Below are 57,671 nucleotides of genomic sequence, written 5' to 3'. Positions count from 1 at the left end.
GCACGTCCGGCGGCTCTTGCCCGGCGGCGTGGAATTCTTCGGCGCGGTAGGGCACGTTCAAGCCTTGTAGCAGGCGCTGGCAGACCCAACGCTCACGCTCCCATTTGCGGGCATTGGACAGGAACGCGTTGGCTTGTTCGGCCGCTACGGTGAGCAGGCGCAAATAATCTGAGTCATCCATGTCACCAGCTTAGCGTCCAAATGATGACCGCAGGAAGTCCCGCGTCAAAAGGTCGGTGTAGACTGGCGACTCGACAGTTTCCCGTGGCATGAGGAGTATGCAGTGAAGTTTTTGGTGGTGCTGTTCTTGAGTCTTTTGCCCGTGTGGGCCCAGGCCGTCGAAGTGGGAGAGCGTGTTGCTCCCTGGACCTTGCTTGACCAGTTCGACCAGGCCTACACCCTGGATGACCAGGCGCAAATCTTGCTGGTGGCGCGCAGCATGGACGCCGCCAAAATCGTGGACGCGGCGCTGCAGGGCCAGCCCAAGGGGTATCTGGAAGCACGGCACGCGGTGTTTCTCGCCGATATCCAGCGCATGCCCCGGCTGATTGCGAAGATGTTCGCGGTGCCGGCCATGCAGGCCTACAACTATCGCGTCATGCTCGACCGTGATGCCCGTGTAACCCCGCGCTATCCGGTACCTGTGGATAAAGTGCTGTGGCTGCAACTGGATCACGGGAAGTGGGTGGCGCAGCACGAATATGACTCCGCCGCTGAACTGCGCCAGGCCCTGGAGCAGGTGCAGCCGTGATCAGCGCAGCGGTGCTGGCGCCGGAAACCCTCAGCATCGGCTGGCTGCTGTATGCGCCGGTGGTGATGTGGGCGCTCCTGCGTTCGCCGTGGGTCGAGCTATTTGCCGACCGGCGGCGCCAGCACTTGCTGTTTGGCACAGTGTTCGCGCTGTTTATGTTGTGGCTGGTACGCCGGGATTTCGATACAGGGGTGTCCTACCACTTCATCGGCATGACCGCCGTGACCTTGTTGCTTGATTGGCCCTTGGCGATCGTCGGTGGTTTTGCCGCACAGCTTGGCCTGGTGTTGCTCGGTCGCCAGGACCTGGCGGCCGTGGGCATCAACGGCATGCTGCTGGTCCTGTTGCCGGTGCTGGTCACCGAAGGTTGTGCGCTGTTGGTGGAGCGAGCGAAGCCACGCAATCCCTTTGTGTATATCTTCTGTTCGGGTTTTTTCGCCGCCGCGCTGTCGGCCTTGCTGTGCTTGCTGGTGGGCCTGGGTTTGCTGTGGTTCGACGGCCGTTTCGCGATGCCGGAGTGGATCGAGGATTTCGTCGGCTACCTATGGCTGATCATTTTCCCCGAGGCCTTTATCAACGGCATGGTGATCAGCGCCCTGGTGGTGTTTTGCCCTGAGTGGCTGGAGACATTCAACCGCACCCGCTACCTCTCGGCGCCCTGGAAGGATGACGATCCACGGCCTTGATCCAGGTCAAATGCCGCACACGCCAGTGGTCGCATGCTCTGCAAAATTTCCAGGAGCACGGAATCATGAGTGTGTACGAGTGGGCACGGCAGGAGTTACGCAGAAGTCAGGACGCGGCGCAGGAAATCGGCTTTGACCCGGGCTTGACCCTGCGCGCCATGCTCAGTGCGGTGGTGCAGCAGAGCAAGGGCGTGCGCAGTTTTGAAGACCTGGCCGACGAGCTGCAATACCTTGCAGAGAATCTCGACGACCAGCAGGACTATGGCTTTATGCGGCCTTAGTGTTTGGGCTGAAAATCTTCGGAGAACAGTTCGTCCTCGGCGTCCGGGCTGACCGGGATCTTGTGTTCTTCCGACGCCCAGGCGCCCAGGTCAATCAGTTTGCAACGGTCCGAGCAGAACGGGCGGTTGGGGTTTTCCGCTTTCCATTCCACGGGTGCGCCGCAGGTTGGGCATTCGACGGTCAAGGGTTGGCTCATGATCGGCCTCCACGCAAAGTAAGGTAAAAGTGGTGCAGTCGCTCGACCTCGGCGTGCAGCCGGGCCAGGTCCTGGTCATTGACCAGCACGTCATCGGCATGGCGCAGGCGATCTTCGCGGGTGGCCTGGGCCTTGAGAATCGCCTGTACCTGATCTTCGCTGATGCCATCGCGCTGCAGGGTACGCTGAATCTGCAACGATTGCGGCACGTCGATCACCAGCACCCGCTGGGTCATGGTGTACTGGCCGGACTCGATCAGTAACGGTGACACCAGAATCGCGTAAGGCGATTTGGCACGCGCCAGGTGGCTGCGAATCTCCTCGGCGATCAGCGGGTGCAGCAGCGCCTCCAGCCAGAGGCGCTCGCCGGGCACTTCGAAGATCAGCTTGCGCAACGCCCCGCGGTCCAGTTGCCCGTCGGGTCGCAGCACACTCGGACCGAAGTGCTCGGCAATCTGCGCCAGGGCCGGGCGCCCGGGTTCGACGACCCAGCGCGCGGCGTGGTCGGCGTCGATCAGGTCCACGCCAAGCCGTACGAAGTGTTCGGCTGCCGCGCTTTTGCCACTGCCGATGCCGCCAGTGAGGCCAAGAATCCAGGGTGTTGTAACAGGAGTGGTCATCTGAAACCGACAGACTGCAAATAGAAGTCGGTTATTTGACCACCCCAGAGCAATGCAATCCAGCCGGCAATTGCCAGATACGGACCAAAAGGCATTGGAACCGACACTTGGGATTTGCGCAGGCGCAATAGAACCAGGCCTCCCATCACGCCCACCAGGGACGACAGCAGCAGCGTCATCGGCAGGATCTGCCAGCCGCCCCAGGCGCCGAGCATGGCCAGAAGCTTGAAATCCCCGTAACCCATCCCGTCCTTGCCAGTGATCAGCTTGAACAGCCAGAACACCGACCACAGGCTCATGTAGCCGGCGACCGCGCCCCACAACGCATCAGGCAATGACACAAAAGCGCCAAAGCTGTTGAGGATCAGGCCCAGCCATAGCAGTGGCAGCACCAGCACGTCCGGCAGCAGTTGGTGGTCTACGTCGATCAGGCTCATCGCCAGCAACCCCCAGCTCAACATCATCACCGCGCCGGCGGCCCAGCCAAAACCGAAATGCCAGGCGACAACCGCCGAGATCAACCCGCACGCCAACTCGGTGAAGGGATAACGCGCGCCGATAGGTTGATGGCAACTCGAGCAGCGCCCCTTGAGCAGCAGGTAGCTGAGCAGTGGAATATTCTCCCAGGGGCGAATCGGGTGGTTGCAGTGTGGGCAACAGGAATTGGGGCGCATCAGGTTATAGGGCGCCGCGATGGGCTCGGCGGGAAGGCCAAGGACTTCATGGGCCTGGGCTCGCCATTCGCGTTCCAGCATTTTCGGCAGGCGCCATACCAGCACGTTGAGGAAACTGCCGACAATCAGGCCCAGCACCAGCGCGCCAGATACAAACACCCAGGGTTGATAAACGAGAATCTCAGTCAGTGGTGTGCTCAAAAGGCGGTACCGAGTTGAAAGATCGGCAGGTACATGGCGAGCACCAATGCGCCGACGATGCCCCCGAGTACCACCATGATCAGCGGCTCCATCAGGCTGGTGAGGTTATCCACCAGGTGGTCGACGTCGGCCTCGTAGTGGCTGGCAACTTTTTCCAGCATGGTGTCGAGGGTGCCCGACTCCTCGCCGATCGCGGTCATCTGGATCGCCATGCCTGGAAACAGGCCGCTTACGGCCATGGATTCATTCAGTTGTGTCCCGGTGGATACGTCGTGCCGCATACGATTGATTGCCTGTTTGAACAGTCCATTGCCCGTAGCGCCGGCCACGGAATCCAATGCTTGCACCAGGGGTACACCAGCCGCAAAGGTGGTCGAGAGCGTGCGGGCGTAGCGTGCTACCGCCGATTTTTTCAGCAGTGTGCCTGCCACAGGGGCTTTCAACAAAACTGCATCGAGCCAGTGGCGAAAGCCGGTGGACGAGCGATAGGCTTTGCGCAGTCCGGCGAACCCGGTCCCCGCGGCCAAAATCAGTACCCACCAGTTGTGCTGCATGAACTCCGACAGGCTGATGACTCCCAGGGTAAAGCCCGGCAGCTGTGCACCCACACCGGCAAACAGGCCCTGGAACTGTGGCACAACGTGGATCAGCAAAATCGCACTGACAAGGGTGGCGACTGCCAGCACCGTCATGGGATAGGTCATCGCCTTCTTGATTCTGGCTTTCAGTTGCTCGCTCTTTTCCAGGTGGATGGCGATTCGTTCCAGCAGCGCTTCGAGCGCGCCCGCCTGCTCCCCTGCTGCAATCAGGTTGCAGTACAGCTCATCGAAGTAGCGTGGCTGTTTCTGCAGGGCGATGGCCAGGCTGCTGCCGGCGGCGATGTCCTGTTTCAGGCTCTGTACCAGCGCCCGCATAGGCCGGTTTTCGAAGCCGTCGGCGATGATATCCAGTGCTTGTAAAAGCGCGATGCCGGCTTTCAACAGCGTTGCCAGTTGGCGGGTGAAGAGGGCGATGTCCGCTGGTTTGACCAATGGGGCGAGGCTCGGCCAACCCGCGGATTTTTTGCGTACGCGGCCCGGATTAATGCCCTGCTGGCGCAGCAGTGCCTTGATCAATGCAGGGTTGTGACCGCTGGTTTCTCCAGATACCTTGCGCCCCTTGCGGTTGACGCCTTCCCAGGCATAGATCGCTGAAGCATCATTCATTTCGCAGTTCCGCACACAGACAGTGGAAGATTTATAGCTTAGTCAGGTGACGGATTCGGGCAGGGCCGCCTTGAGCGAAAAAATGTCAGTTTGTGCGTCTTGTTCAGCATTGGCTGCGCGGGGGTGAGTACACTGGCGCGGTTGCCGAGACGGGGGGCAGGATGCGCCTCGCGATAGGTTTTATTCTGGAGAGTGAATGTGATGCGTCAGAAAGGTTTTACCTTGATCGAATTATTGATCGTCGTGGCAATCATCGGCATTTTGGCCACCATCGGCCTGCCCATGTACACCAAGCACCAGGCCAAGGCCAAGTTCACCGCTGGGTTGGCCGAGGTCTCCGCGTTGAAGGCGGGCTTTGAAGACACACTGAACCAAGGTACGCCACCGACCCTGGCGTTGATTGGCGGGACCAGCCCAACGGCCAACTGCAAGATTGACGTGATCGGCGACATCGCCACCGGTGCTGGCACGATTGCCTGTGAAATCCTCGACGCACCCGCGCCGGTCCTGGGCAAAATCATCACCTTGACCCGTGGTGCCACGACCGGCTGGAAGTGCACCACCACGGCAGAAGACCAATACGCTGCCAAAGGTTGCACTTCCGGCGGCGCCTGATCCGAAGGTCGTCTACTGTTTACGCAGCAATGGAGAGCGTGTGCGTAAACCGCTCTACACCCACCACAAGGAAGTAGAAATTGCCGATGACGTTGTCTGTTCAGCAGCGGGGGAACACCTTCCTTCTTGTGGTGATGTGTCTGTTGACGCTGGCTATCTGCGCACCGTTCAGTAGTCATGACTGGCAACGTGCGGTACAGATATCGGTGGCGCTCTGTGCGGTAGTGTATGGGCTCTGCTTGCCGCAGACAGAGCGATGCGTTGATAGGCCGACAGTGCTCGGGGTGTGGCTGATCGGGGTGGCGGGCCTGGTTTCGGCGCTGCTGGCCCATCAGCCAATCTGGGCGCTGACCGAACTGGCGCTGCTCATCAGTTGCGGCGCCATTGCCGTGGCTTTCAGCCGGGCCAGGCGCAACGGGGATGAATCCCTGGACCGTGTCTTGATCCTGTTCGTATTGCTGTTGTGCATGATTAAAAGTATTCAATATCTGCACGCAGGTGTCCTCGCCTTTACCAGCGGCGAATCGGTCGTAGACCCCGATTTGCTGTTGTCCGGATTTTCCAACAAGCGCTTCTACGGCCAGTTCCAGACCTTCACCCTGCCACTGCTGGCACTTCCCTTGCTGGTTTCAAACGTCGCTCGCCCAGTGCGGGGCGCGGTGTTTGCGCTGCTCTGTGTCTGGTGGCTGATCGCGATCAGTGGTGGTACCCGCGGCACGTGGCTTGGTATGGGCGTTGCGGGTTCCGTCTTGATGTTTTTGGGGCTGCAGGGTCGCCGCTGGGTGGTCTGGCAGTTGGCGGCACTGGCCTGCGGGTTGTTACTGTACTGGCTGGTGTTCAGCGTGCTGGCAAAGTACTTGGGGATTGAAATTTCCAACGCCGCCGCGGACCGCCTGACTACCAGTTTGTCCGGGCGTGGACCTATCTGGTGGCAGGCCTGGCACATGATTCTTGAGCGTCCTTGGCTGGGGTTCGGGCCGATGCATTTTGCCGACATCGCCAACGACATTGCGGCTCACCCTCACCAGGCGATTCTGCAGTGGGCCAGCGAATGGGGCGTCCCGTCGACACTGTGCGTGATTGCGCTGGTTGCGTGGGCGGGTTGGGCAACCTTGGGTGTGTTGCGTGAGCGTGCGTTGTCATTGGCGCCCGTGGACCTGCTGCGCCTGTGCCTGTTTGCCTCGTTGATCGGTGCTCTGACCCAGGCACAGGTGGATGGGGTGATCGTGATGCCGGTGTCACAGCTCTGGCTGGCGCTGGTGGTCGGTTGGCTGATGGCGTTGCATGTGTGGCGCATTCCATCGGTCGCCCCGGTACTGGTGTTGCACCGCGTGTGGATGGCAGCGAGTGTCGTGGCCGTGGGCGTGCTGGTATTCGTCGCGATCCGTGACGTGCCTCACCTCACCGAGCGCAGCAAGCACTACATGGGGCAGAGCAACGATCACCTGCAGCCACGCTTTTGGGTGCAAGGAGTGATTGCCCTCGAAAAGCAGTGAGTTGCCGGACGTCCAAGGCAGTGCTAGCTTTAGCCCACCGCCCGTGTAGCTCAGCCGGTAGAGCAGCGCACTCGTAACGCGAAGGTCGCAGGTTCGATTCCTGTCTCGGGCACAAAGGCAACACAGTTTTCAGATGATCCCAGAATGGTTCTGAAGGCCAGACGAACCGGTATTCATGCCTGTTCTTTTGTATCTGCGCGACCTTGATGACCCAGATGCATCCCCATTCCTCGATCTAAGAGAACGACATGACCACACAAGAAATGACCCAGGAAGCGCGGCACGAAGCAGCCCTCAAAAAGTACGTCGCGGAGTCGCCGGAACTGCTGGATGAGATCAAGGACCTGAGCGCCGATGATCAAAGGGACCAGATCCAATGGGCATTTGAGGATGAGGCCGAAGCCCAGGGCTTGCAGCCATGGGAGCTCACCCTGAAGTACACCTCCACCCCCGAAGCGTTCGAGGCGGCGCGCCTGGCGTTGCACAAGGAAGCGGCCGAGGTGCTGGGTGTCGACTGGAACGAGTATTGCGGGATGAACAACCTCGCGATCTGACACGAGCTTAATGTGGCGAGGGAGCTTGCTCCCGCTGGGTTGCGAAGCGACCCCAAAAACCTTGGGAGCGCTGCGCACTCCAGCGGGAGCAAGCTCCCTCGCCACAACAGCTAGCGCTTAGATTTAAGGGTGTCTCAGAGGCTAAGCCGCATCGACAAATCCACCGCCTTCACATCCTTGGTCATCGCCCCGATGGAGATGTAGTCCACGCCAGTTTCAGCGATGGGCAGCAGAGTGCTTTCGTTGATCCCGCCACTGGCTTCCAACTTGGCTTTGTCGCCGTTCAGGCGCACTGCTTCGCGCATGTCATCCAGGCTCAGCTCATCCAACATGATGATGTCGGCGCCCGCCGCCAGTGCTTCGCGCAGTTCCTCCAGGCTTTCCACTTCGATTTCCACCGGCTTGCCCGGGGCGATCTTGTGGGCGGCGCTGATGGCCTGGGCAATGCCACCGCAGGCCGCGATATGGTTTTCCTTGATCAGGAACGCGTCATACAGGCCGATGCGGTGATTGTGGCAACCGCCGCAGGTCACGGCGTACTTCTGCGCCAGGCGCAGGCCGGGCAGGGTCTTGCGGGTATCCAGCAGCTTGACCTGGGTGGTGGCGACAAAATCCGCCAGGTATTGGGCACGGGTGGCAACCCCTGACAGCAACTGCAGGAAATTCAGCGCGCAACGCTCGCCACTGAGCAGCGAACGGGCCGGGCCTTCGAGGTGAAACAGCACCTGGTTCGGGCTGACGCGCTCACCGTCGCGCACCTGCCAATGCACGGCGACGCGTGGGTCCAGCTGGCGAAACACCGCTTCTACCCAGGCCGTGCCGCTGATGACGGCGGCATCGCGAGTGATGATCGTGGCCTTGGCCAGGCGTTCGGCCGGGATCAGTTGTGCGGTGATATCCCCACTGCCGATGTCTTCCAACAGTGCGCGACGCACGTTGGCTTCGATTTCGGCGGTCAGGTCGGCTAGACGAAGATTGGGCATGACAGGCTCCACAAACAAAGTGCCTGGATTATAGGGGCAGGGCGGGCCTGAACCCAAGGCGACAGGTGCCACTGGCGCTGCTCATTTACCCAGTGATCACAGAGTTTGCTGGCGCAACAACCCTCATTTGCAAGATAATCTCGCGCCTTGCAATTGGCGTCATAGCTTTGACGTCGTCGTGATAGTCTGTTTTTCGCAGTGCTCCGGGGTACTTTGCCCCGTTGCCGCACCGATCTTCACACACTCGAATACCGCCGTTTCAGGAGGCCAGGATGCACAATGACGGGAAGGTGGTGCCGATCAATAAGGCACGGGCGACGCCGTCACCGCTCGCCCGCCTGCCGGTGGTATTGCTCCAGGTCCGTGACAAGGCGGCGCAGCAACTCAGGCAGGGATTGCAGGAGCTGTTTGATAACGCCGACGACACCCTGTTCGAAATGGCCGACAAGTCCCGCAGCAACGTCGACCACGGTATTTTCTTTGAGGCCATGCGCGACTTGCGCCTCAAGCGCAAGAATTTCGAGCGCGGCTTCATGGAGCAGCTCTACGAGGCGTTTGCCAATCTTGGCAACGTGGAGCGCGGTGATCTGCAACTGATTCCGGTGGTGTCCTACGCGGCGGTGCCCGGCGTATCCGGCGACGCGCTGGAAAAAGCCGTTGCCCTCGAGGCCATGCTGGGCAAGGTGCTGCGCCGCGATGGCCTGGCCCTTGGGCAGTTGACGGCGCGTTTGAACGCGTTGCTCGACAAGCACATGGATGATCGGGATAACCCTCTGGGCCCGGCGATGCTGTGCGCGTTCTTTCTGCAAGCGGGACGCAGCCTTGGCGTGGAGATTCGGGTCAAGCTGATCATCCTCAAGTTGTTTGAGAAATACGTCCTCAGTGATGCCGACTTGTTGTACGGCGAAGCCAACCAGTTGCTGATCGCCACCGGCGTATTGCCTGAGCTCAAGGCGGTACCCTCGCGGCGAGCGGTCGCCACCACCGAGTTGCCTGAGGACACCCCACCGACTACCGGCCATCCCGCAGACGATAGCGGGCAGGAAGTCTTCGCGGCGTTGCAGGAATTGCTGACTGCGGTGCGCGGCAGCGTGGCCCCCACCCTTGAGGCCAGCGCCGAGACCCAGCCAATCTCCACCCGTGACCTGCTGCGCCTGCTCTCGCATTTGCAGCAATACGTGCCTGCGCCCGAGGTCGAGGATGACTTCGACCTGCGCAACCAGCTCGAACAATTGCTGACCCGGGTCAGCGTAAAGAGCGGCAAGTCGCGGGTGGTTGAGGACGCCGACGAGGACGTGATCAACCTGATCGCCATGCTCTTCGAGTTCATTCTCGATGACAGCACGGTGCCCGAGTCCCTCAAGGCCCTGATCGCCCGCCTGCAGATTCCGATGTTGAAAGTGGCGGTGCTCGACAAGAGCTTTTTCAGTCACGCCAACCACCCGGCGCGGCGCCTGCTCAATGAAATCGCGGCGGCGGCCATGGGCTGGAGCCAGCGCGACGATTATCAGCGCGACAGCCTGTACCTGCACATCGAGCAGGTGGTGCAGCGGTTATTGAACGATTTTGTGGATGATCCGGCGATCTTTTCCCAGCTCCTGACGGAGTTCACTGCGTTTACCCATGACGAGCGGCGCCGCAGCGAATTGCTGGAGCAACGTACCCGTGATGCGGAGGAGGGGCGCGCCCGTACCGAAATCGCCCGTCAGCGGGTGGCCGAGGCCCTTAATCTGCGGCTGATGGGTAAAGTGCTGCCCGAGGTGGTGGTGCAGTTCCTGCAGCAGGCCTGGAGCCAGGTGTTGTTGCTGGCCTGCCTGAAGCATGGCGAGCGTTCGCCGCAATGGGCGGGCGGGTTGCGCACCATGGATGAGTTGATCTGGAGTGTCGGCCTCAGCGAAGACACCGAAGCGGGGCGGCACTTGCTGGAACAGCTGCCTGAATTGCTCAAGGCCCTGCGCGACGGGCTAAGCGGCGCCGCGTTTGATCCTTTCATCACCCGGGAATTTTTTACGCAGTTGCAGACGCTGCATGTCCTGTCTTTCCGGGGCAATGTCGATGGAAAGTCTTCGCTGTCGCAGGTTGAGGTGCGCGAGGCATTCGTCCTCAGCCCTGCTGCACCGGCCCTTGAGGTGAGCCTGCCGGAAGATGACCCCGACCTGCTCAAGGTTCGCCAACTGCGAGTCGGTTGCTGGGTCGAATTTCAGGAAGACGCTGAAAATACCCTGCGCTGCAAGCTGACGGCGATTATTGCGCCGGGCAATACCTGTATTTTCGTCAATCGAACGGGCCTCAAGGTCCTGGAAAAAAGTCCGGTTGAACTGGCATTGGAGTTCAAGCGCGGTGCGGTGCGAACCCTGGATGATGCGCTGCTGTTCGACCGTGCCCTGGCCTCGGTGATTGGCAATCTGCGCCAACTTCATTGCGCCAAGTGATCGCAACCAGACAGCGGAACGCGGCATACTGAGTCACCTCAGCCTCGTTCAAGGAACCTGTATGCAGTTGGACCCCGCCAGCGGTTGGTGCCAGGGCATTCGTCATTGCCCCTCGCCCAACTTCAACGAGCGCCCCGGTGGCGAGATTTCCCTGTTGGTGGTGCACAACATCAGCCTGCCTCCGGCGCAATTCGCCACCGGCAAGGTGCATGAGTTTTTCCAGAATCGTCTGGATGTCACGGAACATCCCTACTTTGAAGGTATTGCCGACCTACGGGTTTCTGCGCATTTTCTGATTGAGCGTGATGGCGCGGTGACGCAATTTGTTTCGTGTCTGGACCGTGCCTGGCACGCCGGCGTATCGAGCTTCGAGGGCCGTGAGACCTGTAACGACTTTTCCCTGGGAATTGAACTGGAAGGTACCGATGACCTGCCGTTCACCGACGCCCAGTATCAATCCCTGATCGCCCTGACGCGCCAGTTGCTGGCGGTGTACACGGGCATTACCCGCCAGCGCATTTGTGGCCATAGCGATATCGCCCCGGGACGCAAGACCGATCCCGGACCCGCTTTTGATTGGGCGCGCTTTCGCAGCGCCTTGCAGGATGGAGGACACGCACAATGAGTTTTCTGGTGTTGGTGTTGGCGGTATGGATCGAGAAATTCTCGGCCCTGCGCCAGCGTATACAACGTGATGGTGGTTGGCTGCGGGAGTTGGCCAAGCTGGAGTCAAGCGCCAGCCTGGGCAAGCGGCCATGGCTGATTCTCGCGCTGCTGGTGCTGCTGCCGGTGGCACTGCTCGCGCTGTTGCTGTTGGTGCTGGAGCCGGTGGCTTATGGTTTGTTGGCGCTGCCGGTGCATTTGCTGGTGGTGATCTACAGCCTGGGCCGTGGCGATCTACTGGCCGGGTTGGGCCCGTTCCGCGATGCCTGGCGCCGGAGTGACCTGCAAGCGGCCGAACATGTGGCCGAGCGCGACGTGAGCATCAGCGCCGACAGTGGCGAGCAACTGCTGGAGCGCGTCCAGGGCCATCTGTTATGGCAGGCCTACCAAAGCTTCTTCGCGGTCATTTTCTGGTACTTCCTCCTCGGGCCGGTGGCTGCCTTGGCCTACCGATTGCTGGCGCTGGCGACCGAGCACAGCAAGAACCCGCTGGTGGCCGAGCGTGCCGGGCAATTGCGCCATGCCTTCGACTGGTTGCCGGTACGCCTGTTGGCGGCGAGTTTTGCCCTGGTAGGCAACTTTGTGGCGGTCGGCCGGGTGATGTTGCATGAGTTGCTGAGCTGGGACATCAGCGCGGCGCAACTGGTAGAAAAGGTGGGCCTGGTGGCCGCTGAAATCCCGCCGCCGGTGGTGGGACCTGAGGGTATCAACAGCCTGGACCGTATCTGGGAATTGCTGCTGCGCGCCGCCGTGCTGTGGTACGCCGGCTTTGCCATCTGGACTGTGCTGCCCTGATCCACACTGGCAGGGGCGAGCAACTCGCTCCTGCCGTTAACCTTAAGTTACAAACCTCCTTTTCGAATTGAGCTATACAGACAGAGCGCCAAATAGTGGCTATCTGCCGCCGCCCTGCGCCCTCAATAAAAATAAAAGAAAAGGGAGTTCACCTGTGAAGAGCTTGCTCTATCCCGCCGTCGCGTTCATGAACCGCCTGACCTTCGGCATGAAGTTCAGCCTAATCAGCGTGCTGTTCCTGTTGCCGATGCTGGCCACCAACTATTACCTGGTGCGTGACTCCTGGCGTGAATTCCAGGGCACCCGCGTCGAGCTGCAAAGCCTCGACCTGCTGGGCAGCAGCCTGGCCCTGCGCCGCGACCTGGAAACCCTGAACAACCAGGTCCAGATCAACGCAACCCTCGGCCAATCAGGCAAAGCCGGTGATATTGAAAGCCAGATCGTCGCCCTGGAAGAGAACCTGCTGCAGCGCCTGCAAGGCTTCCACGCCCTGTCTGCCGACCCCGAGCAAGCCGCCGCCTTCGAAGCCAAGCGCGATGAAATGATCGCCGCCTTCAAGGCCCAGCAACAGGAAACCTCACTGCTCAGCAAAAGCGCGCTGATCGGCAAACTCCTCAACCAGGCGCAGATGCTCAGCCAGATCATCGCCAGTCAGTCGGGCTTGAGCCGCGACCCTCAGGGCGACCTGCGCCAACTCAGCGAACTGATCACCAGCGTCACCCCGCACGTCACCCAGACCCTGGGCGAAGGCCGGGCAATGGGCGCTTATTCGTTGGGCCAGGGCTTTCTCAACTCGTCCTCCAGTACCCGCTTTGACGAATTACTGCAGCAACTGGAAAAACTCCAGGCCGAATACGGGCTGAAACTGCAAGACGCCCTTGGCTCCAGCAAGCCCGCCCACGCAGCGTTGGCCAGCCTGGCCGATGCGAGCAAGGCCAGCCTCAAGCAAGGCAGTGAGTTGTTCGAAGAGCAGGTCGTCGTGGCCGAAACCCTCGACGCTCCATGGCAAGGCTTCTACGACGAAGTCAGCAATTTGATGGCCAGGACCTATCAACTCGACGAAGCCACCCTGACCTTTCTCGAGCAGCAACTGGAGCAACGCCTGTCAGAAAACCGCACGCATATGATCGGATTGGTAGCGGCCCTGGCGTCGGTGTTTTTGCTGATCTTCTATTTGTACGCCGGTTTCTACGCCTCCACCCGCACCACCTTGCGCCGCCTGGGCGCGACGATGGACAAGGTGGCGGCCGGTGACATGACCGTCACCTTCATCGCCCACAGCCGCGACGAACTGGGGGATTTGGGCCAGGTGTTCAACGCCACCGTGGCCAAAATCCATGACCTGATCGAGCGGGTAGGGCACACCGTCAACCAGGTCGAACACCAGGCCGGGCAAGTGGAATCGGTCTCGGCCAGCAGCAACCAGGCCGTATCCGGCCAGCGCAGCCAGATCGAGCAAGTGGCGACCGCCATGAACCAGATGTCATCCACCGCCCAGGAAGTGGCTCGCAGTGCCGCGGCGGCGGTCAGCAGTGCCCACAGCGTCAACGATGAAACTGTCAGCGGCCGCGGCCTGGTGCAGTCCCAGCAAGGCAGCATCGCGGCGTTGGCCTTGGAGATCGATCAATCGGTGCGGGTGATCAACCAGTTGGCCATCGACAGCCAATCCATCAGTGGTGTGCTGGAAGTGATCAAGAGCATCGCCGAACAGACCAATCTGCTGGCGCTGAATGCCGCCATTGAGGCCGCGCGTGCCGGTGAGCAAGGACGCGGTTTCGCCGTGGTGGCCGATGAGGTGCGCACTCTGGCCCGGCGCACCCAGCACTCCACCGAGGAAATCGAGCAGATGATTGCCAAGCTCCACAGTGGCGTCGGCGCAGCGGTGAAGGCCATGGGCAGCAGCCACGAGATGGCCACTGGCACGGTGGGACAGTCGGAAAAAGTCCAGCAGGCCCTGGAAAATATCCTCGGCGCAGTAGGCATGATCGTCGACCAGAACCAGCAGATTGCCGCCGCCGTCGAGCAGCAGACTGCCGTGGCTCACGACATCGATCAGAACATCGTCGAGATCAACCGTGCAGGTGAGCATGCGGCGCAGGGCGCGCACCAGACCGAAGAAGCCAGCCGGCAGTTGTCCTTGCAAGTGATCGAGCTGAAGCAGTTGATCGGCGCCTTTCGGGTGTGAGGCTTCGATGTAGGAATATTCCGCGAGTCACGTGGCGCCAGTCTCATTTTTGACGTTGATCTTTTTCCACTGCCAAAATGGGTGAGAATTGATTCACCTATTTACGCGGAGGTTCGGTCATGACCAACGCAGTCGTCGGCGTGAGAGGGCATTGCACTCATTGCGATATGTCTTTTGAACTCAAGCCTTGGCAACTCAATGCCATTGCCATGGATGTGCCTTTTGATTGCTCGTATTGCCATAAGGGCGTGCAGCCGAGTTGCCCCAAGCAGCTGAAGCAGTTCAAGTCCCTGGACAACCTTGGCCTGTTGCGCCCGAGCATGATCGTGCTGACCAGCGCGGCTTTGCTGGTGGCGCTGGTGGCGGAGTGGATCGGGCTGATCAGCGTGACCGGTCAGCTCAATGTCTCGCTGATGGCGGTGCTGATTTACTGCCTGACCTTGCGTTACGCCCGTCACCGACAGCGGATGACGCTGACATTGCGTGAGGTAAAACCCCTACCAGTTAAACAGCTCGCAGGCATTGCGGGTGCTCGCCTCGGCCAACGCTGAGGGGCTGATGCCCATGCGCTCCGCCAGGGCGGCACAGATGTCTGGCAGGTGTTCGGGGCTGTTGCGCTGGCCGGGGTACATCACGGGCGCCATGTCCGGCGAGTCGGTTTCCAGCACCACGCTTTCCAGCGGCAGTCGTGCGATCACCTTGTGCATGCGCAGGGCTTGCGGCCACGTCGCCGCGCCCCCCAGGCCCAGTTTGAAGCCGAGCTTGATGTACTCGCGGGCCTCTTCCTGGCTGCCGGCAAACGCGTGGATGATGCCGCCCCGTGGCAGGCGAATGCGCTTGAGGGTGGCGATCACGGCGGCGTGGCTGCGGCGCACATGCAGCAGCGCCGGCAGCTGGAAATCCACTGCCAGCTTCAATTGGGCTTCAAACAGGCGTTGCTGGCGTTCGCGGTCCAGTTGGTCGAGGAAATAATCCAGGCCGATTTCGCCCACGGCGCACAGTTGCCGGTGGCCGTTCAGGCGGGTCAGCCAATCGCCCAGTTCCGTCAGGTCGGCGGGGCGATGGTCGTCGAGATACACCGGGTGCAGGCCGAAGGCGGCGAATAAATCCGCATCGCTTTGCACCAGGTCCCACAAGCGTTGCCAATTTTGCTGATAGACCCCCAGCACCACCATCCTGCGCACGCCCAACTGGCGACTGCGGTTCAGGACCTCGGCGCGATCAGCGTCGAAGTCCGGAAAGTCCAGATGGGTGTGGCTGTCGATCAGCTCCACACCGCTTACTCCGAGTGAATCCGCTGCTTGAACGTGCGGCCGATGGCATGCACCCCTGGCGCGTAGTGCTGTTCTTCAACGGCCGCCAGCGCCAGGCGCAGCGCGGTGTCGGCGATCAGTTGATGCTGCTGGGCCATGGCGTTCACCGGCAGCGGCAGGAAATCCAGCAACTGCGTGTCGCCAAATGTCCCCAGGCGCAGTGGGCGGGATTTGAGCGGGAAGTCATGCAACGCATCAAACACCCCTTGCAGCAGGACGTAGGACGTCGTCACCAGCGCGTCAGGCAAATGCCCCAGGCTTTGCAGCAATTGTTCCATCAACTGTCGGCCACAATCGCGGCTGAAGGACTCGCCTTGTTCGATCAGCACTTCACCGTTGAAGTCATTCAGCGCTTCCTTGAAACCGGCGGCACGCTCCTGGCTGATGCTCAGCTCTGGCCGGGCGCCGATCAACACGATCTGCTTGGGCAGCGGTTGCAGCAGGCTGCTGGTCAGTTGCTGGCAGGCCTGGCGATCATCACTGACCACCGAGCAAAACTGCGTAGACTCCATGACCCGGTCTATGGCGATCACCGGCAGGCCCTTGGTTTGCAGCTCGCGGTAGCTGTCATCGCTGGCCGGCAGGCAACTGGCGACAAACAATGCATCGCAACGGCGGGCGCGGAACAGTTGCAGCAATTGCCGTTCACTGTTGGCGTCGTCATCGGAACTGGCGATCAGCAGTTGATAGCCACGCGCCCGGGCGCCTTGCTCCAGGAGCTTGGCGATACGTGCGTAACTGGGGTTTTCCAGGTCTGGCAGGATAAAACCCAGGGTACGGGTATGCCGGCTGCGCAGCCCGGCGGCCTGGGGGTTGGGCGTAAAGCCATGTTCTTCAACCACGGCACGCACCCGTTCGACGGTTGCGCTGCTGATCCGTTGCTGTTCGGCCTTGCCATTGATGACGTAGCTGGCGGTGGTCACAGACACACCGGCAATGCGCGCGATATCACTGAGTTTCAAACCGGGATTTCCTTGTTTTTTAGAGCTTGCCCCGACACTTTGTCCAATCGTAACCGATTACTGCAGACGACCATTGTCGCAACTCAACAGCCGAGTGGCGCTTCAATCATGGGAAATTAACGCGTAATCTGCCATAAATTCTAGATTAAACGTTTCAGCAAGCGTATTTTTACGATTATCGCGACGAGCGTGGTCCTGCCAACTGACCACTCAGTCAATTTTTTCGAACGCCTTTGCACTGATTTATTCAAAATAATACCTAGTGCGCACGCCGCACTAACTAGGAGAACGGCATGCTTGAGCTCACCCACGAGCAGATATCCATGGGCCAGACGGCTGTGGATAAGTCTGCTGCCTTGCAACTGCTCGCTGAAAAACTGGTGGCCGATGGCCTGGTCGCCGAGGGTTACCTCAGTGGCTTGCAAGCGCGTGAAGCCCAAGGCTCGACCTTTCTCGGCCAAGGCATCGCCATCCCCCACGGCACCCCCGAAACCCGCGACCAGGTGTTCGCCACCGGCGTGCGCCTGCTGCAATTTCCCGAAGGTGTGGATTGGGGCGATGGCCAGCTCGTTTACCTGGCGATCGGCATTGCCGCCAAATCCGACGAACACCTGCGCCTGCTGCAACTGCTGACCCGAGCCCTCGGCGAGACTGACCTGGGCCAGGCCCTGCGCCGCGCCAGTTCTGCCGAAGCGCTGCTGAAACTGCTGCAAGGTGCGCCGCAGGAGCTGGCGCTGGACGCACAGATGATCGGTCTGGGCGTGTCGGCTGATGATTTCGAAGAACTGGTGTGGCGTGGCGCACGCCTGCTGCGCCAAGCCGATTGCGTAAGCAATGGGTTTGCCGCCGTGCTGCAACAAGTCGATGCGCTACCCCTGGGCGATGGCCTGTGGTGGCTGCACAGCGAGCAGACGGTGAAGCGTCCCGGCCTGGCCTTTGTCACTCCGGACAAACCGATGCGATACCTGGGCCAGCCATTGAGCGGCCTGTTCTGCCTGGCCAGCCTCGGCGAGGCTCATCAGACCTTGCTCGAACGCCTGTGTGCCTTGCTGATCGAAGGCCGCGGCCAGGAACTTGGTCGCGCCACCAGCAGCCGCGCCGTATTGGAAGTACTCGGCGGTGAACTGCCCGCCGATTGGCCAAGCGTGCGCATCGCCCTGGCCAACGCCCACGGCCTGCATGCGCGCCCTGCGAAGATCCTCGCGCAATTGGCAAAAAGTTTTGAGGGTGAAATCCGTGTGCGCATCGTCGATGGCGATGTCAGCGCGGTGTCGGTAAAAAGCCTGAGCAAGTTGCTGAGCCTCGGCGCGCGGCGTGGCCAGGTGCTGGAATTTGTCGCCGAGCCAACCATTGCCGGTGACGCCTTGCCCGCCCTGCTGGCCGCAGTGGAAGAAGGCCTTGGCGAAGAAGTCGAGCCGCTCCCAGCGGTCAGCGCCCAGCAGGTCGTCGTCGACATCGAACCGGTGCTCAGCGCGCCAGTCTCCGGCAGCCTGATCCAGGCCATCGCCGCCGCCCCCGGCATTGCGATTGGCCCGGCGCATATCCAGGTGCTGCAACCTTTCGAATACCCGCTGCGCGGCGAGTCGCCGGTGATCGAGCGCCAGCGCCTGCACGCGGCATTGACCGACGTGCGCCGGGACATCCAGGGCCTGATCGAGCGCAGCAAATCCAAGGCCATCCGCGAGATCTTCATCACCCACCAGGAGATGCTCGACGACCCGGAACTGACCGACGAAGTCGAGACGCGCCTCAAGCAGGGCGAAAGCGCCGAAGCCGCCTGGATGAGCGTGATCGAGGCCGCCGCCAAACAGCAGGAATCGCTGCAGGACGCCTTGCTCGCCGAGCGCGCCGCTGACCTGCGTGACATTGGCCGCCGCGTGCTGGCGCAACTGTGCGGTGTCGAAACCGCCCAGGAGCCGGACGAACCCTACATTCTGGTGATGGACGAAGTCGGCCCCTCGGACGTCGCGCGCCTGGACCCCGTGCGCGTCGCCGGCATCCTCACCGCCCGTGGCGGCGCCACCGCCCACAGCGCCATCGTCGCCCGTGCCCTGGGCATTCCCGCGCTGGTGGGTGCGGGCCCGGCGGTGTTGCTGCTGGCCTCGGGCACGCCGTTGCTGCTGGATGGCCAACGCGGTCGCCTGCATGTCGACGCCGACGCCGCCACCTTGCAGCGCGCCACCGTCGAACGCGACACCCGCGAACAACGCCTGCAAGCCGCCGCCGCGCAACGCCATGAACCGGCGCTGACCCGCGACGGCCATGCCGTCGAAGTGTTCGCCAATATCGGCGAAAGCGCCGGGGTTGCCAGCGCGGTGGAGCAGGGCGCCGAAGGCATCGGCCTGTTACGCACCGAACTGATTTTCATGGCCCACAAACAAGCGCCCGACGAAGCCACCCAGGAAGCCGAATACCGCCGCGTACTCGACGGCCTCGGCGGTCGGCCACTGGTGGTGCGCACCCTGGATGTGGGCGGTGACAAACCGCTGCCTTACTGGCCGATCGCCAAGGAAGAAAACCCCTTCCTCGGCGTGCGTGGCATCCGCCTGACCCTGCAACGCCCGCAGATCATGGAAGCGCAATTGCGCGCGCTGTTGCGCTCGGCGGACAACCGTCCACTGCGCATCATGTTCCCCATGGTCGGCAGTGTGGACGAGTGGCGCCAGGCCCGGGACATGACCGAGCGCCTGCGCCTGGAAATCCCGGTGGCCGACCTGCAATTGGGGATCATGATCGAAGTACCGTCGGCTGCCTTGCTGGCGCCGGTGCTGGCCAAGGAAGTGGACTTCTTCAGCGTCGGCACCAACGACCTGACCCAGTACACCCTGGCCATCGACCGTGGCCACCCGACGCTGTCGGCTCAGGCTGACGGCCTGCATCCGGCCGTGTTGCAACTGATCGACATCACCGTGCGCGCCGCCCATGCCCATGGCAAATGGGTGGGGGTGTGCGGCGAGTTGGCGGCCGACCCGTTGGCGGTTCCGGTGCTGGTCGGCCTGGGGGTGGATGAGCTGAGCGTGTCTGCGCGCAGCATCCCCGAGGTCAAGGCACGGGTACGTGAATTCAGTCTGAGCGAGGCCCAAGGCCTGGCCCAAAAAGCCCTGGCGGTGGGTTCTCCCGCCGAAGTGCGTGCGCTTGTGGAGGCCGTGTAAATGGCAAGGATTTTAAGCCTGACGCTGAACCCGGCGTTGGACCTGACGGTGCGCCTGGCGCGCCTGGAACCGGGTGAGGTCAACCGCAGTGAAGCGATGATCACCCATGCTGCCGGCAAGGGCGTGAACGTCGCGCAGGTGCTGGCGGACCTTGGTCATCAGGTGAGCGTGGGCGGTTTTCTTGGCGAGGACAATCCCCAAGCGTTCGAGATGCTGATTGCCCGTCGCGGTTTTACCGATGCCTTTATTCGCGTGCCGGGCGAAACCCGCAGCAATATCAAGATCGCCGAGCAGGACGGGCGAGTCACGGACGTCAACGCACCGGGCCCGCTGGTCAGCGAGCAGGCGCAACAGGCACTGCTTGAGCAGTTGGCGCGTATTGCTCCGGGACACGACGCTGTCGTCGTGGCCGGCAGCCTGCCATGCGGCATCACCCCTCAGTGGTTCCAGGGCCTGTTGCAGCAACTGAAAAACCTCGGTTTGAAAGTCGCCCTGGACACCAGCGGCGAAGCGCTGCGCGCCGGGTTGAACGCCGGCCCATGGCTGGTCAAACCCAATACCGAAGAGCTGGCCGAGGCCCTGGGTCATGCCACGGATGCCATCCGCCAACTGCATCGGCAAGGTGTGGAGCATGTGGTGGTCTCCGACGGTGCCGCCGGTGTGAGCTGGTACCGCCCGGATACCGCGCTGCACGCCACGCCACCCAAGGTAACGGTGGCCAGTACCGTAGGCGCCGGCGACTCGCTGTTGGCCGGGATGCTTCACGGTTTGCTCAATGGCGATACGCCGGAGCAGACCCTGCGCCGCGCCACCGCCATTGCCGCGATGGCGGTCACGCAAATCGGCTTTGGCATCACCGATGAGGCACAGCTTGAGACTTTGCAGAGCGGCGTCCACGTGCGCCCGCTGACAGAACAATAAGAGGGTTGGTCATGAAGTTAGCCATTGTTACTGCCTGCCCGAATGGCATGGTCACCAGTGTGCTGTGCGCCCGCTTGCTGGACGCCGCCGCGCAGCGCCAGGGCTGGAGCACCAGCGTCGAAGTGGTCGATGTACAACACCCGGAACGCCAATTGTCGGCGGCCACCCTTGAAGCCGCCGAGTGGGTGTTGCTGGTCAGCAGCACGCCGGTGGACATGCAGCGTTTTGTCGGCAAACGCGTATTCCGCAGCACGCCGGCCCAGGCGTTGCAGGATGTGGACGCGGTGTTGCGTCGCGGGGTCGAAGAGGCTCAGGTGCAGGAGGCTGATGCGGCACCGGCGAAAAGCACGCCGCGTATCGTCGCGATCACCGCGTGCCCGACCGGCGTCGCCCACACCTTCATGGCTGCCGAAGCGTTGCAGCAAACCGCCAAGCGCCTCGGGTATGACCTGCAGGTGGAAACCCAGGGTTCAGTGGGCGCCCGTACGCCGCTGAGTCCCGAAGCGATTCGTGATGCCGACGTGGTACTGCTGGCGGCCGATATCGAAGTCGCTACCGAGCGCTTTGCCGGCAAGAAAATCTACCGCTGTGGCACCGGGATCGCGCTCAAGCAATCCGAGGCCATCCTCAACAAGGCGCTGGCCGAAGGCAAGCAGGAATCCGCTGCCAGCGGTGCTGCCGCCAAACCGGAGAAGACCGGCGTCTACAAACACTTGCTCACCGGCGTGTCGTTCATGCTGCCGATGGTGGTGGCGGGCGGTCTGCTGATCGCCCTGTCGTTCGTGTTCGGCATTCATGCCTTTGAAGAAAAAGGCACCCTGGCTGCCGCACTGAAAACCGTCGGCGACCAGGCCTTCATGTTGATGGTGCCGCTGTTGGCGGGTTATATCGCCTACTCGATTGCCGACCGTCCGGGCCTGGCTCCCGGCATGATCGGCGGCCTGCTGGCCAGCACCTTGGGCGCGGGGTTTATCGGCGGGATCTTCGCCGGTTTCCTGGCCGGCTACTGCGTCAAATTCATCAGCCGTGCGATCCGTTTGCCCCAGAGCCTCGAAGCCCTCAAGCCGATCCTGATCATCCCGTTGCTGGCGAGCCTGTTCACGGGCCTGGCGATGATTTACCTGGTAGGGCCGCCGGTGGCGAAGATGCTCACCGGCCTCACGGATTTCCTCAGCACCATGGGCACCACCAACGCCGTGCTGCTTGGCATCTTGCTGGGCGGCATGATGTGCGTCGACCTGGGTGGCCCGATCAACAAGGCGGCCTACGCGTTTTCCGTCGGCCTGCTGGCGGCGCAAAGCGGTGCCCCCATGGCCGCGACCATGGCCGCCGGCATGGTGCCGCCCATTGGCATGGGCATCGCCACGTTGCTGGCGCGGCGCAAGTTTGCCCAGACCGAGCGTGAGGCCGGCAAGGCTGCGTTGATTCTCGGCATGTGCTTTATCTCCGAAGGCGCAATTCCGTTTGCCGCCAAGGACCCGCTGCGGGTTATTCCGGCGAGCATCGCTGGCGGCGCGCTGACCGGTGCCCTGTCGATGTACTTCGGCTGCAAACTGATGGCGCCCCATGGCGGGTTGTTTGTGATGCTGATCCCGAATGCGATCAACCATGCGCTGCTGTATCTGCTGGCGATTGTGGCGGGGAGTTTGCTGACGGCGGTGGTGTATGCGTTGATCAAGCGTCCTGAAGTGGCCGAGTTGACGGTCGCGCCGGTGTCATAACTCGTTCATCCCGTCATGCTTAAGTTGCCCTTTTGCTGCTCGAGAGGGAACCTGCATGAGCCACTTCAATCTCGGTCGCCGCCGCGTGATGCAAGCTGTCGGCGCCGGCCTGTTGCTGCCGGGTCTCGCGCCTGCGGTGATCGCCTCGGTCAAGGATCGCCCGCAACTTACCGACGGCGTGCAGTCCGGCGACTTGTTGGGCGACCGCGCGATGATCTGGAGCCGCAGCGACCGCCCGGCACGGATGGTGGTGGAGTGGGATACCCGTAGCGTATTCAGCAACCCGCGCAAATTCGTCTCGCCCCTGGCCGACAACCGCACGGATTTCACCGCCCGTGTCGAACTCACCGGATTGCCCGTCGACCAGGCGATTTTCTACCGTGTGCACTTCGAAGACGCCCAGACCGGCGTGGCCAGTGAACCCTGGTTCGGCCACCTGCGCAGCGTGCCGCAACAGCGCCGGGATATCCGCTTTGTGTGGAGCGGCGACACCGTCGGCCAGGGCTTTGGCATCAACCCGGACATCGGCGGCATGCGCATCTACGAAGCCATGCGCTTGCGCCTGCCGGACTTCTTTATCCACAGCGGCGACACCATCTACGCCGACGGCCCGGTGCCCGCGCAACTGACCACCGAAGACGGGCGCATCTGGCGCAACATCACCACCGAAGCCAAAAGCAAAGTCGCCGAAACCCTGAATGAGTACCGGGGTAACTATCGCTACAACCTGATGGATGAAAACGTACGCCGCTTCAACGCCGAAGTGCCGCAGATCTGGCAGTGGGACGATCACGAAGTGATCAACAACTGGTCGCCCAGCAAGCAACTGGATGAGCGCTACACGACCCGCGACATCAACACCCTGGTGGGCCGCGCGCGCCAGGCCTGGCTGGAATATTCACCCATGCGCCGGCAAAGCGCCGACCAGGGCGGGCGGATTTATCGCAAGCTCAGTTACGGTCCGTTGCTGGATGTGTTTGTGTTGGACATGCGCAGCTATCGCGGGCCTAACGACGACAACCTTGGCGGCGAAAAACCGTTTCTTGGGCGTGAGCAACTGGACTGGCTCAAGCGCGAATTGAAAGCCTCCCAGGCGCAATGGAAAGTCATCGCTGCCGACATGCCCATTGGCCTCGGCGTGCCCGACGGTGAGGTCAGCCCTGGCGTACCACGTTGGGAAGCGATCGCCAACGGCGACCCGGGCCCGGCCCTGGGACGGGAACTGGAAATCGCCGAATTGCTCGCGTTCCTGCGGGCGCAGCAGGTGCGTAATCACCTGTGGTTGACGGCGGATGTGCATTACTGCGCGGCCCATCATTACCATCCGGATCGGGCGGCGTTTCAGGACTTCGAGCCGTTCTGGGAGTTTGTCGCCGGGCCACTGAATGCCGGGAGTTTCGGGCCTAATCCGCTGGATAAAACCTTTGGCCCGGAAGTGGTGTTCGAGAAGGCGCCGACGGTGCAGAACAGCTCGCCGTTTGCCGGGTTCCAGTTTTTTGGCGAGGTGCAGATTGATGGGCAGACGGCGGAACTGACGGTGATTTTGCGAGACCTGGATGGGGTGTCGGTGTTTGAGCAGAAGCTGCAGCCCGCCTGATTTGCAATGCAATTAAACATGTGGGAGCTGGCTTGCCTGCGATAGCGGAGTGTCAGTCAATAATTTTTAACTGATACACCGCCATCGCAGGCAAGCCAGCTCCCACAGTTGACCTTCATTGTCTGGAGGAGATCAGTAGACATCCCGGCGATAGCGGCCCTGCTCGATCAACCGCTCAACCGCCTCACTGCCCAGCACCTCATGTAGCACCTGATCCACACCCGCGGCCATCCCCTGCAAACTGCCGCAGACGTAAATCGCGGCGCCCTCGGCGATCCATTTACGCAACACATCCGCCGACTCACGCAGGCGATCCTGAACGTAGATTTTCTCTGCCTGATCCCGGGAGAACGCCAGGTCCAGCAATGCCAGATCACCGCTGGCCAGCCAGCCTTGCAGCTCGTCCTGGCAGTGGTAGTCGTGGGCGATATTGCGTTCGCCAAACAGCAGCCAGTTGCGCTGCTGACCGTCGGCAATCCGCGCCTTGAGCAAACTGCGCAACCCGGCGAGGCCGGTGCCGTTGCCCAGCAGAATCATCGGCACCGGCTCGTTCGGCAGGTGGAAACCACTGTTGCGCCGCAGTCGCAGGCTGATGGTCGAATCCAACGGTGCATGTTCAGTCAACCAGCCGGACCCCACGCCCAGGCTGCCATCGGGGTGGCGTTCCTGGCGCACGATCAGTTCCAGCACGCCGTCACTGGCAATCGAGGCGATGGAGTATTCGCGCATGGCCAGCGGCACCAGTGCATTGACCAATGCCTGGGCATGCAGGCCCACCAGGTGGGCGCGATTGTCCGGTAGCTGACGACTGGCCAGCGCTTGGTCGAGGGTGTGTGCAAGGCCGTCGATCACCACGCCTTCGCTGCCCCCCAGCCCCATGCCCTCGAGGAAATGTTCGATGGCCCATGGGCAATTGCGTGGCAACACTTCCACCAGGTCGCCGGCCAGCCAGTCCCGAGGGGCGGGCGGGGTGAGCCCGAGCAAGTAGACGCCGGAGCCGCTGCTGTCCGGATTGAGCAGGGTGCGTTGCTTCAGGGTCCAGTTTTCATAGGTCGCGCTGGCCCATGCTGCCGCGGGTGCATGGCCGGTCAGTTGGCCCAGTTGTTGTTGCCAGTGCAGCAATGCATCGGTGTCGCCGCTGTCGACTTCCACCGGGGCAAACAGCGGGTTGCCGCCCTGGTTGGTCAGCCAGAAATGCAGGCGCCGGGCGAAGCCGCAGAAGTGTTGGTACTGGCGATCACCCAAGGCCAGCACCGAGTAGTTCAAACCCTTGAGAGAGAGGTCCTGGCCGAGCACGCTGCGTTCGAACCCCCGGGCGCTGTCCGGTGCTTCGCCGTCGCCGAAGGTGCTGACCACAAACAATGCATGGCTCGACTGGCGCAGATCTTCCTCCCTGACGCTGCCCAGCGATTGCACCTTCACCGGCAAACCGGCGGCCTGCAATTGGCCGGCGGTCTGCCAGGCCAGTTGCTCGGCAAAACCGCTCTGGCTGGCAAAGCCGATCAGCCAGGCAGGTGCGTTGCTGTGGTTGTCCGTCAGGCCTTTACGCGCATCGCGCACCTGGCGCTTCTTGCGGCGACGGTCCAGGTACAGCAGCCAGCCGGTGATAAAGAACAGCGGCATGATCAGCGCGCTGAGCGTCAGGATGATGCGGCCGGGCAGGCCGAAATAGCTGCCGGTGTGCAGCGCATAGATGCTGGTCAGGATCTGTGCCTTGAAGCTTTTGCCGGCGTAGGTGTCATGGGATTTGACCTCGCCGTTGGCCGGGTCGAGGTTGATCTGGTTCAGTGCACGGTCGTGAGGTGAGGTTTTCAGCAAGTAGTAGACGGTGGCGGGCTGCCCGGCGACCGCGGGCATGCGGATGTTGTAGCCGCTCAAGCCGGGGCCGGCGTAGCTGTAGATGCTGCTCCAGATTGCGTCGTAATTGGCCACCGGCGCAGGACCTTCCGGCGCCGGGCCACGCTTGCGCACGCGTTCGTTTTGCGGCGCGTCGGACATCAGTTTGGTCAGGCCATTGCTGTACCACTCGTAGGACCAGAACAGCCCGGTCAACGCTGCCAGAAGATAGAACAACAGGCACCAGGTGCCGAACACCGAGTGCAGGTCCCAGTTGAAACTGCGGCCTTTTTTGCGCCAGTCCAGGGTCAGCCATGCGCGCCAGCTAGCGACTTGGCGCGGCCAGCGCAGGTACAGGCCCGAGAGGCAGAAGAACACCAGGATCAGCGTGCAGGCACCGGTGATTTGCCGGCCGGTGTCGCCGATGGCGAGGAAGCGGTGCAATTGCAGCACGAAGCCGAAGAAGTCCTGGCCGACCGCATCGCCCAGGTAGTCGCCGGTGTACGGGTCGAAGTAGCGCATCTGCCCGCGACGTTCACCGGGCGGCGGGGTGAACCAGACCTTGGCCGCGTGGGTGCTGTCGGGTTGCACCGTGAGCATCGACACCGCTTTGCCTTCACGGGCTTCCAGCAGGTGCACCAGTTCAGCCGGCGGCAATACGCCGGCCGGACGCTTTTCCACCGTCAACACCGTCGGGTTCAGCGCCTCGATGATTTCATCCTGGAATGACACCGTCGCGCCGGTGATCCCCATCAAGGCCAACACCAGCCCGGCGGTAATGCCGAAGAACCAATGCAACTGGAACAGGGTTTTCTTCAACACGTCGTGCGGCCTCGTCATCAGGTTAGGTGTTTCACGGCGCGCATTATGCCGCGAGTTGTCGAGAAACATTCTTTTTTACACGCAAAAACCCCACGCATCCGATGCGTGGGGTTTTTTCGGTGATTTGTATCGGTTTAGAAATGGAAACTGGTGGTCAGCATCGCCGTACGACCCGCTGCCTGGTTGGCGAAGTGCGCCGCGAACGCCTTGTCGTAGTAGGTCTTGTCGGTGAGGTTTTGCACGTTCAACTGCAGGTCAACGTTCTTGGTCAGCTTGTAGCTGGCCATGGCGTCGTAGCGGGTGTAGGACGGCACGTAAACGGTGTTGCCCGCGTCGCCGTAGACTTCGTCGACATAGAACGCGCCGCCACCGATAGTGAGCTTTGGTGTCACGTCATAGGTTGTCCACAGGCTGAAGGTGTTCTTCGGTGTGTTGGGCATCTGGTTGCCTTTGTTGGAGCCGGCGCTGACGACGCCGTTACGGCCGTTCAAGCCCGGGTCCACCAGCTCGCTTTTCAGGTAGCTGTAGCCGGCGAACACTTGCCATTGATCGGTCAGCTTGCCGCTGGCGGACAACTCCAGACCGTCGACGCGGGATTCGCCGCCGTTTTCATAGGTCAGCGCGTCCACCAGGATGCGTGTGTTTTTCTTCTCGGTGCGGAACACCGCGGCGGTCAGGGACAGGCGATCATGGAACATGTCCCACTTGGTGCCCAGCTCGTAGTTGACGGTTTCTTCGGGTTTCAGGTCGCTGGTTGCGGCGCCGGCAGACAGCGGGTTGCCGTCGGCGCCTTCACCCACCAGGCCGCCGGCAGGCGAGGCCGAAGTGGCGTAGGACGCGTAGATGCTGCCGTTTTCTACCGGCTTCCAGACCAGGCCGGCCTGCCAGTTGAAGAACTGGCTGTCGTTCTTGATCTTGCTGCGGGCCGGGACGGTAGCGGTCGGCACCGCGTTGGTGTTGGCCACGGTGTCGAAGGTGTCGTAGCGCAGGCCGACGTTCAGCAGCCATTTCGGGTCCAGTTCGATGGTGTCGAACACATAGGCGGCGCGGCTGGTGGCCTTGGTGTTGGTGCCGTTGTAGTTGCGCGCGATGCTGCTGTTCCAAGGATCATTCGGGTTTGGATTGCTCAACGACGTACAGCTGGGCGTGGTGCCGGGATTACAGACTTGCGCGTTGTTTGAGCTGCCGAAGTTGTAGCCGCTGACGCGGGTTTCTTCACCGGTGAACTCCAGGCCCGTGGAGTAAGAGTGTTTGAAGCCCAGGGCCTGGAAGCTGCCGAACAGATCCGTCTGGTTGGTGGTGGTTTCGGTGGTGGACACGCGTGCGTTGGCGCGGCGCCATACGGTACCGAACTGGCTGACATTGCGCTTGCTGTCGTCCGGTTGCGTAAGGATGTAATCCTGCCCAGTGTTGCCATGACGCAGGGTGTTTTTCAGCGTCATGTTGTCGTTCAGGTCGTGTTCGATGGAGACCGTGCTGATGTCGGCGCGGGTCTTGCGGAAGTCGCGGCTCTTCAGGCCGTAGAAGTTAGTGCTGTCGCCGCCGTCGGTGGGTTTGTCATGCACGTGGGCGGTGGCGGTCGGCGAGCTGTAGCCATACGGAATCCCCGAATCCGGCAGGTCGTTGCTTTCCATGTGGTAGTAGCTGAGGTTGACGCGGGTCGGGGTGCCCAGGCCGAAGGTCAGCGACGGCGCCACGCCCCAACGGTCGTAGTTGACGGCATCACGCCCGGCGACGTTCTGTTCGTGGCTCATCAGGTTCAGGCGAAACGCCGCGCTGTCGAGGAACTGACGGTTGACGTCGAGCACGTAGCGGCGGGTCTGGTCGGAGCCGTAGGTGAAACCGCCATTGGTGAAGTCTCGCGCCTGTGGGGTCTTGCTCACCAGATTGAGGCTGCCGCCGGCCGAACCGCGACCGCCGAAGGACGAGTTGGGGCCTTTGCTGACTTCGATGGACTCGATGTCGAAGATCTCGCGGCTCTGGCCGCCGGTGTCGCGCACGCCGTCCAGGTACGTGTCGCCCTGGGCGTCAAAGCCGCGAATGAATGGACGGTCGCCCTGTGGGTTGCCGCCTTCACCGGCGCCGAAGGTTATCCCCGGCACGGTGCGCAAGGCATCCTGCAACGAGGTGGCGGCGGTGTCCTTGAGGACTTGCTGCGGCACGACGGTGACCGAGCGCGGGGTGTCTACCAGCGGCGCGGTGTACTTCTGCGAGGAGGCTTTTTCGACCTGGTAGGACGTGCTGTCCTGTTCCTGGCCGGTGATGCTGGTGGCTCCCAGGGAAATGCTGTTGCGCTCGCCTTTCTGCTCGGTGTCTTCAGCGGCTTGCGCCAGTTGGGCGGCAGAGCTGGCGCTGATGGCAACGCCGATGGCCGAGGCCAGCAAGCGTGGTGAACTGGCAGGTGTTTTTATCGAAGTGCGCGGCATGAAAGTGTCCTTTCCCCAAGGAGGTGAGGCCGCGGAATATAGGGAGAACAAGACTTTATATCAATTGAGATACATTACTATTCGCGCTGAATTTACATTCTTTACACTTTTTGCTTACGGTTTTTACGATCTCGTTCGTCCTTTGGGCGGGAGTGGGGTTGTACACAGTCAATAAGAATCACTACCATTGGCGCCTCACTGTTTTCAGGTAATGCCTCCATGTTGCTGCACATTCCCGGCCTGTTCTCTCGTGAGGAAGTGCTGCGCATCCGCGACGCCTTGACGCAGACCGAGTGGGCCGACGGCAAAATCACTGCCGGGCACCAATCGGCCAAGGCCAAACACAACCTGCAACTGCCGGAAGGCCACCCACTGGCGCAGGAAATCGGCGCGGCGATCCTTGATCGGCTGTGGAAAAATCCGCTGTTCATGTCAGCGGCGTTACCGCACAAGGTCTTCCCTCCGTTGCTCAACTGTTACACCGCCGGTGGCAGTTTCGACTTTCATATCGACAATGCCGTGCGCCAGTCCAAGGGCAGCCACGAGCGGGTGCGCACCGACCTTTCCTCCACGGTATTTTTCAGCGACCCCGACGACTACGACGGCGGCGAGCTGGAAATCCAGGACACCTTCGGCCTGCAGCGGGTCAAGTTGCCGGCGGGCGACATGGTGCTGTACCCCGGCTCCAGCCTGCACAAAGTCAACGCGGTGACCCGTGGCGCGCGCTACGCCTCGTTTTTCTGGACCCAAAGCCTGGTGCGTGAAGACAGCCAGCGCACCTTGCTGTTCGAGATGGACGGCGCGATCCAGCAGTTGAGCCGGGACGTGCCTGACCACCCGGCGCTGATCCAGCTTACCGGCACCTATCACAACCTGCTGCGCCGCTGGGTTGAGGTCTGACCGTGGGCTTTTTATTGCGCCGTGAAGAAGTCCTCAACGTTGAGCAATTGCAGGCCATGCTCGACGATTCTCCGGTGCGCGCCGCCCAGGCGATTTTGATCGCGGCGAAAGAGGGTGTTGTGGATGCCCAGGCGCTGCTCGGGCAAATCCTGCTGGAAGGGCGCGGCATCGAGCGCGATGAAGCGTTGGCGTTGCGCTGGTTTCGCATTGCCGCCCAAGGCGGGCACCTGATGGCGCGCAATATGCTCGGGCGTTGCCTGGAGCATGGTTGGGGCTGTGGGGCGGATCCCGTGGCGGCAGCGCGGGAGTACCGTCTAGCGGCGGAAGCCGGGCTGGATTGGGGGTTGTACAACTACGCCAATCTGCTGGCGACCGGGCGCGGGGTTGTCGAGGACCAAACCCAGGCGCTGGCATGTTATCGACAGGCGGCGCAATTGGGCCATGCCAAGTCGATGAACCTGCTGGGGCGTTATCTGGAAGAAGGGCTGCACTGCCCGAGGGATCGGGAGGCGGCGGTGGCGTGGTATCGCCGGTCAGCAGAAGGCGGGGATTTTCGCGGGCAGTTCAGTTATGCGGCGGTGTTGGCGGATCAAGGTCAGATCGAGGCTGCGCTGGAATGGCTGCGCAAGGCCCTGGCGGGCGGGAATTTGAAGTTCTTGCGGGTGGCGCACAAGGCGTTGTCGGCCGCCAATGATCCGAAGATTCGGGCGATGGCCGAGATTTATCAAGCGCATGCCATTGAACTTGCTCGTTCCCACGCTCTGCGTGGAAATGCCGCCCTGGACGCTCGGCGTCCGCTCTAAGGGCGTGACGCAGAGCGTCACCGGATGCGTTCCCACGCAGAGCGTGGGAACGATCAGGGCGTGGGTTTACAGGTAGAACGATTTCAGTGGCGGGAAGCCATTGAACTCAACCGCGCTGTAGCTGGTGGTGTACGCACCGGTAGACAACCAGTACATCCGGTCACCAATCGCCAGGTTCAGCGGCAGGCCGTACTTGTAGTTCTCGTACATGATGTCGGCGCTGTCGCAGGTCGGGCCGGCGATGACCACTTCTTCCATCTCGCCTTTCTTCTCGGTCCAGATCGGGAACTTGATGGCTTCGTCCATGGTTTCGATCAGGCCGGAGAATTTGCCCACGTCGGTGTATACCCAACGCTCGACGGCGGTGCGGGATTTGCGCGCAACCAGTACCACTTCGCTGACCAGGATGCCGGCGTTGGCGATCAACGAACGGCCCGGCTCCAGGATGATTTCCGGCAGGTCGTCACCGAAATCTTCCTTGAGGAAGCGGATGATTTCTTCGGCGTAGGTTTCCAGGCTGTTGGTGCGGGTGATGTAGTTGGCCGGGAAGCCGCCGCCCATGTTGATCAGCTTCAGGTGAATGCCGTCTTCTTCCTTCAGGCGCTCGAAGATCACTTTGACCTTGGCAATCGCCGCGTCCCACACGCTGATGTCACGCTGTTGCGAGCCGACGTGGAAGGAGATGCCGTAAGGCACCAGGCCCAGGTCGCGGGCGAGGATCAGCAGGTCCATGGCCATGTCGGTCTGGCAGCCGAATTTGCGCGACAGCGGCCAGTCAGCCGTGGTCGAGCCTTCGGTGAGAATACGTACATACACTTTCGAACCCGGGGCGGCCTTGGCGATATTGCGCAGGTCGGCTTCGGAGTCCGTGGAGAACAGGCGCACGCCTTTCTCGTAGAAGTAGCGGATGTCCTTGGATTTCTTGATGGTGTTGCCGTAGCTGATACGGTCAGGGCTGACGCCGCGGTCCATGACCTTGTCCAGCTCGTAGATCGACGCGATGTCGAAGCTCGAACCCTTGTCTTTGAGGAGGTCGATGATCTCGACGGCCGGGTTGGCCTTGACGGCGTAATACACCTTGGCGAATTCGAAACCGGCGCGCAGGTCATCGTAGGCCTGGCTGATCATCGCGGTGTCGATCACCACGAACGGGGTTTCCTGGGTATCGGCGAACGCCTTCATTTTGTCAAAAGTGGCGCGCGCGAAATAATCTTCGACCTGGATCGACATGCTGGGAACTCCTACTGGCAAACTAAATTGATCAATGGGTGCAAATGAACGTCCTCCGTATCCCCACTTTGGTTCGCCTACTTCCCAAGGCATGTCGCCGAAAGCAAAAAGGCCATGGGATCAACCGCTTCCCTTGGCCTTGCTGTCTCGTCGTCAGTACTTGAGCCGGATGGATCGTTTCCAGCATGGACGTTCGGCGCGAACTTTAGGACGTGAGGGGCTATAGATCAACTAAAAATGTCGCGTTTTTGCACGCGTTCGTCGTGAGGCCGTGTGCAGCTACTTATGTAACCGACCGGTATGACGGATTGATGTTCCCCCAGGAGTGTTATTCGAGGGGAACTGGGAGCGCTTTTGTGGCGAGGGAGCTTGCTCCCGCTGGAGTGCGTAGCGCTCCCGGCTTTTTTGGGGCTGCTGCGCAGCCCAACGGGAGCAAGCTCCCGCGCCACAAGGGGATATCAGGCCAGTGCTGTCTCGGCGGGCGACACAATACTGGTCTTGCCCCCACGGGACTTACCGGAACTCAGGTACTCGGCAATCGACTCCTGGGTCACTTCCCCCAGGAACACCCGCTCCGCATCCATCACCGGCAACCACGAGCGGTTGAACTCGTACATCCGCGACAACAGGATGCGCAAGTGCTCGTCGTACGCCGCCGTGGCGTTGAACTCGCGCAGGTATTGGCCGCAGGTACCGGTCTGACGATGCAGGTCGCGACGTCGCACATAACCCAGGGCCTTGTTCTCGGCGTCGGTCACCACCACGTAGCGACGGTCCAGTTCGTCCATCTGCTCCAGGGCGTCCGCCACCGGGGTTTCCGGGCTGACCGACGGCGCGTTGTCCGCCGCATCTTCAGCCTTCACCAGCAGCAGGCGCTTGAGGGTGCTGTCCTGGCCAACGAAGTTGCTGACGAACTCGTCGGCAGGGTGGGCCAGCAGGGTGTCCGGGTGGTCGATCTGCAGCAGCTTGCCGGCGCGGAAGATGGCGATCTTGTCGCCCAGCTTGATGGCTTCGTCGATGTCGTGGCTGACCATGATCACGGTCTTGTTCAGCGCACGCTGCATCTCGAAGAATTCGTTCTGGATCATCTCGCGGTTGATCGGGTCGACCGCGCCGAACGGCTCATCCATCAGCAGCAACGGTGCATCCGCCGCCAGGGCACGGATCACGCCGATCCGCTGTTGCTGGCCACCGGACAGTTCACGCGGGTAGCGATGCAGGTACTGCTTGGGCTCCAGCTTGATCATGCTCATCAATTCGCGGGCGCGGTCGTGGCATTTCTGCTTGTCCCAGCCCAGCAGCTTGGGCACCACCACGATGTTTTCTTCGATGGTCATGTTCGGGAACAGGCCGATCTGCTGGATCACGTAGCCGATGTTGCGACGCAGGGTCACTTCGTCGAGGTCAGTGGTGTCTTCGCCGTTGATCAGGATCTTGCCCGAGGTCGGCTTGATCAGGCGGTTGATCATTTTCAGCGTGGTGCTTTTGCCGCAGCCCGACGGGCCGAGGAACACGCAAATTTCGCCTTCGTTGACGGTCAGGCTTACGGAATCAACGGCGGTGATGGTCTTGCCGTTGCTTTGGAAGGTCTTGGTCAGGTTTTGAAGTTCGATCATTTGAGCAGTCCTTTTGGAGTCAGCGTGCGTTGCAGCCATTGCAGAAGCAGGTCGGCGAAGATGGCCAGGAGACTGACCAGCACGGCGCCAACGATCAGCATCGACATGTCGCTGCGGCTGATGGAAGCCAGAATAAGTACACCCAGGCCACCGGCGCCGATGGTGGCGGCGATGGTCATCACACCAATGTTCATCACCACGGCGGTGCGCACACCGGCGAGGATCACCGGCACGGCAATCGGCAACTCGACCATGCGCAGGCGCTGGCCGAAGGTCATGCCGATGCCTTTGGCGGCTTCGCGGATGCCCGGCTCGACGCCGGTGAGGGCGAGGTAGGTGTTACGCATGATGGGCAACAGGGAATAGAGAAACACGGCGGTGATCGCCGGCATCGGCCCCAGGCCCTGGCCGAACTTGGAGTAGAACGGCAGCAGCAGGCCGAACAAGGCAATCGACGGCACGGTCAGCAGCACCGTGGCGCTGGCTTGCAGTGGGCCGGCGAGGGTCGGGAAGCGGGTCATCAGCACGCCCAGGGGCACGCCTACGACGATTGCCAGGATCACTGCAATGCCGACCAGGGTAATGTGCTGCCAGGTCAGGTGCAGGACTTGGGCCCAATCAAGATGGGAAAAGGCGTTCAGGAATTCCATGTCTTCTCCTCTTAGTTGATCGGATGCTGGCGCAGGAAATCTGCGGCCACGGCGGACGGGCTTTCATGGTCGACGTCGACCCGCGCGTTCAGCTGGCGCATGGTTTCGTCGTCGAACAGCGCAGCCAACGGCTTGAGATCAGCGGCCAGTTGCGGGTGAGCGTCGAGGTAAACCTGACGCACCACCGGCGCGGCGGTGTAGTCCGGGAAGTAATGCTTGTCGTCTTCCAGCAGCTTCAATTTGAAGGCGTTCAGGCGACCGTCGGTGGTGTAGACCAAACCGGCAAACACCTGGCCATTACGCAGCGCGGTGTAGACCAGACCGGCGTCCATCTGCCGGGTGTTTTTGCGGGTCAGGTTCATGTCGTACAGCTTGACCATGCCGGCCATGCCGTCGGAACGGTTGGCGAACTCGGTGTCCAGGGCCACCAGGCGGTTGTCCTTGGTTTTCTCGGCCAGGGCGGTGGTCAGGTCGCTGATGCTGTTGATCTGCGGGAATTCCCTGGCCACGTTCTCTGGCAAGGCCAGGGCGTAGGTGTTGCTGAATTTCGAAGGGGAGAGCCAGACCAGGCCTTTTTTCGCATCGAGTTCTTTCACCCGGGCGTAGGACTGTTCGCTGTCGAGTTTCTCGTCGACATGGTTGTAGGCCACCAGCGACACGCCGGTGTATTCCCAGATCAGGTCCAGTTGCCCGCTTTCCTGGGCACTGCGCGCCAGGTTGCTGCCCAGGCCGCCGGTCACACGGGTGTCGTAGCCCTTGGTGCGCAGGTACTGGGAGGTGATTTCGGCGAGCAGGGTCTGTTCGGTGAACACCCGGGCGCCGATACGAATGACCGGTTTTTCAGCGGCTTGCGCAAACCCTGCGAACAGCAGGACGCAGCTCAATATCAATGTCAGTTTTTTCATGTGAATTCCTGTTTCAGGCCTAAGACGGGGCCAAAGCCTTAAGACGGACGCAACCCGCGTTCCAGCCAGAGGCGGCTGGCCATGGTCACCAGACCGTCGAGCAGCAAGGCCAGCAGCGCGGTGCACGCGGCGCCGAGCAGCAGTTGCGGCTGATTGTTCAGGGCGATGCCGGGGAAGATCAGGCTGCCCAGGCTGTTGGCGCCAATCAGGAACGCCAGGGGCGCGGTACCGACGTTGATCGCCAGGGCCACGCGCACACCGCCGATGATGATCGGCACGGCGTTGGGCAGTTCCACGCGAAACAGCACCTGGCGCGGCGTCATGCCGATGCCGACGGCGGCTTCTTTCAGGGAACCTTGAACGTTTTTCAGGCCTTCATAGGTGTTGCGCACGATGGGCAGCAACGAGGCGAGGAACAGCGCGAAGATCGCGGGGCCGCTGCCGATGCCAAGGACACCGAGGGCGATGGCCAGTACGGCCAGGGGAGGGACGGTATTGCCGATGTTGAAGATCTGCATGAAGCGTTCTGCGCGCCCGACCATGTTGGGTCGGCTGAGCAGGATACCGGCGGGAATCCCTACGATCAGGGCGGCCAGCATCGAAACCAGGACGAGGATCAAGTGAGCTTGCAGGTAAAACAACAAATCGTCGCGGTACAGTTCGATCGTGTTGATGCCGATCCAGTGGACCAGCAGGGCCAGGAGAGCGACGACAACCGCTCCTCCTATAAGCCCTTTGCCATAGCGAATAGCCACAGGCGGACTCCTTTTTTCTTCTGTCGGCGAACACATTTCCGAGCGGCAATGCCATTACTGGCTGCCTCTGAATGTGGTCGCGAAATGCAGCTCGCCAATACCGGCAACGCGGTATGAGGTCGAGCCATGAGCGCAGCCTCGTCAGGCTAACTTGCTGATTTTTCAGCCCCTGTTACGAGTGCGATAGCAGGGGAGTGGACGTCTCTACCTTTTAAAAGGTTCCATACTTGGCAGCAATTAGCCACCCCCAATGGGGCGAACGGTGGTCTGTAACCCCGGGTTTGCGCTATACTCGCCGCCCTTTTTTGACTCACCTGCCAGGCGATTTCCCATGACCCACCAGGCCGCCGAAGTCGCGAAACGCCGCACTTTCGCCATTATTTCCCACCCCGATGCCGGTAAAACCACCATCACCGAAAAGCTGTTGCTGATGGGCAAGGCGATCGCGGTGGCCGGCACGGTGAAATCCCGTAAATCCGACCGCCATGCCACCTCCGACTGGATGGAAATGGAAAAGCAGCGTGGTATTTCCATTACCACGTCGGTCATGCAGTTCCCGTATCGCGACCACATGATCAACCTGCTCGACACCCCGGGCCACGAAGACTTCTCCGAAGACACCTACCGCACCCTGACCGCGGTGGACTCGGCACTGATGGTCCTCGACGGCGGTAAAGGCGTTGAGCCACGGACCATCGCGCTGATGGACGTCTGCCGCCTGCGGGACACGCCGATTGTCAGCTTTATCAACAAACTCGACCGTGACATCCGCGACCCGATCGAACTGCTGGACGAAATCGAAGCCGTCCTGAAGATCAAGGCCGCGCCGATCACCTGGCCGATTGGTTGCTACCGCGACTTCAAGGGCGTGTACCACCTGGCCGACGACTACATCATTGTGTACACCGCCGGCCATGGCCACGAACGGACCGATGTGAAAATCATCGAGAAGCTCGACTCCGACGAAGCCCGCGCCCACCTGGGTGACGAGTACGACCGGTTTGTCGAGCAGTTGGAACTGGTGCAGGGTGCCTGCCACGAGTTCAACCAGCAGGAATTCCTCGACGGCCAGCTGACGCCGGTGTTCTTCGGTACCGCCCTGGGCAACTTCGGTGTCGATCACGTGCTCGACGCCGTGGTCAATTGGGCACCCAAGCCGCTGGCCCGTGTTGCCAACGAGCGTACCGTGGAGCCGGTGGAAGAGAAGTTTGCCGGCTTCGTGTTCAAGATCCAGGCGAACATGGACCCGAAACACCGCGACCGTATCGCCTTTATGCGCATCTGCTCCGGCAAATACGAAAAAGGCATGAAGATGCGCCACGTGCGCACCGGCAAGGACGTGCGCATCGGCGACGCCCTGACCTTCTTCTCCTCCGAGCGTGAGCAACTGGAAGAAGCGTTTGCCGGCGACATCATCGGCTTGCACAACCACGGCACCATCCAGATCGGCGACACCTTCACCGAAGGCGAAGCGCTGGGCTTCACCGGCATCCCGCACTTCGCCCCGGAACTGTTCCGCCGCGTACGCCTGCGCGACCCGCTGAAATCCAAGCAACTGCGCCAGGGTTTGCAGCAGTTGGCGGAAGAGGGCGCCACCCAAGTGTTCTTCCCGGAGCGCAGCAACGACATCATCCTTGGCGCCGTCGGTGTGCTGCAGTTCGATGTGGTGGCCAGCCGTCTGAAGGAGGAATACAAGGTGGAATGCTCCTACGAGCCGATCACCGTGTACTCCGCACGCTGGATTGATTGCAGCGATAAGAAGAAGCTGGAAGAGTTCAAGATCAAAGCGGTGGAAAACCTCGCGATCGACGGCGGTGGTCACCTGACCTACCTGGCCCCGACCCGGGTCAACCTGGCGCTGATGGAAGAGCGTTGGCCGGATGTGAAATTCCGCGCGACTCGCGAACACCATTAAGGGTTAGCGGTGGGCGAAAGGGCGAAGCTGTCATGGCTTCGCCCTTTTTTGTGTGGACAGGGTCGGCCAGCGTGGTTTAACGGGGCCAAAGGCAGATCAAGAGCACAGCGGCCTACCGGCCGGCTTGAGTGGGGTGAAGCAACAGCAAAATCAAAGGCGGGCACGGTCCAAATGTGGGAGCTGGCTTGCCTGCGATGCAGACACCTCGGTGTGTCTGAAAAACCGAGGTGTCTGCATCGCAGGCAAGCCAGCTCCCACAGAAAAGCAGATCTGTTTTCGCTCTGGCTTTTGCCTTGGCTTTTACCACTCAAGCCGGCCGGTAGGCCGCTGTGCTCTTGCTTTTGATCTGCTGTTGATCTTGATCTGACTGCCCCATTCAGCCCGAGGCCGAACGCAGGTATTGAGCAGCGGCGGCCCGCTTCGCGGTGCCGGCGCAAGGTCTGTACATACTCATGCTCTATTGGCGAAACACGCGCATTGAGACTAGCGTCTTGAGTACGGGATGTACTCACCGGCAGGAGGGAAATGAGCATGCGTGTTTTATCGCGGGTCGTGTTGTTATTGAAAGTGCTGGCACTGGCGTCCCTGGGCATATCGTCAGCCTGGGCGCATCAGCTGGCGCAGGGCGAGATGCTATTGGCCGCTACGGGAGATCAGACCTGGAAAGACACAGGCAAGACCAGCGGCACCAAGGAGAGCAACTCCGGCAGCTGGAAGCCACAAACCAGCACCACCAGCGGTGATGACGCCGAGAACCCGGATAACGAGGGTGAGGACAGCCAAACCTACGATGATGGCGATAGTTGAGTGCGCCGCCGGACTGCGCTGGCGAAAACCCTGCACGAGGACTAACTTCAACACTGGCGGCGAAAAAAGGCTGTCGTGCGGGATTTACTTACTGACTGGACGGAAATCGACCATGAGTATCTTTCAACGTGTGGTGCTGTTGCTCAAAGTGCTGGTGATGTTGTCACTGGGCATGTCCTCTGCGTGGGCCACTTCGGCCGTGCAAAGCCATTCCACGGGATTTGTGGCAGCGAAGACGGTACAGGCAGGTGGTTTGCAGCTGGCCAAAAGTGAATCCGAGCCTGGTGATGAGGACCAGGGCGGCTCCAAGGATGATGATGATCAACAAACACCCCCGGATGACGATGATAGCGATGCGGGTGATGGTGACAGCGATACTTGAGTCGCGCTGAAAAAAAGCCCCTCTTGCCAGACAGATGCGCTATCCGGCGAGAGGGGCTGTAGAACACAGTCGATGCCCTGGACTTAACCCCAGGGCATTTTTTGTGGGTCAGACCACGAACTGTTCCGCGTAGTGGCACGCCACCTGGCGGTTGTCCAGTGGTCGCAACACCGGTTCATCGGTGCTGCACAGCTGGGTCGCGTACGGGCAGCGCTTGTGGAAGGCGCAGCCAGACGGCGGGTTCAACGGGTTGGGCAGCTCGCCGACGATTTTGATCTTCGGTTTGTTGGGATCCGGATGAATGGTCGGGGTCGCCGACAGCAGCGCCTGGGTGTACGGGTGCAGCGGGCGTGCGTAGATGTCTTCCTTCGGCCCCACTTCCACCGGGCGGCCGAGGTACATCACCATCACGTCATCGGCGACGTGTTGCACCACCGCGAGGTTGTGGGAGATGAACACGTAGGCGGTGTTGAATTCCTGCTGCAGGTCCATGAACAGGTTCAGCACCTGGGCCTGGATCGACACGTCCAGCGCCGAGGTCGGTTCATCCGCCACCAGCACTTTCGGTTGCAGCATCATCGCCCGGGCCAGTGCGATCCGCTGGCGCTGGCCACCGGAGAACATGTGCGGGTAGCGCTGATAATGCTCAGGGCGCAGGCCCACTTGCTTCATCATCGCCTGGACCTTTTCCCGGCGCTCGGCGGCGGACAGGTTGGTGTTGATCAGCAGTGGCTCGCCCAGTTGGTCTCCGACTTTCTGGCGCGGGTTCAGCGAGGCGTACGGGCTCTGGAACACCATCTGCACGTCTTTGCGCAATTGCTTGCGCTGGGCCTTGTCGGCGCCGGCCACTTCCTGGCCGGCGATTTTCAGCGAGCCGGAAGACGGCTCTTCAATCAAGGTCAGGGCGCGGGCCAGGGTGGATTTACCGCAACCGGATTCGCCCACGACCGCGAGGGTCTTGCCGGCTTCCAGCTCGAACGACACACCATTGAGCGCACGCACCAGGGCGTGGCCCTTGAACAGGCCACGGGACACTTCGTAGTGACGGGTCAGGTCGCGGGCGGTAAGTACGACGGCCATTACGCCACCTCCTGATTCAGCGGGTAGAAGCAGCGGGCAAGGCTGTGGCTTTTCGGGTCAAGGCCCGGGCGTTGGGCGCGGCAGGACTCCTGCACATATGGGCAGCGTGGCGACAGCAGGCAACCCTGCGGGCGGTCATAACGGCCGGGCACAATACCCGGCAGCGTGGCCAGGCGCGTGGCGCCCAGGCTGTGCTCGGGAATCGCCTTGAGCAGCGCTTCGCTGTACGGGTGCGCCGGGATGTCGAACAACTGTGGCACCTGGCCGACTTCCACGGCCTGGCCGGCGTACATCACACACACGCGCTGGGCGGTTTCGGCCACCACGGCGAGGTCGTGGGTGATCAGCACCAGGCCCATGTTCTGCTCTTTCTGCAAGGCCAGCAGCAGGTCCATGATCTGGGCCTGGATGGTCACGTCCAGTGCAGTGGTCGGTTCATCGGCGATCAGCAGTTTCGGCTCGCCGGCGATGGCCATGGCGATCGCCACACGCTGGCTCATACCACCGGACAGCTGGTGCGGGTAGGCATCCATACGGCTGGCAGCGCCTGGGATTTCCACCTTTTCCAGCAGTTCGATGGCACGCTTGCGCGCTTGCTTGCCGGACATTTTCAAGTGCAGGCGCAGCACTTCCTCGATCTGGAAACCCACGGTGTAGCTGGGGTTCAGGGCGGTCATCGGGTCCTGGAACACCATCGCCAGGTCTTTGCCGACGATCTGTCGACGCTGGCGGTTGCTCAGCTTGAGCATGTCCTTGCCGTCGAAGTTCAGGGCGTCGGCGGTGACGATGCCGGGGTGCTCGATCAGGCCCATCAGCGCCATCATGGTCACGGATTTACCCGAACCGGACTCGCCAACGATCGCCAGTACTTCGCCTTTGTCGACGGAGATGTCGAGGCCATCGACCACTGGCACGGCGGTCTTGTCGCCGAAGCGGACATTGAGATTCTTGATTTCTAGCAGTGACATGGGAATCTCCTCAGGCGGCATTCTTGAGTTTCGGGTCCAGCGCATCGCGCAGCCCGTCGCCCATCAGGTTGATTGCCAGCACGCTGAGCAAAATGGTCAAGCCAGGCAGGCTCACGACCCACCAGGCGCGTTCGATGTAGTCGCGGGCCGAGGCCAGCATGGTGCCCCACTCAGGGGTTGGCGGTTGTACGCCAAGGCCCAGGAAGCCCAGGGCGGCAGCATCGAGAATCGCCGAGGAGAAACTCAGGGTGGCCTGAACGATCAGCGGCGCCATGCAGTTCGGCAGCACGGTGACGAACATCAGGCGCGGCAGGCCGGCGCCGGCGAGGCGGGCGGCAGTCACGTAGTCACGGTTCAGTTCGCCCATCACCGCAGCGCGGGTCAGGCGGACATAGGACGGCAGCGACACGATCGCGATGGCGATCACGGTGTTGATCAGGCCAGGGCCGAGGATCGCGACAATGGCTACGGCCAGCAGCAGCGACGGCAGGGCCAGCATGATGTCCATCAGGCGCATGATGGTCGGGCCGAGCAGGCGCGGGAAAAACCCGGCGAACAGACCCAGCAGGATCCCCGGGATCAGCGACATGACGACCGACGACAAGCCGATCAGCAACGACAGGCGCGAACCCTGGATCAGGCGTGACAGCAGGTCGCGGCCCAGTTCGTCGGTGCCCAGCAGGAACTGGATCTGCCCACCTTCCAGCCAGGCCGGAGGGGTCAGCAGGAAGTCACGGTATTGCTCGCTCGGGTTGTGCGGGGCCACCCAAGGGGCGAACAGCGCGCAAAACACCACCAGCAACATGAACAGCAGGCCGGCAACCGCGCCTTTGTTCTTGGAGAAGGCTTGCCAGAATTCTTTGTACGGGGACGGGTACAGCAGGCTTTGATCGACTGCTACCGCGGGAGTAGGTGTGGTCATGGTCATGATCTCAGCGCTGGTGACGGATGCGTGGGTTGGCGAAGCCGTAGAGGATATCCACCACGAAGTTCACCAGAATCACCAGGCAGGCGATTAACAGGATGCCGTTTTGCACCACGGGATAGTCCCGTGCGCCAATGGCTTCGATCAGCCATTTGCCGATGCCGGGCCACGAGAAGATGGTTTCGGTCAGGACCGCACCGGCCAGCAACGTGCCGACTTGCAGGCCGACCACGGTGAGTACCGGGATCAAGGCGTTACGCAGGCCGTGGACGAACACCACGCGCGCCGGGGACAGGCCTTTGGCCTTGGCGGTGCGGATGTAGTCCTCGCGCAATACTTCAAGCATCGACGAACGGGTCATCCGGGCGATAACGGCCAGCGGGATGGTACCGAGCACGATGGCGGGCAGGATCAGGTGGTGCAGCGCATCCCAGAATGCGTCCGGCTCGTCAGCCAGGAGGGTGTCGATCAGCATGAAGCCGGTGCGCGGCTCGATGTCGTAGAGCAGGTCGATCCGCCCCGACACTGGCGTCCAGCCCAGGCTCACGGAGAAGAACATGATCAGGATCAGGCCCCACCAGAAGATCGGCATCGAATATCCCGCCAGGGAGATGCCCATCACCCCATGGTCGAACAGGGATCCTCGCTTCAAGGCCGCGATCACCCCGGCTAACAGCCCCAGGATGCCGGCGAACAACAGGGCGGCCATGGACAGTTCCAGGGTCGCGGGGAAAAGTGCGGTGAATTCAGTCCACACGCTGGTACGGGTACGCAGGGATTCGCCGAGGTCGCCGTGGGCGAGCTTGCCGACATAATCCAGGTATTGCGCGTAAAGCGGTTTGTTCAGACCAAGGCGTTCCATTGCCTGAGCGTGCATCTCGGGGTCGACTCGTCGTTCGCCCATCATGACTTCGACGGGGTCGCCAGGGATCATGCGAATCAACGCGAACGTCAGCAAGGTGATGCCGAAAAACGTGGGGATCAATAACCCCAATCGGCGGGCAATAAAACTAAACATCTTGTTGTGTACCTCAATCAGCCGGTTAGGCAGGTTCGGCACCGTCAATGTCGACGGTGCCGAGCGTCTCTTATCTACTTCACCTGGGTGGTGGCGAAGTTATTTGTAGTCAGAGGGCTTTGGGTATAACCCTCGACGTTTTTACGCATGGCGGTAAACATTTTCGGGTAAGCCATGGGAATCCATGGTTGGTCCTTGTCGAAAACGTCCATGGCTTGTTCATAGAGTGCAGCGCGCTGTGCGGGTTCAGCGATAGCGCGTGCCTTGTCGATCAAGTCTTGAAACTCTTTGTTACACCAGCGGGCGTAGTTTTCGCCGTTTTTCGCTGCATCGCAACTCAAGTTCGGGGTGAGGAAGTTATCCGGGTCCCCGTTATCCCCCGCCCAGCCGGCGGAGACCATGTCATGTTCGCCATTCTTGGCGCGTTTGAGCATTTCGCCCCATTCCATGACCTTGATGTTCACTTTCAGGCCGATTTGCGCCAGGTCCGCCTGCATGCGCTGGGCGCCGAGCATCGGATTGGGGTTGGTCGGGCCGCCGCCGTTGCGGGTGAACAGGGTGATCTCGGTGCCTTCCGGTACACCGGCTTCCTTGAGCAGGGCGCGGGCCTTGTCCAAGTCACGTGGCGGGTTCTTCAGCTTGTCGCTGAAGCCCAGCAAGGTGGGTGGGTAAGGCCCGGTGGCGTCGACTGCGTTGCCTTTGCCGTACAGGGACTCGTTGTAGCCTTTCTTGTCGAACGCGATGTTGATCGCGTGACGCACCCGCGCGTCGCTCATGTACTTGTGGGTGGTGTTCAGCGCGGTGTAGGCGGTGGTCATCGCGGCCAGTTCCGCCACCTTCAGGTTCGGGTCGGCCTTCATGCTCGGCACGTCATCCGGTTTCGGATACAGCGCGATCTGGCATTCGTTGGCCTTGAGCTTTTGCAGGCGCACGTTGTTGTCGGTGGTGATGGCCAGGATCAGCGGGTCAGCCGGCGGCTTGCCACGGAAGTAGTCCGGGTTGGCCTTGAAGCGCACTTGGGCGTCTTTGGCGTAGCGGGTGAAGATGAACGGGCCGGTGCCGATGGGCTTGGCGTTCAGGTCGTCGGTCTTGCCGGACTTGAGCAACTGGTCGGCGTATTCGGCGGAGTGAATCGAGGAAAACGCCATGGCCAGGTCGGCCAGGAACGGTGCTTCAGGGCGGGTCAGGGTGAAGACTACGGTGTGGTCATCGGTCTTCGTTACGCTCTTGAGCAGTTCCTTGAAGCCCATGCTTTCAAAGTATGGGTAGCCCACGTTGGACTTGTTGTGCCACGGGTGATTCGGGTCCAGCTGGCGCTGGAAGCTCCAGAGCACGTCGTCGGCGTTCATGTTGCGCGTGGGTTTGAAGTAGTCGGTGGTGTGGAACTTGATGTCGTCACGCAGGTGAAAGGTGTAGGTCAGGCCATCGGCGCTGATTTCCGGCAGGTCCTTGGCCAGCGCCGGGATCACTTCGGTGGTGCCGGGCTTGAAGTCCACCAGGCGGTTGAACATGGTTTCGGCCGCAGCGTCGGCGGTGACAGCCGTGGTGTACAGGACCGGATCGAAGCCTTCCGGGCTGGCTTCGGTGCAGACGACCAACGGTTTGGCCGAGATGCCGACAGCGACGCTCAACAGCGCAGCGGCAATGGCAGCTTGTAACGGGAGCATTTTCATCTAAGAGCCCTCTGCAATCGATTGGACCAGACAAGCGTAGGCGGCGGGCTCGTCCTGAGCTCGCCGCCGACCTGGCGCTGATTAAAGAATGTTGAACGGGATGGTGGTGACCAGGCGGAACTCACGGATGTTGCCGTCAGCCTGATTTTCGCTGGCGCGGTGAGTGACGTAGGTACCACGGATGGTGGTGGCCTTGAGCGAGCCGCTCTGGATCGCGTAAGCCGCGCCCACGCCGTATTCCTGGTGCTTCTCGCCGTCCATCAGGCGCAGGTCGCTACGTGCCACGCCAGATTCGCCGTAGGCAGTACCGGTGTAGTGAGTGCCGTCGATGCCCCAGCCGCGAGCCGAGTAGATGTTGAACTTCAGGCCTGGCACGCCGTATTCGGCCATGTTGATACCGTAGGCGATCTGGAAGGATTTCTCGTTCGGTCCGTTAAAGTCGGAGGTCAAGGAGTTGGCCAGGTAGATACCGTTGGTTTCGTGCAGGTAGTCGAAGTACTCGTCACCGTTGATGGCCTGGTAGGAGAAGGTCAGGCTGTGGGCCTGGTGAGTCAGGCCGAAAGACAACGAGTAAGTGTCGTTGTCGATGCTGCCCATCTTCTTGCTGCCGGTATCGGTCGTTTTGTAGTAGTTCAGGCCGGTGGTCAGTGCCAGGGTCTGGGCATCACCCAGTTCGTGGGTGGCGCCGACGTAGTACTGGTTCCAGAAGTCTTCGACGTTAGCGGCGAACACGCTGGTTTTCAGGCTCTTGAATGGCTGGTAGTTGAAACCCAGGGTTTTGACTTTGTCGGTGGTCTGGCCGTTACCGTACTCGGAACGGAATTTCGACAGGCTTTGCTCGGTCCGTGGCGAAACGCGATCGAAGATGCCGCCCTGGAACGACAGGTTGCTGAACTCTTCGCTGTTGAAGCTCACACCTTCAAAGCTCGAAGGCAGTGCACGGTTGCCGATGGTGTCGACGATGCCGCTGCTGAAGTTCTGGCGACCGGCGGTCAAGGTGGTGTTCGAGACACGGAACTTGACGTTGGCCAGGCCCAGTTTGCTCCACTGGTCTACGGCGTCGCCGTTGGAGTCGGCCAGGGTACGGTTGGAGCCGCCCTTGATGTCGCGCTTGCTGCGGTCCAGGACCAGAGCGTTGTAGACCGCCACTTCAGTGCTCACGCCCACGGTGCCTTGGGTAAAGCCCGAGGTACCGTTGAGGATGGTGCCTTGTACCCAGTTGGTACGGTACGCATCGGTACGTGCTTCACCGTGCTTCTGGTAAGTGAATTTGCCGCCACGGAACTTCTGTTCGTTGGAAAACCAGTTACGGGTTGTACCGCCCAGGCTAAATCCATCGATGTAGCCTTTGGCCTCGCTTTGGGCGCTGGTGCCGGCCAATGTGGTTGGAACGAAGTCCTGGCTTGCAGGTTCAGCGTAGGCGGTAGCCGTGATGCTGCTGATGGCCAGGGCCAGTAGCGCGGTGCTGCTCAGTTTCATGGGTGACGCTCCTTTGGTTCTCTTTTTAATGCCGGTCTTTTTAGGTGAACCGGCTATTGGGTGTGTAACTCGTTCAAGCCTTTGCAAACGTTTGCCCAAGGGTAAAACCCGAAATAAGGCTGCACGTTTGCAGCAAGGCGAGTGCTCGCCCTGCGCAATCCGGTTATCTTTTTATGGGTTGATGCTGACGCCCGAGAACACGTTGCGGCCGAAGGGGCTGACTTTGAACCCTTCGACTTTGGCGCTTAACGGCTGGTTGACCGTCGAGTGGGCGACTGGCGTGATTGGCACCTGCTGCTTGAGCAGTTGCTGCGCCTGTTTGTACAGAACAGTCCTTTGTTCGCGGTCGGTCACGACCTTGGCTTGCTTGATCAGCTTGTCGTACGCCGGGTCACACCACATGGAGTAGTTGTTCCCGCCGATGGCGTCGCAGCTGTAGAGGGTGCCCAGCCAGTTGTCCGGGTCACCGTTGTCGCCGGTCCAGCCGATCAGGCTGATATCGTGCTCGCCATTCTTGGTGCGCTTGATGTATTCGCCCCATTCATAGCTGACGATCTTGACCTTGAGGCCAATCTTCGCCCAATCGCTTTGCAGCATTTCGGCCATCAGCTTGGCGTTGGGGTTGTACGGCCGTTGCACCGGCATCGCCCACAGGGTGATCTCGGTGCCTTCCTTCACGCCGGCAGCCTTGAGCAGTTCCTTGGCTTTTTCCGGGTTGTAGGCGGCGTCCTTGATGGTGTCGTCGTAAGACCACTGGGTCGGTGGCATGGCGTTGACCGCCAGTTGCCCCGCGCCCTGGTACACGGCGTTGAGAATGCTCTGCTTGTTCACCGCCATGTCCAGGGCCTGGCGCACTTCGAGCTGGTCGAAGGGTTTGTGCCGCACGTTATAGGCGATGTAGCCAAGGTTGAAGCCTGGCTTGGTCAGCAGTTGCAGCTTCGGGTCGGCCTTCAGGGCTTCGACGTCGGCCGGGCGCGGGTGCAGGGTGATCTGGCATTCACCGGCCTTGAGCTTTTGCACCCGCACCGAGGCGTCGGTGTTGATCGCAAAAATCAGCTGGTCGAGCTTCACGCGGCTCGGGTCCCAGTACTGTTTGTTGCCGGTGTAGCGAATCTGCGAGTCTTTCTGGTAACGCTGGAACACGAACGGCCCGGTGCCGATCGGCTTCTGGTTGATGTCGCTGGGCTTGCCGGTCTTGAGCAAATGGTCGGCGTATTCAGCCGACAGGATCGAGGCGAAGCTCATGGCGATGTTCTGGATGAACGCGGCGTCGACCGTGTTCAAGGTCATCACCACGGTGTGCGGGCCGGTTTTCTCGACCTTCGCGATGTTCTTGTTCAGGCTCATCCCGTTGAAGTACGGGAACTCGGTGGGGTAGGCCTTGCGGAACGGATGTTCGGGGTCAAGCATGCGATTGAAGGTGAACAGCACATCGTCGGCGTTGAAATCACGCGTCGGCTTGAAGTCCTTGTTGCTGTGGAATTTCACCCCTTCGCGCAGGTGGAAGGTGTAGGTCAGGCCGTCTTCGGAAATATCCCAACGGGTTGCCAGGCCCGGTACGACATTGGTCGCGCCTTTTTCGAACTCGGCCAGGCGGTTGTAGATAGGCTCGGCGGCGTCGTTATCGGTAGCCGTCGTGTATTGCGCGGTGTCGAAGCCAGCCGGGCTGCCTTCGGAGCAAAACACCAGGCTCTTTTTCTCGGCAGCCTGGCCCATCGAGGCCACAGCCAACAGGCTGGTGCCGAATATCGCGGATAGAACGGTGGTATGGCGCATGACAATCCCGATCCTTGTTTGTTGTTTTCGTCAGTGAGCAATCGCAAGGCCATTCAAGGCCTTGCGACAACACTGATCCCACAACGGCAGTTGCCTACAGAGACGATGCTTCTGCCGTGCCACGACGTTATGGGTCGGGAGCCGGGCAGTAAATGCAACGAATCTGACAGACCTTGTAGGTAACGGCACCGCGATTCGCAGTTAGCTGCCGTAGGACGGCAGCGTGTGCGGATGTGGTCTGTTTCCTATGGCCTTGGCGGATGCAATAACGGCGACGTTATGAAACGTCGCCGCCAGTGATCCTTACTTGCCGCTTACGCTCACGCCGTAGAAGGAGTTCAAGCCAAATGGGCTGATCTTGAAGTCCTGTACGTTGTTGCGCATGGGTTGATACACCGTCGAGTGCGCGATAGGTGTCATCGGGACTGCATCTTTGAGGATATGTTGCGCCTGCTTGTACAGCTCGGTGCGTTTGGCTACGTCGGAAGTTGCCTTGGCTTCTTTCACGATGCCGTCGAATTTCTTGTCGCACCACTTGGAGAAGTTGTTGCCGGCCAGGGAGTCGCAGCCGAACAGCACGTTCAGCCAGTTGTCCGGGTCACCATTGTCGCCGCTCCAGCCAATGATCATGGCCTGGTTCTCGCCGCCTTTGGAACGCTTGATGTACTCGCCCCACTCGTAGCTGACGATGTTCACTTTCAGGCCGATCTGTTTCCAGTCGTTCTGCAGCATCTCAGCCATCAGCTTGGCGTTCGGGTTGTACGGACGCTGGACCGGCATCGCCCACAGGGTGATCTCGGTGCCTTCCTTGACGCCGGCTTCCTTGAGCAAAGCCTTGGCTTTGGTCACATCAAACGGCGCATCCTTGATGGTGGTGTCGTAGGACCATTGGGTAGGCGGCATGGCGTTGACCGCCAGTTGGCCAGCGCCCTGGTAAACCGAGTCGATGATCTGCTGCTTGTTCACCGACATGTCCAGGGCTTCACGCACCCGGATGTCCGACAGCGGGTTAGGCGCGGTCTGGCCCTTGAGGACCGGCATTACGTTGTAGGCGATGTAGCCCAGGTTGAAACCGGCCTGGTGCGGCAGTTTCAGGTCCTTGTCTTCACCCAGCGCCTTGAGGTCGGCCGGACGCGGGAACAGGGTCACCTGGCATTCGTTTTTCTTCAGCTTCTGGATACGCACCGACGGGTCGGTGGTGATGGCGAAGATCAGGTTGTCGATCTTCACGTCTTCAGGCTTCCAGTAATCCTTGTTGCCGGTGTAACGGATGTTGGAGTCTTTCTGGTAGCTCTTGAACACGAACGGACCAGTGCCGATTGGCTTCTGGTTGATGTCCTGTGCCTTGCCTTCCTTCAACAGTTGGGCGGCGTATTCAGCCGACTGGATGGAGGCGAAGCTCATGGCCAGGTTCTGGATGAAGGCGGCGTCCACGGTGCCAAGGGTGAACTTGACAGTGTGGTCATCGACTTTCTCGATGTTCTTGATGTTGGTGTCCATACCCATGTCCGTGAAGTACGGGAACTCGGTCGGGTAGGCTTTACGGAACGGATCGTCTTTGTTGATCATCCGGTTGAAGGTGAACAGTACGTCGTCAGCCGTGAATTCACGAGTTGGCTTGAAGTACGGGGTGGTGTGGAACTTGACGCCTTCACGCAGGTGGAAGGTGTACGTCAGGCCATCCGGGGAAACGTCCCAGGTCGTGGCCAGCCCAGGAACAACAGCGGTGCCGCCGCGCTCGAACTGGGTCAGACGGTTGAACATGGTTTCGGCCGAAGCATCGAAGTCTGTTCCGGTGGTGTACTGGCCTGGATCAAAACCGGCCGGGCTCCCTTCGGAGCAGAACACCAGGTTGCTCGCCGCTTGGGCGAAAGGTGCAGCAGCCATTAAACCGGCGCTGACTAATAACGGAATGACTGCGTGTTTAAGCATGTTGGCCTCATGATTTGTTGTCATTTTTGGTAGTGAGGGCGACCTCGTGAGTCGACCTGCGGATACTTATGCAGGGCCCATACCCAATGCAAGATGTTGAGAGCCTACAACGGCTAAACAGTGGTACGAACGTACACGAATGTCGCATATGTGTAAGTTCAGACACATTTTTGCATTTTTGAGGGTTTTTTTCGGTGCGAGGGCTGCACCAGGAATGCCCAACCGAGGCGTCTGGCGCACTCGGTTGGGGCGTTGCTGTTACTTATTCAGACTGACGCCGTAGAACGGTGTGAGTCCAAATGGACTGATCTTGAAGTCCTGGACTTCCTTTCGAAGGGGCTGGAAAACCGTCGAGTTTGCAATAGGCGTTATAGGTACTTGTTCCTTAAGGATTTTTTGTGCCTGCTGATACCACTTGATGCGCTGTTCACGGTCGCTGCTGACCTTGGCCTGCTGCACCAGTTTGTCGTAGGCCGGGTTACACCACTTCGCATAGTTGCTGCCCTTCACCGCGGCACAACTGTAGAGCACGCCGAGCCAGTTATCCGGGTCACCGTTGTCGCCGGTCCAGCCGTAGATCATCACGTCGTGCTCGCCGGCTTTGGCGCGTTTGATGTATTCGCCCCACTCATAGCTGACGATATTGGCCTTGATGCCGATCTTTTCCCAATCCTGCTGGATCATCTGCGCCGACATCCGGGCGTTGGGATTCGACGCGCGTTGAACCGTCATCGCCCACAGGTTGAGGGTCGTACCTGGTGCAACCCCTGCTTCTTTTAGTAGCGCCCGGGCCTTGGCCGGATCGTAGGGCGCGTCCTTGATCGTCGGGTCATAAGACCACTGCGCCGGAGGCAGGGCGTTCTGCGCCAATTGTCCGGCGCTCTGGTACACCGCCTTGATGATTGCCGGCTTGTCGATGGCCATGTCCAGCGCCTGGCGCACCTTGAGCTGGTCCAGTGGCGGATGGGTCACGTTGTAGGCGAGAAAGCCCAGGTTGAAGCCGGCTTGCTGAAGGACCCGCAGGTTGGGGTCCTGCTTCATCACTTCGATATCGGAGGGGCGTGGATAACCGCTGACCTGACACTCTCCGGCCTTGAGCTTCTGCAGGCGCACGGCGGCGTCCGGAGTGATCGAGAACACCAGGTTGTCGAGCTTCACATCGTCGGGCTTCCAATACTGTTTATTGGCGCTGTAGCGAATCTGCGAATCCTTCTGGTACCGCTTGAACACAAACGGCCCGGTGCCCACGGGCTTCTGGTTGATGTCGGCGGCCTTGCCTTCCTTGAGCAGCTGCGCGGCATATTCGGCGGACTGCACCGAGGCGAAGCTCATGGCCAGGTTCTGCACGAAGGAGGCATCAACGTTGTTCAGGTTGAAGCGCACGGTGTGCTCGTCGAGTTTTTCGACGTTCTTGATGGTGGTGTTCAAGCCCATGTCGGTGAAGTAGGGCGATTCCGACGGATAGGCTTTACGGAACGGGCTTTCGGGATCCAGCAGGCGCTGGAAGGTGAACAGCACATCGTCGGCGTTGAAGTCCCGGGTCGGGGTGAAGTAGTCGGTGGTGTGGAACTTGACGCCATCCCGCAGGTGGAAGGTATACATCAGGCCGTCTTGGGACACGTCCCAACGGGTTGCCAGTCCGGGTTCGACTTCAGTGCCGCCGCGCTTGAACTGGGTCAGGCGGTTGAACACCGTTTCGGCGGAGGCATCGAAATCGGTGCCGCTGGTGTACTGGCTGGGGTCGAAGCCGGCGGGGCTGGCTTCGGAGCAGTAGACCAGGGTGCTGGCCGCCTGGGCCAGAGGCATGAACGCCAGCAGGCCGGCAGCAAGGAGCAGCGGTTTTAAGGTGATTCTTTCCATGGAGACCCCTGAAGTGGCAGGTAAACGCTGCCCAGACGATAACGGCGGTCACCGAGGTTACCGCCGTTCAGGATTCTCAGGTAGAGGGCATGCAGCCAGACGCTGTTCCTGTTGTCCCTCTACCGAGTTCAACGTTTTTAAACTTCAGTTAACACTGAAATTTGAATAGTGCTCGGGGCATGTTTGTCGATGACGTAGGGATTGCTTTCACTCTCGATTTCATTGCTCTCCCTTATGGTAAAGGTGCGCTTGGTCGTGATCTCGACGCCGGGAACCCTCATGAGATCCTGGTTGGGGTTCGAGATGGGGTTTTTAGAAATAACGCTGACCTGTGCGCTGTTATCAACAGGGTCATATTCGATTGTGAACTTAGTCTCTCCTCCGCTGAGGTAATACCCGTCTTTCAGGCCCGATTCCGTCCCGTTTATGTAATGGGTGGCGGGTGCCAGAGAACCTTGATGCGCCACTTCAGATATACGTGCGCGCATCAATGGGTCGGGAACGATGTTCTCGAATTGCTGCAGCCGTCCTGCTTTGAGTTCATCTTCGGTGGCGGCCGTGCTACTGAGGTCCATGCTGAGCTCAGGTTTTTCTTTGTTGATAATCGAGTAATCGAGGCGATGAATGTCTTTTACGAAGCTATCCGAGTAATCGCCTGTACCCAACGCAGTGGGCTTGGCTTTTTCAGAGTCCAGAACCGTGAAGTTGTCCTCTTCCAGCTGCCAGGAAACCTGGAATTTTTTTTCGGTGACAACACCCTCCACTTGCCGGGTGTTTTGAACGGCATACTCATATTTGACGTTCTCATCAAACATCAAATATTCATCAATCTTTTCGGCTCCCTTCGTTTCCAGCCCCTCTACCTCGAACTTTCGCGCGATGGGTGAGGGAGACCGTTGGTCCAGGGAGGACGACGAAGATGAATTTCGGCTCCATGGCCATCCGCCTTTGCCATTCGCCCGGACCCAATCGCCATCATTGGTATGGTGTACCGTCATCACTGGCTTTCGGCTGACGGGGTCAATGATCTGCGCATAGTCGTCACTGAGTTTGAAATCTCCCCTGATCTCGTACACTTTGCTGACGCCTGTGTCGTCGGTATACCGGATTAACCACTGGTCAACGCCGTTACCGTCCTTGATCTGATAAATGCCCTTCGCGTTGGGTGTGCTGTTGGCAATCAACTGATCACCGTCTGCTACGGCATAGCCACTGATATTGCCTGCCTGTGAAGGCTGTAGCCGATTCGGCAAGCCACGGCCTGCACGGCCCTCCAAGGTGGGGAGAGAGGTTTCCTGGCTGGGTAGCGTCGTTCCGTTCTCGCGGGGTATTTCAAACGGGTCTTCGACCTTCGCGCTTGCGCCGACGGAAAACAAGGTGTTGAGCACTCCATCAAAGGTTTTCCAGGCGCCATTGCTGCGTTCGGCCTGGGTGTCGCCCGAAGCGGATTTTTCCGCACCCAACGCCAACTCCGTGACGCCGAGGGTTACGGCGGCGGCGGCAACGGGGGCACCCACCGGCGCAACGGGGGCGACCAGCTTGGCGGCTGCGGAAATGTCATTGAGCCAGGTGTCCCTGGTTACTTCGCTGTTGGATTTAATCGCGATGTCCGCATCGCTGGTCATGCGATCCTTCGCCTGGTCCCGCATATAGCTGAAGACGTCACCTTCGATGCGCACATAGTTGCGATCAATGGTTTCGCCTTCCATCTTCGACCAATCGCCGTTGCCCAGATGAGCCAGTGAGGAGTCGACGCCAAATTTTCCGAGCGCGCCGCCATCCTGGCGGTTGTATAGGGAGAAATGCGAAGCGAGTGCCTTGCTTTTTTTGGGGTCCTTGGCCTGCTCCACCACCCATTCATCCATTTTGTCCAGGGAGGGGAACCTCAGGAATGCCGGCTTGGCACCGGGGATATAGAGGATTTGCGTTCCGTCGCGACGGTTGTTCTGATAGTTGTACTGTTTGTCATCCAGGGCGGAGAAACGGATGATGTCGCTGGAACCCCAGCCATTGATATCGAACGGGTAGGCTCTTACCTGATCTTTGGCCGGTGCTTCTGCCTGCAGTTGGGCGACGGTCAGTGGTGCGTTTTTATCTTGGGGAAGATTGGACGCGGCCTTCATGACCAGGTTGTAGTCCTCCTGGGTGAACTGGTGCTCAGCCGGCATCAGTTTTTTTTCGAGGGGCGTCTTTACGTCATACTCATTCAGTTGCTGGCGCGCCTGCTGGACGAATTTTCCCTTCAAGACGGTGCGGTAATCTTCGCCGTGGGCTTTCCAGAACTGGTCTATTTTTTTACTCATGTGCGTCTGGAAGTCAGTTTTCCAACTCTCGTGCATCAACTTCGAAGGGGCGAGCGGGAACTGGTTGTGGGCGCCATACCCACCCTTGGTGCTTTCTCCGGTGCCGGCCTTGTAAATGCCCGCTTCAGTGTCAAGTTGCCCCGGGATCTGGTCGTGTTCCGAGAAGTTATCCAGCAGCGCATCCGGGAGGGGTTTCGAATAGAACGGCTCTTCGTTCATGTGCATCGCCCCGGTGGCGGTGCCCGGAGAGGCGCTTTGCGCGTGACGGAAACGATTGAAATACAGAGTGTCGACGTCCACGTTTTTTTCGCCGGTCAAGCGCTCGACCAATTCGCCAGCCCATTTCTTGGCTTCGTCGCGCACGTCGGGGTAGGCGTTCTCCATGTTGTTTGCCAGGCGCATAAAAGCCAGTTTTTGCGGTGCCGCGGTATATGAAGCCTCGGCGTTGCGCTTCTGTATTTCCAGCGCCTGCGCTGAACGCCGGTTGGCCGGTCGCAGGCGGTCATCGGCGGCAATGGCGCCGAAAGACTGGCTGTGCTCCAGCTGCCTTATCTGCGTTCTGGCCTGCGCGAGGTTGGCGGGGAGCGGTATACCGTAGAAGTTAGCGACCACTCTCGCGCTGACCTCCACCGTATTCTCGTCTGAGCGTATGCGTAACGTCTGTCCGGCGACGGGAACGATAACCTGGGCGGACGCCAGAAGGGGCCCGGAAACCTGTGCCCAGCCTGAACCGTCGGTCAGCGAAAAGTCCTTCTTCACGCCGTTGACGTTGGCGGACATGGCACCGGTGGAAGGCACGACCGACAGAGTGGACGGGTCGATGTTCTGCTCGCGCATCCAGCCCTGGATAACCGGGTGTTCCAGTTGCGAGCGATACAGCTCAAGCCATTGGCCCAACACCGTCTGGGCGGGGACCTTGACCAAGCCGGGCGGGTGACCTTCGGCCTTACGTTGTATCACGCTCATGTAAGCCTGGACCAGGGCTGGGTCCCCGGGAGCTGCGGCTTCAACTTGCTGCGGTTGCGCTGGAGTAGGGGCGCGCGCGTTGTGAGCGCTGGGGGAGGGGGGCGGCGGCGTTGAAGCTGGTCGGAGCATGATGCGTTCAGTTACGCTCTGTGTGGACGCGGACAAACGATGGGACATGAGTGCGGCACTCGATAGTGGTTGGGACACATACCCGCAGAGCAATCCCTGTCAACGTGGGGGGTATATATATGTGTCGAAAACCGGGCTATCGATTCCGTAGTGAACTCAGAAATGATTTACAGGATATGTTCTCACCTGAATACAAAACGCTGCCCGTAGGCAGCGTCATTGCAACTCGGGTACCGCTCAATCAGGGCATCTGGACTTCGATCACGCCATCCGCGGTCATATTGACCTGGCTGGTACCCGCTTCAACTTCCGGCGTCGGCGCCGAATCCATCGCTGCGGCTTTCATCATCATCCCGCCACGTGCATACGGCTGTGGATAACCGTTGGTGTTGAAGTTCAGGTTGACGATCTTGTAGCCCTTGCCGCCCAGCGCATCGGTGGCCAGTTGTGCACGGGCCTTGAACGCGGTGACCGCCTCTTTAAGCAGGGCATCTTCGCTGGCCTTGCGGGTCGGGTTGGCGATGGCGAAATCCATGCTGTCCATTTTCAGGTTGGTCAGCATGTCGCCGGTGAGCTTGGACAGGGCGGCGAAATCGGCACTTTCCATGCGCAGTTCAGCGCGTTCACGCCAGCCGGTGATTTTCTGATTCTTGTTGTCGTAGATCGGGTAGCTGTTGCGGCTGCCTTGGCGCAAGGTCACGCCTTTGACTTCGCGGGCCTGGGCCAGCGCCTTGTTCATGGTGGTGGTGATTTCGGCGGCCAGCTTGGCCGGGTCGGTGTTCTGCGACTCGGTGTACAGGGTGACGATCATCTGGTCGCGCGCCACTTCCTGGCTGACTTCGGCACGCAGGGAAATCTGGTTGTAATGCAGTTCGTCAGCGGCCATGGCCGGCAGGCTGGCGAGGGTAGCGGCGCCGAGAGTGAGGGTGGCTGCACTGCGAATGAAACGAGACATGTAAGCTCCTTGAGATGTTCGTGTTCGGTAAGACTGTAGACGCAAGGTTTCAGTTCTTCGGGTTTACACATTCGCTACAAGTTGGCGGATGCCGACGAACGGTCATGATCCTGACCCCTGCGTCAAAGAGCCACACACGCCGTGCCAGCGCTGTCGCTTCGTTTATACTCCGTGCGATCCGCCTGCAGCGCTCATCGGGAGAGCTCATGCTCGCCGCCGTAAAACTGACTTCCGCCACCCGCCAGAACCTCTGGCGCCTGACGTTCATCCGCACCCTGGTACTGGCCGCACAGGCCGGTTCGGTGGGGCTCGCCTATTGGTTCAAGCTGCTGCCGCTGCCTTGGTTGCAACTGGCCGTGACCCTCGGGTTTTCCACGGTACTGTGCGTGTTTACCGCCATTCGCCTGCGCACCACATGGCCGGTGACCGAACTGGAATACGCCCTGCAACTGGCCTGCGACCTGTTTATCCACAGTGTGTTGCTGTACTTCTCCGGCGGTTCCACCAACCCCTTCGTTTCTTATTACCTGGTGCCACTGACCATTGCGGCGGTGACGCTGCCGTGGCGCTATTCGGTGGTGCTGTCGGGCATCGCCCTGACCCTGTACACCCTGCTGCTGGCGCAGTTCTACCCGTTGCAGACCTTTCCCATCGCCCGGGAAAACCTGCAGATCTACGGCATGTGGCTGAGCTTTGCCCTGTCGGCGGCGGTGATCACCTTCTTTGCCGCGCGGATGGCGGAAGAGCTGCGCCGCCAGGAAGAACTGCGGGCCATTCGCCGTGAAGAAGGCCTGCGGGACCAGCAGTTGCTGGCCGTCGCCACCCAGGCCGCCGGCGCGGCCCATGAGCTGGGCACGCCGCTGGCGACCATGAGCGTACTGCTCAAGGAAATGACCCAGGACCACCACGACCCGGCCCTGCAAGACGACCTGAGTGTGCTGCAGGAACAGGTCAAGCAGTGCAAGCTGACGTTGCAGCAACTGGTGCGCGCCGCCGAAGCCAATCGCCGCCTGGCAGTGGAGATGCAGGACGTCACCCAGTGGCTGGACGAAGCCCTGAACCGCTGGCACCTGATGCGTCCCGAAGCCAGCTACCGTTTCCACTTGCTGGGCCAGGGCGCGGTGCCGCGCATGGCGCCGCCGCCGGACCTGACCCAGGCGCTGCTGAACCTGCTGAACAACGCCGCCGATGCCTGCCCGGAAGGGTTGGAAGTGACCCTGGACTGGGACGCGGAAGACCTCACCATCAGCATTCGCGACCACGGTGCCGGCGTGCCGCTGGCGATTGCCGAGCAGATCGGCAAACCCTTCTTTACCACCAAGGGCAAAGGCTTCGGCCTCGGCCTGTTTTTGAGCAAGGCCAGCGTGACTCGCGCGGGCGGCTCAGTGAAACTCTATAGTCATGAGGAAGGCGGCACGCTCACCGAGCTGCGCCTGCCCCGTGTCGCACGAGGAGACATCGATGAGTGACGAGATCCAAGTCGAAGGCGAAGAACTGCCGCACCTGCTGCTGGTAGATGACGACGCCACCTTTACCCGCGTGATGGCCCGCGCCAT

At 60.7% G+C, this 57,671-nt stretch carries 48 protein-coding genes and 1 tRNA gene (2 of these 49 only partly in view); 23 read left to right on the top strand and 26 right to left on the bottom strand.

The genetic code is table 11. The features are described 5' to 3' along the window. Positions 1-181, bottom strand: the 5' portion of a protein-coding gene (locus LIY45_RS12855) for a DUF1780 domain-containing protein (protein ID WP_008437312.1). 449 nt of this gene lie to the left of the window's left edge; 181 of the gene's 630 nt are visible here — the first part of the coding sequence; the start codon lies at positions 179-181; its stop codon lies off the left edge, out of view. Between the two features lie 102 nt (positions 182-283). On the opposite strand from LIY45_RS12855, the gene LIY45_RS12850 reads away from it, so the two are divergent. The 3 genes from LIY45_RS12850 (at position 284) to LIY45_RS12840 (ending at position 1,718) form a co-directional block, all read left to right on the top strand. Then, entirely contained in the window at positions 284-751 is a 468-nt protein-coding gene (locus LIY45_RS12850) for an FAD/FMN-containing dehydrogenase (protein ID WP_226476538.1), read from the top strand. Then, entirely contained in the window at positions 748-1,437 is a 690-nt protein-coding gene (locus tag LIY45_RS12845; protein WP_226476537.1) for an energy-coupling factor ABC transporter permease, read from the top strand. Before LIY45_RS12850 ends, LIY45_RS12845 begins: the two co-directional genes overlap by 4 nt. Before the next feature lie 65 nt (positions 1,438-1,502). After that, positions 1,503-1,718, top strand: coding sequence for a hypothetical protein (locus LIY45_RS12840; protein WP_003215917.1), 216 nt, complete (start codon positions 1,503-1,505; stop codon positions 1,716-1,718). Here the strand turns inward: LIY45_RS12840 and yacG are convergent. Genes yacG through LIY45_RS12820 form a run of 4 tightly spaced genes read right to left on the bottom strand, consistent with a single transcriptional unit; the run spans position 1,715 to position 4,615 of the window. After that, positions 1,715-1,915 carry a DNA gyrase inhibitor YacG gene (gene yacG / locus LIY45_RS12835; protein WP_063027056.1) on the bottom strand — a complete coding sequence of 67 codons (201 nt, stop codon included), beginning with the start codon at positions 1,913-1,915 and terminating at the stop codon, positions 1,715-1,717. The genes LIY45_RS12840 and yacG overlap by 4 nt on opposite strands. After that, positions 1,912-2,535, bottom strand: coding sequence for a dephospho-CoA kinase (gene coaE, locus LIY45_RS12830; RefSeq protein WP_226476536.1), 624 nt, complete (start codon positions 2,533-2,535; stop codon positions 1,912-1,914). Before coaE ends, yacG begins: the two co-directional genes overlap by 4 nt. Beyond that, entirely contained in the window at positions 2,532-3,398 is an 867-nt protein-coding gene (locus LIY45_RS12825; protein WP_226476545.1) for an A24 family peptidase, read from the bottom strand. Before LIY45_RS12825 ends, coaE begins: the two co-directional genes overlap by 4 nt. 8 nt (positions 3,399-3,406) lie before the next feature. After that, the gene (locus tag LIY45_RS12820) at positions 3,407-4,615 is read right to left on the bottom strand and encodes a type II secretion system F family protein (protein WP_226476535.1); all 1,209 of its coding nucleotides are present in this window, start codon (positions 4,613-4,615) and stop codon (positions 3,407-3,409) included. A gap of 201 nt (positions 4,616-4,816) precedes the next feature. Between LIY45_RS12820 and LIY45_RS12815 the strand changes: the two genes are divergently transcribed. The 4 genes from LIY45_RS12815 to LIY45_RS12800 all read left to right on the top strand — a co-directional run bounded on the left by LIY45_RS12815 (position 4,817) and on the right by LIY45_RS12800 (position 7,280). Beyond that, positions 4,817-5,230 carry a pilin gene (locus tag LIY45_RS12815; RefSeq protein ID WP_260525314.1) on the top strand — a complete coding sequence of 138 codons (414 nt, stop codon included), beginning with the start codon at positions 4,817-4,819 and terminating at the stop codon, positions 5,228-5,230. Positions 5,231-5,316: 86 nt separating this feature from the next. After that, complete coding sequence (locus LIY45_RS12810; RefSeq protein WP_226476533.1) at positions 5,317-6,726, top strand: O-antigen ligase family protein; 1,410 nt, start codon at positions 5,317-5,319, stop codon at positions 6,724-6,726. A 39-nt stretch (positions 6,727-6,765) separates the two neighbouring features. Next, positions 6,766-6,838: transfer RNA gene (locus LIY45_RS12805), tRNA-Thr, on the top strand. Positions 6,839-6,974: 136 nt separating this feature from the next. Then, complete coding sequence (locus LIY45_RS12800) at positions 6,975-7,280, top strand: DUF6388 family protein (RefSeq protein WP_008437299.1); 306 nt, start codon at positions 6,975-6,977, stop codon at positions 7,278-7,280. 134 nt (positions 7,281-7,414) lie between these two features. Here the strand turns inward: LIY45_RS12800 and nadC are convergent, their stop codons facing one another. Continuing rightward, complete coding sequence (gene nadC / locus LIY45_RS12795) at positions 7,415-8,263, bottom strand: carboxylating nicotinate-nucleotide diphosphorylase (RefSeq protein ID WP_226476532.1); 849 nt, start codon at positions 8,261-8,263, stop codon at positions 7,415-7,417. Between the two features lie 272 nt (positions 8,264-8,535). Between nadC and LIY45_RS12790 the strand changes: the two genes are divergently transcribed. The 5 genes from LIY45_RS12790 (at position 8,536) to LIY45_RS12770 (ending at position 14,889) form a co-directional block, all read left to right on the top strand. Further along, entirely contained in the window at positions 8,536-10,695 is a 2,160-nt protein-coding gene (locus LIY45_RS12790) for a DUF1631 domain-containing protein (protein ID WP_226476531.1), read from the top strand. A gap of 61 nt (positions 10,696-10,756) precedes the next feature. Then, positions 10,757-11,320: a 1,6-anhydro-N-acetylmuramyl-L-alanine amidase AmpD gene (ampD, locus tag LIY45_RS12785; RefSeq protein ID WP_017477781.1), complete on the top strand. Its 564-nt coding sequence runs from the start codon at positions 10,757-10,759 to the stop codon at positions 11,318-11,320. Continuing rightward, complete coding sequence (gene ampE, locus LIY45_RS12780) at positions 11,317-12,153, top strand: regulatory signaling modulator protein AmpE (RefSeq protein ID WP_226476530.1); 837 nt, start codon at positions 11,317-11,319, stop codon at positions 12,151-12,153. The genes ampD and ampE overlap by 4 nt, the downstream gene beginning before the upstream one ends. A 154-nt stretch (positions 12,154-12,307) precedes the next feature. Continuing rightward, positions 12,308-14,338 carry a methyl-accepting chemotaxis protein gene (locus LIY45_RS12775; protein WP_226476529.1) on the top strand — a complete coding sequence of 677 codons (2,031 nt, stop codon included), beginning with the start codon at positions 12,308-12,310 and terminating at the stop codon, positions 14,336-14,338. Positions 14,339-14,457: 119 nt separating this feature from the next. Next, positions 14,458-14,889 (top strand): hypothetical protein, encoded by a 432-nt coding sequence (locus tag LIY45_RS12770; RefSeq protein ID WP_226476528.1) that lies wholly within the window; start codon positions 14,458-14,460, stop codon positions 14,887-14,889. Here the strand turns inward: LIY45_RS12770 and LIY45_RS12765 are convergent. Both LIY45_RS12765 and cra read right to left on the bottom strand, forming a co-directional pair. Continuing rightward, on the bottom strand, positions 14,836-15,612 hold the full coding sequence (locus tag LIY45_RS12765; protein ID WP_226476527.1) for a TatD family hydrolase: 777 nt from the start codon (positions 15,610-15,612) through the stop codon (positions 14,836-14,838). The genes LIY45_RS12770 and LIY45_RS12765 overlap by 54 nt on opposite strands. A 5-nt stretch (positions 15,613-15,617) precedes the next feature. Continuing rightward, positions 15,618-16,613 carry a catabolite repressor/activator gene (gene cra, locus LIY45_RS12760; protein WP_226476526.1) on the bottom strand — a complete coding sequence of 332 codons (996 nt, stop codon included), beginning with the start codon at positions 16,611-16,613 and terminating at the stop codon, positions 15,618-15,620. Positions 16,614-16,906: 293 nt separating this feature from the next. Between cra and ptsP the strand changes: the two genes are divergently transcribed. The 4 genes from ptsP to LIY45_RS12740 are packed head-to-tail and all read left to right on the top strand — an operon-like array spanning position 16,907 to position 24,004. Beyond that, a complete protein-coding gene (gene ptsP / locus LIY45_RS12755) occupies positions 16,907-19,765 on the top strand; it encodes a phosphoenolpyruvate--protein phosphotransferase (protein WP_226476525.1) in 2,859 nt (952 codons plus the stop codon). After that, on the top strand, positions 19,766-20,686 hold the full coding sequence (gene pfkB, locus LIY45_RS12750; RefSeq protein ID WP_226476524.1) for a 1-phosphofructokinase: 921 nt from the start codon (positions 19,766-19,768) through the stop codon (positions 20,684-20,686). Positions 20,687-20,697: 11 nt separating this feature from the next. After that, complete coding sequence (locus tag LIY45_RS12745; protein ID WP_226476523.1) at positions 20,698-22,407, top strand: PTS fructose-like transporter subunit IIB; 1,710 nt, start codon at positions 20,698-20,700, stop codon at positions 22,405-22,407. 55 nt (positions 22,408-22,462) lie between these two features. After that, a complete protein-coding gene (locus tag LIY45_RS12740; RefSeq protein WP_226476522.1) occupies positions 22,463-24,004 on the top strand; it encodes an alkaline phosphatase D family protein in 1,542 nt (513 codons plus the stop codon). 132 nt (positions 24,005-24,136) lie between these two features. Here LIY45_RS12740 and LIY45_RS12735 read toward each other — a convergent pair whose 3' ends face one another. Together LIY45_RS12735 and LIY45_RS12730 are read right to left on the bottom strand one after the other, a co-directional pair. Next, positions 24,137-26,662, bottom strand: a complete 2,526-nt coding sequence (locus tag LIY45_RS12735) for a sulfite reductase flavoprotein subunit alpha (protein WP_226476544.1) — start codon at positions 26,660-26,662, stop codon at positions 24,137-24,139. Between the two features lie 134 nt (positions 26,663-26,796). Further along, on the bottom strand, positions 26,797-29,088 hold the full coding sequence (locus LIY45_RS12730; RefSeq protein ID WP_226476521.1) for a TonB-dependent siderophore receptor: 2,292 nt from the start codon (positions 29,086-29,088) through the stop codon (positions 26,797-26,799). A gap of 219 nt (positions 29,089-29,307) precedes the next feature. On the opposite strand from LIY45_RS12730, the gene LIY45_RS12725 reads away from it, so the two are divergent. Together LIY45_RS12725 and LIY45_RS12720 are read left to right on the top strand one after the other, a co-directional pair. Continuing rightward, a complete protein-coding gene (locus LIY45_RS12725; RefSeq protein WP_226476520.1) occupies positions 29,308-29,988 on the top strand; it encodes a Fe2+-dependent dioxygenase in 681 nt (226 codons plus the stop codon). Positions 29,989-29,990: 2 nt separating this feature from the next. Next, positions 29,991-30,791, top strand: coding sequence for a sel1 repeat family protein (locus LIY45_RS12720; protein ID WP_226476519.1), 801 nt, complete (start codon positions 29,991-29,993; stop codon positions 30,789-30,791). 66 nt (positions 30,792-30,857) lie between these two features. On the opposite strand, the gene LIY45_RS12715 is transcribed toward LIY45_RS12720, so the two are convergent. The 5 genes from LIY45_RS12715 to LIY45_RS12695 all read right to left on the bottom strand — a co-directional run bounded on the left by LIY45_RS12715 (position 30,858) and on the right by LIY45_RS12695 (position 35,947). Next, positions 30,858-32,021 carry a type III PLP-dependent enzyme gene (locus tag LIY45_RS12715; RefSeq protein ID WP_003215969.1) on the bottom strand — a complete coding sequence of 388 codons (1,164 nt, stop codon included), beginning with the start codon at positions 32,019-32,021 and terminating at the stop codon, positions 30,858-30,860. A 458-nt stretch (positions 32,022-32,479) separates the two neighbouring features. Continuing rightward, positions 32,480-33,637: an ABC transporter ATP-binding protein gene (locus LIY45_RS12710; protein ID WP_008437274.1), complete on the bottom strand. Its 1,158-nt coding sequence runs from the start codon at positions 33,635-33,637 to the stop codon at positions 32,480-32,482. Further along, positions 33,634-34,287: an ABC transporter permease gene (locus LIY45_RS12705; protein ID WP_003215973.1), complete on the bottom strand. Its 654-nt coding sequence runs from the start codon at positions 34,285-34,287 to the stop codon at positions 33,634-33,636. The genes LIY45_RS12710 and LIY45_RS12705 overlap by 4 nt, the downstream gene beginning before the upstream one ends. Before the next feature lie 11 nt (positions 34,288-34,298). After that, complete coding sequence (locus LIY45_RS12700; protein WP_226476518.1) at positions 34,299-35,192, bottom strand: glycine betaine ABC transporter substrate-binding protein; 894 nt, start codon at positions 35,190-35,192, stop codon at positions 34,299-34,301. A 38-nt stretch (positions 35,193-35,230) separates the two neighbouring features. Then, on the bottom strand, positions 35,231-35,947 hold the full coding sequence (locus LIY45_RS12695) for an ABC transporter permease (RefSeq protein WP_003215977.1): 717 nt from the start codon (positions 35,945-35,947) through the stop codon (positions 35,231-35,233). Positions 35,948-36,278: 331 nt separating this feature from the next. Here LIY45_RS12695 and LIY45_RS12690 point away from each other — a divergent pair, with 331 nt between their 5' ends. From LIY45_RS12690 to LIY45_RS12680, 3 genes are all read left to right on the top strand, one after another. Next, positions 36,279-37,862 carry a peptide chain release factor 3 gene (locus LIY45_RS12690; RefSeq protein WP_226476517.1) on the top strand — a complete coding sequence of 528 codons (1,584 nt, stop codon included), beginning with the start codon at positions 36,279-36,281 and terminating at the stop codon, positions 37,860-37,862. A gap of 531 nt (positions 37,863-38,393) precedes the next feature. Next, the gene (locus LIY45_RS12685; RefSeq protein ID WP_226476516.1) at positions 38,394-38,669 is read left to right on the top strand and encodes a hypothetical protein; all 276 of its coding nucleotides are present in this window, start codon (positions 38,394-38,396) and stop codon (positions 38,667-38,669) included. Between the two features lie 112 nt (positions 38,670-38,781). After that, positions 38,782-39,051 carry a hypothetical protein gene (locus tag LIY45_RS12680; protein WP_226476515.1) on the top strand — a complete coding sequence of 90 codons (270 nt, stop codon included), beginning with the start codon at positions 38,782-38,784 and terminating at the stop codon, positions 39,049-39,051. A 108-nt stretch (positions 39,052-39,159) separates the two neighbouring features. On the opposite strand, the gene LIY45_RS12675 is transcribed toward LIY45_RS12680, so the two are convergent. From LIY45_RS12675 to LIY45_RS12625, 11 genes are all read right to left on the bottom strand, one after another. Then, positions 39,160-40,131, bottom strand: a complete 972-nt coding sequence (locus LIY45_RS12675) for a peptide ABC transporter ATP-binding protein (protein ID WP_003215987.1) — start codon at positions 40,129-40,131, stop codon at positions 39,160-39,162. Then, positions 40,131-41,099 carry an ABC transporter ATP-binding protein gene (locus LIY45_RS12670; RefSeq protein ID WP_003215989.1) on the bottom strand — a complete coding sequence of 323 codons (969 nt, stop codon included), beginning with the start codon at positions 41,097-41,099 and terminating at the stop codon, positions 40,131-40,133. The genes LIY45_RS12675 and LIY45_RS12670 overlap by 1 nt, the downstream gene beginning before the upstream one ends. Positions 41,100-41,109: 10 nt before the next feature. After that, the gene (locus tag LIY45_RS12665) at positions 41,110-42,021 is read right to left on the bottom strand and encodes an ABC transporter permease subunit (protein ID WP_003215991.1); all 912 of its coding nucleotides are present in this window, start codon (positions 42,019-42,021) and stop codon (positions 41,110-41,112) included. Positions 42,022-42,031: 10 nt separating this feature from the next. Continuing rightward, the gene (locus LIY45_RS12660) at positions 42,032-43,042 is read right to left on the bottom strand and encodes an ABC transporter permease subunit (protein ID WP_003215992.1); all 1,011 of its coding nucleotides are present in this window, start codon (positions 43,040-43,042) and stop codon (positions 42,032-42,034) included. A 74-nt stretch (positions 43,043-43,116) separates the two neighbouring features. Then, the gene (locus LIY45_RS12655; RefSeq protein ID WP_017477765.1) at positions 43,117-44,715 is read right to left on the bottom strand and encodes an ABC transporter substrate-binding protein; all 1,599 of its coding nucleotides are present in this window, start codon (positions 44,713-44,715) and stop codon (positions 43,117-43,119) included. A gap of 81 nt (positions 44,716-44,796) precedes the next feature. Then, complete coding sequence (locus tag LIY45_RS12650) at positions 44,797-46,194, bottom strand: OprD family outer membrane porin (protein WP_226476514.1); 1,398 nt, start codon at positions 46,192-46,194, stop codon at positions 44,797-44,799. Between the two features lie 171 nt (positions 46,195-46,365). Beyond that, positions 46,366-47,970: an ABC transporter substrate-binding protein gene (locus LIY45_RS12645; RefSeq protein ID WP_017477763.1), complete on the bottom strand. Its 1,605-nt coding sequence runs from the start codon at positions 47,968-47,970 to the stop codon at positions 46,366-46,368. Positions 47,971-48,273: 303 nt separating this feature from the next. Beyond that, positions 48,274-49,902 carry an ABC transporter substrate-binding protein gene (locus LIY45_RS12640; protein ID WP_017477762.1) on the bottom strand — a complete coding sequence of 543 codons (1,629 nt, stop codon included), beginning with the start codon at positions 49,900-49,902 and terminating at the stop codon, positions 48,274-48,276. Positions 49,903-50,160: 258 nt separating this feature from the next. Beyond that, positions 50,161-51,762, bottom strand: coding sequence for an ABC transporter substrate-binding protein (locus tag LIY45_RS12635; RefSeq protein WP_226476513.1), 1,602 nt, complete (start codon positions 51,760-51,762; stop codon positions 50,161-50,163). A 137-nt stretch (positions 51,763-51,899) separates the two neighbouring features. Next, positions 51,900-55,031, bottom strand: a complete 3,132-nt coding sequence (locus LIY45_RS12630; RefSeq protein WP_226476512.1) for a DUF6543 domain-containing protein — start codon at positions 55,029-55,031, stop codon at positions 51,900-51,902. 370 nt (positions 55,032-55,401) lie between these two features. Beyond that, positions 55,402-56,115 (bottom strand): SIMPL domain-containing protein, encoded by a 714-nt coding sequence (locus tag LIY45_RS12625; RefSeq protein WP_003216012.1) that lies wholly within the window; start codon positions 56,113-56,115, stop codon positions 55,402-55,404. A 206-nt stretch (positions 56,116-56,321) separates the two neighbouring features. On the opposite strand from LIY45_RS12625, the gene LIY45_RS12620 reads away from it, so the two are divergent. Then, on the top strand, positions 56,322-57,584 hold the full coding sequence (locus LIY45_RS12620) for an ATP-binding protein (protein ID WP_226476511.1): 1,263 nt from the start codon (positions 56,322-56,324) through the stop codon (positions 57,582-57,584). Beyond that, positions 57,577-57,671 carry the 5' portion of a response regulator transcription factor gene (locus LIY45_RS12615; protein ID WP_003216016.1) on the top strand. Its footprint extends 466 nt past the window's final position, so the window shows 95 of its 561 coding nt (coding positions 1-95); its start codon is at positions 57,577-57,579; the stop codon falls past the right edge of the window. The genes LIY45_RS12620 and LIY45_RS12615 overlap by 8 nt, the downstream gene beginning before the upstream one ends.

It is taken from the genome of Pseudomonas sp. MWU16-30323, assembly GCF_020515595.1.
Lineage (GTDB): Bacteria > Pseudomonadota > Gammaproteobacteria > Pseudomonadales > Pseudomonadaceae > Aquipseudomonas > Aquipseudomonas yamanorum.
This window is presented reverse-complemented; position numbering and strand designations above follow the sequence as displayed.

Coding starts and splice junctions, on each gene's coding strand:
- LIY45_RS12840 (WP_003215917.1), top strand. CDS start 1,503: ATGAGTGTGTACGAGTGGGCACGGCAGGAGTTACGCAGAAGTCAGGAC.
- yacG (WP_063027056.1), bottom strand. CDS start 1,915: ATGAGCCAACCCTTGACCGTCGAATGCCCAACCTGCGGCGCACCCGTG.
- coaE (WP_226476536.1), bottom strand. CDS start 2,535: ATGACCACTCCTGTTACAACACCCTGGATTCTTGGCCTCACTGGCGGC.
- LIY45_RS12820 (WP_226476535.1), bottom strand. CDS start 4,615: ATGAATGATGCTTCAGCGATCTATGCCTGGGAAGGCGTCAACCGCAAG.
- LIY45_RS12815 (WP_260525314.1), top strand. CDS start 4,817: ATGCGTCAGAAAGGTTTTACCTTGATCGAATTATTGATCGTCGTGGCA.
- LIY45_RS12810 (WP_226476533.1), top strand. CDS start 5,317: ATGACGTTGTCTGTTCAGCAGCGGGGGAACACCTTCCTTCTTGTGGTG.
- LIY45_RS12800 (WP_008437299.1), top strand. CDS start 6,975: ATGACCACACAAGAAATGACCCAGGAAGCGCGGCACGAAGCAGCCCTC.
- nadC (WP_226476532.1), bottom strand. CDS start 8,263: ATGCCCAATCTTCGTCTAGCCGACCTGACCGCCGAAATCGAAGCCAAC.
- LIY45_RS12790 (WP_226476531.1), top strand. CDS start 8,536: ATGCACAATGACGGGAAGGTGGTGCCGATCAATAAGGCACGGGCGACG.
- ampD (WP_017477781.1), top strand. CDS start 10,757: ATGCAGTTGGACCCCGCCAGCGGTTGGTGCCAGGGCATTCGTCATTGC.
- ampE (WP_226476530.1), top strand. CDS start 11,317: ATGAGTTTTCTGGTGTTGGTGTTGGCGGTATGGATCGAGAAATTCTCG.
- LIY45_RS12770 (WP_226476528.1), top strand. CDS start 14,458: ATGACCAACGCAGTCGTCGGCGTGAGAGGGCATTGCACTCATTGCGAT.
- ptsP (WP_226476525.1), top strand. CDS start 16,907: ATGCTTGAGCTCACCCACGAGCAGATATCCATGGGCCAGACGGCTGTG.
- pfkB (WP_226476524.1), top strand. CDS start 19,766: ATGGCAAGGATTTTAAGCCTGACGCTGAACCCGGCGTTGGACCTGACG.
- LIY45_RS12745 (WP_226476523.1), top strand. CDS start 20,698: ATGAAGTTAGCCATTGTTACTGCCTGCCCGAATGGCATGGTCACCAGT.
- LIY45_RS12740 (WP_226476522.1), top strand. CDS start 22,463: ATGAGCCACTTCAATCTCGGTCGCCGCCGCGTGATGCAAGCTGTCGGC.
- LIY45_RS12730 (WP_226476521.1), bottom strand. CDS start 29,088: ATGCCGCGCACTTCGATAAAAACACCTGCCAGTTCACCACGCTTGCTG.
- LIY45_RS12725 (WP_226476520.1), top strand. CDS start 29,308: ATGTTGCTGCACATTCCCGGCCTGTTCTCTCGTGAGGAAGTGCTGCGC.
- LIY45_RS12715 (WP_003215969.1), bottom strand. CDS start 32,021: ATGTCGATCCAGGTCGAAGATTATTTCGCGCGCGCCACTTTTGACAAA.
- LIY45_RS12710 (WP_008437274.1), bottom strand. CDS start 33,637: ATGATCGAACTTCAAAACCTGACCAAGACCTTCCAAAGCAACGGCAAG.
- LIY45_RS12705 (WP_003215973.1), bottom strand. CDS start 34,287: ATGGAATTCCTGAACGCCTTTTCCCATCTTGATTGGGCCCAAGTCCTG.
- LIY45_RS12700 (WP_226476518.1), bottom strand. CDS start 35,192: ATGAAAAAACTGACATTGATATTGAGCTGCGTCCTGCTGTTCGCAGGG.
- LIY45_RS12690 (WP_226476517.1), top strand. CDS start 36,279: ATGACCCACCAGGCCGCCGAAGTCGCGAAACGCCGCACTTTCGCCATT.
- LIY45_RS12685 (WP_226476516.1), top strand. CDS start 38,394: ATGCGTGTTTTATCGCGGGTCGTGTTGTTATTGAAAGTGCTGGCACTG.
- LIY45_RS12680 (WP_226476515.1), top strand. CDS start 38,782: ATGAGTATCTTTCAACGTGTGGTGCTGTTGCTCAAAGTGCTGGTGATG.
- LIY45_RS12675 (WP_003215987.1), bottom strand. CDS start 40,131: ATGGCCGTCGTACTTACCGCCCGCGACCTGACCCGTCACTACGAAGTG.
- LIY45_RS12670 (WP_003215989.1), bottom strand. CDS start 41,099: ATGTCACTGCTAGAAATCAAGAATCTCAATGTCCGCTTCGGCGACAAG.
- LIY45_RS12665 (WP_003215991.1), bottom strand. CDS start 42,021: ATGACCACACCTACTCCCGCGGTAGCAGTCGATCAAAGCCTGCTGTAC.
- LIY45_RS12660 (WP_003215992.1), bottom strand. CDS start 43,042: ATGTTTAGTTTTATTGCCCGCCGATTGGGGTTATTGATCCCCACGTTT.
- LIY45_RS12655 (WP_017477765.1), bottom strand. CDS start 44,715: ATGAAAATGCTCCCGTTACAAGCTGCCATTGCCGCTGCGCTGTTGAGC.
- LIY45_RS12650 (WP_226476514.1), bottom strand. CDS start 46,194: ATGAAACTGAGCAGCACCGCGCTACTGGCCCTGGCCATCAGCAGCATC.
- LIY45_RS12645 (WP_017477763.1), bottom strand. CDS start 47,970: ATGCGCCATACCACCGTTCTATCCGCGATATTCGGCACCAGCCTGTTG.
- LIY45_RS12640 (WP_017477762.1), bottom strand. CDS start 49,902: ATGCTTAAACACGCAGTCATTCCGTTATTAGTCAGCGCCGGTTTAATG.
- LIY45_RS12635 (WP_226476513.1), bottom strand. CDS start 51,762: ATGGAAAGAATCACCTTAAAACCGCTGCTCCTTGCTGCCGGCCTGCTG.
- LIY45_RS12630 (WP_226476512.1), bottom strand. CDS start 55,031: ATGAGCGTGATACAACGTAAGGCCGAAGGTCACCCGCCCGGCTTGGTC.
- LIY45_RS12625 (WP_003216012.1), bottom strand. CDS start 56,115: ATGTCTCGTTTCATTCGCAGTGCAGCCACCCTCACTCTCGGCGCCGCT.
- LIY45_RS12620 (WP_226476511.1), top strand. CDS start 56,322: ATGCTCGCCGCCGTAAAACTGACTTCCGCCACCCGCCAGAACCTCTGG.